At 34.6% G+C, this 57,671-nt stretch carries 60 protein-coding genes and 1 tRNA gene (2 of these 61 only partly in view); 41 read left to right on the top strand and 20 right to left on the bottom strand.

From position 1 onward, the window contains the following. The 8 genes from trmB to AC1B0Z_RS08945 all read left to right on the top strand — a co-directional run. Window positions 1–460, top strand: partial view of a tRNA (guanosine(46)-N7)-methyltransferase TrmB gene (gene trmB / locus AC1B0Z_RS08980; protein WP_483791633.1) — the 3' portion only. 218 nt of this gene lie to the left of the window's left edge; 460 of the gene's 678 nt are visible here — the last part of the coding sequence; its start codon lies beyond the left edge, outside the window; the stop codon is at window positions 458–460. Continuing rightward, window positions 461–1,090 (top strand): LysE family transporter, encoded by a 630-nt coding sequence (locus AC1B0Z_RS08975; RefSeq protein WP_483791632.1) that lies wholly within the window; start codon window positions 461–463, stop codon window positions 1,088–1,090. A 3-nt stretch (window positions 1,091–1,093) separates the two neighbouring features. Next, window positions 1,094–1,423: an MGMT family protein gene (locus tag AC1B0Z_RS08970; protein ID WP_483791631.1), complete on the top strand. Its 330-nt coding sequence runs from the start codon at window positions 1,094–1,096 to the stop codon at window positions 1,421–1,423. A gap of 153 nt (window positions 1,424–1,576) precedes the next feature. Then, on the top strand, window positions 1,577–2,713 hold the full coding sequence (locus AC1B0Z_RS08965) for an Mrp/NBP35 family ATP-binding protein (protein WP_483791630.1): 1,137 nt from the start codon (window positions 1,577–1,579) through the stop codon (window positions 2,711–2,713). A gap of 3 nt (window positions 2,714–2,716) precedes the next feature. Next, window positions 2,717–2,959 carry a NifU family protein gene (locus AC1B0Z_RS08960; RefSeq protein WP_483791629.1) on the top strand — a complete coding sequence of 81 codons (243 nt, stop codon included), beginning with the start codon at window positions 2,717–2,719 and terminating at the stop codon, window positions 2,957–2,959. 113 nt (window positions 2,960–3,072) lie between these two features. After that, window positions 3,073–3,405, top strand: coding sequence for a 2Fe-2S iron-sulfur cluster-binding family protein (locus AC1B0Z_RS08955; protein ID WP_483791628.1), 333 nt, complete (start codon window positions 3,073–3,075; stop codon window positions 3,403–3,405). Window positions 3,406–3,442: 37 nt separating this feature from the next. Next, window positions 3,443–3,745, top strand: coding sequence for a hypothetical protein (locus AC1B0Z_RS08950; RefSeq protein ID WP_483791627.1), 303 nt, complete (start codon window positions 3,443–3,445; stop codon window positions 3,743–3,745). Between the two features lie 89 nt (window positions 3,746–3,834). Beyond that, window positions 3,835–4,344 (top strand): ferritin, encoded by a 510-nt coding sequence (locus AC1B0Z_RS08945; RefSeq protein ID WP_483791626.1) that lies wholly within the window; start codon window positions 3,835–3,837, stop codon window positions 4,342–4,344. A 48-nt stretch (window positions 4,345–4,392) separates the two neighbouring features. Here AC1B0Z_RS08945 and AC1B0Z_RS08940 read toward each other — a convergent pair whose 3' ends face one another. The 8 genes from AC1B0Z_RS08940 to AC1B0Z_RS08905 all read right to left on the bottom strand — a co-directional run bounded on the left by AC1B0Z_RS08940 (window position 4,393) and on the right by AC1B0Z_RS08905 (window position 13,741). Beyond that, entirely contained in the window at window positions 4,393–5,193 is an 801-nt protein-coding gene (locus tag AC1B0Z_RS08940) for a DUF1853 family protein (RefSeq protein ID WP_483791625.1), read from the bottom strand. A gap of 17 nt (window positions 5,194–5,210) precedes the next feature. Then, window positions 5,211–6,110, bottom strand: coding sequence for a metallophosphoesterase family protein (locus AC1B0Z_RS08935; protein ID WP_483791624.1), 900 nt, complete (start codon window positions 6,108–6,110; stop codon window positions 5,211–5,213). 31 nt (window positions 6,111–6,141) lie between these two features. Continuing rightward, entirely contained in the window at window positions 6,142–6,861 is a 720-nt protein-coding gene (locus AC1B0Z_RS08930) for an SGNH/GDSL hydrolase family protein (protein ID WP_483791623.1), read from the bottom strand. Window positions 6,862–7,221: 360 nt separating this feature from the next. Further along, on the bottom strand, window positions 7,222–10,680 hold the full coding sequence (locus tag AC1B0Z_RS08925) for a PPi-type phosphoenolpyruvate carboxykinase family protein (protein WP_483791622.1): 3,459 nt from the start codon (window positions 10,678–10,680) through the stop codon (window positions 7,222–7,224). 249 nt (window positions 10,681–10,929) lie between these two features. Next, the gene (locus AC1B0Z_RS08920; RefSeq protein WP_483791621.1) at window positions 10,930–11,067 is read right to left on the bottom strand and encodes a hypothetical protein; all 138 of its coding nucleotides are present in this window, start codon (window positions 11,065–11,067) and stop codon (window positions 10,930–10,932) included. A 161-nt stretch (window positions 11,068–11,228) separates the two neighbouring features. Further along, complete coding sequence (locus AC1B0Z_RS08915; RefSeq protein WP_483791620.1) at window positions 11,229–11,468, bottom strand: hypothetical protein; 240 nt, start codon at window positions 11,466–11,468, stop codon at window positions 11,229–11,231. Window positions 11,469–11,780: 312 nt separating this feature from the next. Then, window positions 11,781–12,959 carry an acyl-CoA dehydrogenase family protein gene (locus tag AC1B0Z_RS08910; RefSeq protein ID WP_483791619.1) on the bottom strand — a complete coding sequence of 393 codons (1,179 nt, stop codon included), beginning with the start codon at window positions 12,957–12,959 and terminating at the stop codon, window positions 11,781–11,783. A gap of 107 nt (window positions 12,960–13,066) precedes the next feature. After that, a complete protein-coding gene (locus AC1B0Z_RS08905; protein ID WP_483791618.1) occupies window positions 13,067–13,741 on the bottom strand; it encodes a tRNA1(Val) (adenine(37)-N6)-methyltransferase in 675 nt (224 codons plus the stop codon). 439 nt (window positions 13,742–14,180) lie between these two features. Here AC1B0Z_RS08905 and AC1B0Z_RS08900 point away from each other — a divergent pair, with 439 nt between their 5' ends. Beyond that, a complete protein-coding gene (locus AC1B0Z_RS08900; protein WP_483791617.1) occupies window positions 14,181–14,648 on the top strand; it encodes a DUF2383 domain-containing protein in 468 nt (155 codons plus the stop codon). 48 nt (window positions 14,649–14,696) lie between these two features. On the opposite strand, the gene rimM is transcribed toward AC1B0Z_RS08900, so the two are convergent. The 3 genes from rimM to AC1B0Z_RS08885 form a co-directional block, all read right to left on the bottom strand. Further along, window positions 14,697–15,221, bottom strand: coding sequence for a ribosome maturation factor RimM (rimM, locus tag AC1B0Z_RS08895; protein ID WP_483791616.1), 525 nt, complete (start codon window positions 15,219–15,221; stop codon window positions 14,697–14,699). 158 nt (window positions 15,222–15,379) lie between these two features. Beyond that, window positions 15,380–15,895 carry a 30S ribosomal protein S16 gene (locus AC1B0Z_RS08890; protein WP_483791615.1) on the bottom strand — a complete coding sequence of 172 codons (516 nt, stop codon included), beginning with the start codon at window positions 15,893–15,895 and terminating at the stop codon, window positions 15,380–15,382. 217 nt (window positions 15,896–16,112) lie between these two features. Beyond that, window positions 16,113–17,171, bottom strand: a complete 1,059-nt coding sequence (locus AC1B0Z_RS08885; RefSeq protein WP_483791614.1) for a lactonase family protein — start codon at window positions 17,169–17,171, stop codon at window positions 16,113–16,115. Between the two features lie 203 nt (window positions 17,172–17,374). Here AC1B0Z_RS08885 and AC1B0Z_RS08880 point away from each other — a divergent pair, with 203 nt between their 5' ends. Both AC1B0Z_RS08880 and dnaE read left to right on the top strand, forming a co-directional pair. Beyond that, window positions 17,375–17,824, top strand: a complete 450-nt coding sequence (locus AC1B0Z_RS08880) for a ferritin-like domain-containing protein (RefSeq protein WP_483791613.1) — start codon at window positions 17,375–17,377, stop codon at window positions 17,822–17,824. A gap of 293 nt (window positions 17,825–18,117) precedes the next feature. Then, a complete protein-coding gene (gene dnaE / locus AC1B0Z_RS08875; protein WP_483791612.1) occupies window positions 18,118–22,503 on the top strand; it encodes a DNA polymerase III subunit alpha in 4,386 nt (1,461 codons plus the stop codon). Between the two features lie 277 nt (window positions 22,504–22,780). On the opposite strand, the gene AC1B0Z_RS08870 is transcribed toward dnaE, so the two are convergent. Both AC1B0Z_RS08870 and AC1B0Z_RS08865 read right to left on the bottom strand, forming a co-directional pair. After that, window positions 22,781–23,107 carry an ArsR/SmtB family transcription factor gene (locus tag AC1B0Z_RS08870; RefSeq protein WP_483791611.1) on the bottom strand — a complete coding sequence of 109 codons (327 nt, stop codon included), beginning with the start codon at window positions 23,105–23,107 and terminating at the stop codon, window positions 22,781–22,783. Then, window positions 23,097–23,531 (bottom strand): SRPBCC family protein, encoded by a 435-nt coding sequence (locus tag AC1B0Z_RS08865; protein ID WP_483791610.1) that lies wholly within the window; start codon window positions 23,529–23,531, stop codon window positions 23,097–23,099. The genes AC1B0Z_RS08870 and AC1B0Z_RS08865 overlap by 11 nt, the downstream gene beginning before the upstream one ends. Window positions 23,532–23,905: 374 nt before the next feature. On the opposite strand from AC1B0Z_RS08865, the gene trxA reads away from it, so the two are divergent. The 8 genes from trxA to AC1B0Z_RS08825 all read left to right on the top strand — a co-directional run bounded on the left by trxA (window position 23,906) and on the right by AC1B0Z_RS08825 (window position 30,474). Beyond that, window positions 23,906–24,223: a thioredoxin gene (gene trxA, locus AC1B0Z_RS08860; RefSeq protein ID WP_130962910.1), complete on the top strand. Its 318-nt coding sequence runs from the start codon at window positions 23,906–23,908 to the stop codon at window positions 24,221–24,223. Between the two features lie 82 nt (window positions 24,224–24,305). Further along, a complete protein-coding gene (locus tag AC1B0Z_RS08855) occupies window positions 24,306–24,845 on the top strand; it encodes a ClpP family protease (RefSeq protein WP_483791609.1) in 540 nt (179 codons plus the stop codon). Between the two features lie 171 nt (window positions 24,846–25,016). Further along, window positions 25,017–25,946 carry a DUF58 domain-containing protein gene (locus AC1B0Z_RS08850; protein ID WP_483791608.1) on the top strand — a complete coding sequence of 310 codons (930 nt, stop codon included), beginning with the start codon at window positions 25,017–25,019 and terminating at the stop codon, window positions 25,944–25,946. A gap of 146 nt (window positions 25,947–26,092) precedes the next feature. After that, window positions 26,093–26,166 (top strand) — tRNA-Asp (locus AC1B0Z_RS08845). Window positions 26,167–26,645: 479 nt separating this feature from the next. Further along, window positions 26,646–26,903, top strand: coding sequence for a YCF48-related protein (locus AC1B0Z_RS08840; protein ID WP_483791607.1), 258 nt, complete (start codon window positions 26,646–26,648; stop codon window positions 26,901–26,903). Next, complete coding sequence (locus AC1B0Z_RS08835) at window positions 26,873–28,273, top strand: WD40/YVTN/BNR-like repeat-containing protein (RefSeq protein ID WP_483795286.1); 1,401 nt, start codon at window positions 26,873–26,875, stop codon at window positions 28,271–28,273. The genes AC1B0Z_RS08840 and AC1B0Z_RS08835 overlap by 31 nt, the downstream gene beginning before the upstream one ends. Window positions 28,274–28,483: 210 nt before the next feature. Then, complete coding sequence (locus AC1B0Z_RS08830; protein ID WP_483791606.1) at window positions 28,484–29,863, top strand: hypothetical protein; 1,380 nt, start codon at window positions 28,484–28,486, stop codon at window positions 29,861–29,863. 245 nt (window positions 29,864–30,108) lie between these two features. Continuing rightward, the gene (locus tag AC1B0Z_RS08825; protein WP_483791605.1) at window positions 30,109–30,474 is read left to right on the top strand and encodes a T9SS type A sorting domain-containing protein; all 366 of its coding nucleotides are present in this window, start codon (window positions 30,109–30,111) and stop codon (window positions 30,472–30,474) included. Window positions 30,475–30,700: 226 nt separating this feature from the next. Here AC1B0Z_RS08825 and AC1B0Z_RS08820 read toward each other — a convergent pair whose 3' ends face one another. Continuing rightward, window positions 30,701–31,879, bottom strand: a complete 1,179-nt coding sequence (locus AC1B0Z_RS08820; RefSeq protein ID WP_483791604.1) for a DUF4861 family protein — start codon at window positions 31,877–31,879, stop codon at window positions 30,701–30,703. A 4-nt stretch (window positions 31,880–31,883) separates the two neighbouring features. After that, the gene (gene kduI / locus AC1B0Z_RS08815) at window positions 31,884–32,726 is read right to left on the bottom strand and encodes a 5-dehydro-4-deoxy-D-glucuronate isomerase (RefSeq protein WP_483791603.1); all 843 of its coding nucleotides are present in this window, start codon (window positions 32,724–32,726) and stop codon (window positions 31,884–31,886) included. A 145-nt stretch (window positions 32,727–32,871) separates the two neighbouring features. On the opposite strand from kduI, the gene AC1B0Z_RS08810 reads away from it, so the two are divergent. The 11 genes from AC1B0Z_RS08810 (at window position 32,872) to AC1B0Z_RS08760 (ending at window position 44,207) form a co-directional block, all read left to right on the top strand. Beyond that, window positions 32,872–33,888, top strand: coding sequence for a LacI family DNA-binding transcriptional regulator (locus tag AC1B0Z_RS08810; RefSeq protein WP_483791602.1), 1,017 nt, complete (start codon window positions 32,872–32,874; stop codon window positions 33,886–33,888). 75 nt (window positions 33,889–33,963) lie between these two features. After that, entirely contained in the window at window positions 33,964–34,608 is a 645-nt protein-coding gene (locus AC1B0Z_RS08805) for a GntR family transcriptional regulator (RefSeq protein ID WP_483791601.1), read from the top strand. Beyond that, a complete protein-coding gene (locus AC1B0Z_RS08800) occupies window positions 34,601–35,647 on the top strand; it encodes an isocitrate/isopropylmalate dehydrogenase family protein (protein ID WP_483791600.1) in 1,047 nt (348 codons plus the stop codon). The genes AC1B0Z_RS08805 and AC1B0Z_RS08800 overlap by 8 nt, the downstream gene beginning before the upstream one ends. A gap of 11 nt (window positions 35,648–35,658) precedes the next feature. Beyond that, a complete protein-coding gene (locus AC1B0Z_RS08795; protein WP_483791599.1) occupies window positions 35,659–36,291 on the top strand; it encodes a cyclase family protein in 633 nt (210 codons plus the stop codon). Between the two features lie 3 nt (window positions 36,292–36,294). After that, window positions 36,295–37,707, top strand: a complete 1,413-nt coding sequence (locus AC1B0Z_RS08790) for a four-carbon acid sugar kinase family protein (RefSeq protein ID WP_483791598.1) — start codon at window positions 36,295–36,297, stop codon at window positions 37,705–37,707. Continuing rightward, window positions 37,700–38,956: an MFS transporter gene (locus tag AC1B0Z_RS08785; RefSeq protein WP_483791597.1), complete on the top strand. Its 1,257-nt coding sequence runs from the start codon at window positions 37,700–37,702 to the stop codon at window positions 38,954–38,956. The genes AC1B0Z_RS08790 and AC1B0Z_RS08785 overlap by 8 nt, the downstream gene beginning before the upstream one ends. Continuing rightward, window positions 38,949–39,974: a Gfo/Idh/MocA family protein gene (locus AC1B0Z_RS08780; RefSeq protein WP_483791596.1), complete on the top strand. Its 1,026-nt coding sequence runs from the start codon at window positions 38,949–38,951 to the stop codon at window positions 39,972–39,974. Before AC1B0Z_RS08785 ends, AC1B0Z_RS08780 begins: the two co-directional genes overlap by 8 nt. Window positions 39,975–40,051: 77 nt before the next feature. After that, window positions 40,052–41,056, top strand: coding sequence for a LacI family DNA-binding transcriptional regulator (locus tag AC1B0Z_RS08775; RefSeq protein WP_483791595.1), 1,005 nt, complete (start codon window positions 40,052–40,054; stop codon window positions 41,054–41,056). Between the two features lie 368 nt (window positions 41,057–41,424). Then, a complete protein-coding gene (locus tag AC1B0Z_RS08770) occupies window positions 41,425–41,577 on the top strand; it encodes a hypothetical protein (protein WP_483791594.1) in 153 nt (50 codons plus the stop codon). Between the two features lie 104 nt (window positions 41,578–41,681). Then, complete coding sequence (locus AC1B0Z_RS08765; RefSeq protein WP_483791593.1) at window positions 41,682–43,523, top strand: ATP-binding protein; 1,842 nt, start codon at window positions 41,682–41,684, stop codon at window positions 43,521–43,523. A 3-nt stretch (window positions 43,524–43,526) separates the two neighbouring features. Continuing rightward, the gene (locus AC1B0Z_RS08760; RefSeq protein WP_483791592.1) at window positions 43,527–44,207 is read left to right on the top strand and encodes a response regulator; all 681 of its coding nucleotides are present in this window, start codon (window positions 43,527–43,529) and stop codon (window positions 44,205–44,207) included. Between the two features lie 264 nt (window positions 44,208–44,471). Here the strand turns inward: AC1B0Z_RS08760 and AC1B0Z_RS08755 are convergent, their stop codons facing one another. Continuing rightward, complete coding sequence (locus AC1B0Z_RS08755; protein WP_483791591.1) at window positions 44,472–44,975, bottom strand: DUF456 domain-containing protein; 504 nt, start codon at window positions 44,973–44,975, stop codon at window positions 44,472–44,474. Between the two features lie 138 nt (window positions 44,976–45,113). Here AC1B0Z_RS08755 and AC1B0Z_RS08750 point away from each other — a divergent pair, with 138 nt between their 5' ends. The 4 genes from AC1B0Z_RS08750 to AC1B0Z_RS08735 all read left to right on the top strand — a co-directional run bounded on the left by AC1B0Z_RS08750 (window position 45,114) and on the right by AC1B0Z_RS08735 (window position 48,920). Next, on the top strand, window positions 45,114–45,476 hold the full coding sequence (locus AC1B0Z_RS08750; RefSeq protein WP_483791590.1) for a BlaI/MecI/CopY family transcriptional regulator: 363 nt from the start codon (window positions 45,114–45,116) through the stop codon (window positions 45,474–45,476). A gap of 1 nt (window position 45,477) precedes the next feature. Next, window positions 45,478–47,229 carry a M56 family metallopeptidase gene (locus tag AC1B0Z_RS08745; protein WP_483791589.1) on the top strand — a complete coding sequence of 584 codons (1,752 nt, stop codon included), beginning with the start codon at window positions 45,478–45,480 and terminating at the stop codon, window positions 47,227–47,229. Window positions 47,230–47,231: 2 nt separating this feature from the next. Next, window positions 47,232–48,374 carry a tetratricopeptide repeat protein gene (locus AC1B0Z_RS08740; protein WP_483791588.1) on the top strand — a complete coding sequence of 381 codons (1,143 nt, stop codon included), beginning with the start codon at window positions 47,232–47,234 and terminating at the stop codon, window positions 48,372–48,374. Between the two features lie 69 nt (window positions 48,375–48,443). Further along, window positions 48,444–48,920 carry a hypothetical protein gene (locus AC1B0Z_RS08735; RefSeq protein WP_483791587.1) on the top strand — a complete coding sequence of 159 codons (477 nt, stop codon included), beginning with the start codon at window positions 48,444–48,446 and terminating at the stop codon, window positions 48,918–48,920. A 17-nt stretch (window positions 48,921–48,937) separates the two neighbouring features. Here the strand turns inward: AC1B0Z_RS08735 and AC1B0Z_RS08730 are convergent, their stop codons facing one another. From AC1B0Z_RS08730 to AC1B0Z_RS08720, 3 genes are read right to left on the bottom strand one after another with little or no spacing between them, the layout of a single operon-like run. Next, window positions 48,938–49,672 (bottom strand): Bax inhibitor-1/YccA family protein, encoded by a 735-nt coding sequence (locus AC1B0Z_RS08730; RefSeq protein ID WP_483791586.1) that lies wholly within the window; start codon window positions 49,670–49,672, stop codon window positions 48,938–48,940. Between the two features lie 16 nt (window positions 49,673–49,688). Further along, window positions 49,689–50,813 carry a glycosyltransferase family 2 protein gene (locus AC1B0Z_RS08725; RefSeq protein WP_483791585.1) on the bottom strand — a complete coding sequence of 375 codons (1,125 nt, stop codon included), beginning with the start codon at window positions 50,811–50,813 and terminating at the stop codon, window positions 49,689–49,691. A gap of 1 nt (window position 50,814) precedes the next feature. Continuing rightward, window positions 50,815–51,780, bottom strand: a complete 966-nt coding sequence (locus AC1B0Z_RS08720; RefSeq protein WP_483795285.1) for a lysylphosphatidylglycerol synthase domain-containing protein — start codon at window positions 51,778–51,780, stop codon at window positions 50,815–50,817. Window positions 51,781–51,814: 34 nt separating this feature from the next. Here AC1B0Z_RS08720 and AC1B0Z_RS08715 point away from each other — a divergent pair, with 34 nt between their 5' ends. The 7 genes from AC1B0Z_RS08715 (at window position 51,815) to AC1B0Z_RS08685 (ending at window position 56,622) form a co-directional block, all read left to right on the top strand. Further along, entirely contained in the window at window positions 51,815–52,453 is a 639-nt protein-coding gene (locus tag AC1B0Z_RS08715) for a cell envelope biogenesis protein OmpA (protein WP_483791584.1), read from the top strand. Beyond that, entirely contained in the window at window positions 52,453–53,055 is a 603-nt protein-coding gene (gene ruvC, locus AC1B0Z_RS08710) for a crossover junction endodeoxyribonuclease RuvC (protein WP_483791583.1), read from the top strand. The genes AC1B0Z_RS08715 and ruvC overlap by 1 nt, the downstream gene beginning before the upstream one ends. 253 nt (window positions 53,056–53,308) lie before the next feature. Then, complete coding sequence (gene hemW / locus AC1B0Z_RS08705; RefSeq protein ID WP_483795284.1) at window positions 53,309–54,517, top strand: radical SAM family heme chaperone HemW; 1,209 nt, start codon at window positions 53,309–53,311, stop codon at window positions 54,515–54,517. Further along, entirely contained in the window at window positions 54,514–55,266 is a 753-nt protein-coding gene (locus AC1B0Z_RS08700; RefSeq protein ID WP_483791582.1) for a cyclase family protein, read from the top strand. Before hemW ends, AC1B0Z_RS08700 begins: the two co-directional genes overlap by 4 nt. Beyond that, the gene (locus AC1B0Z_RS08695) at window positions 55,263–55,616 is read left to right on the top strand and encodes a DUF4260 domain-containing protein (protein ID WP_483791581.1); all 354 of its coding nucleotides are present in this window, start codon (window positions 55,263–55,265) and stop codon (window positions 55,614–55,616) included. The genes AC1B0Z_RS08700 and AC1B0Z_RS08695 overlap by 4 nt, the downstream gene beginning before the upstream one ends. Continuing rightward, window positions 55,616–56,224 (top strand): DUF4230 domain-containing protein, encoded by a 609-nt coding sequence (locus AC1B0Z_RS08690; RefSeq protein WP_483791580.1) that lies wholly within the window; start codon window positions 55,616–55,618, stop codon window positions 56,222–56,224. Before AC1B0Z_RS08695 ends, AC1B0Z_RS08690 begins: the two co-directional genes overlap by 1 nt. Then, on the top strand, window positions 56,224–56,622 hold the full coding sequence (locus tag AC1B0Z_RS08685; protein ID WP_483791579.1) for a GNAT family N-acetyltransferase: 399 nt from the start codon (window positions 56,224–56,226) through the stop codon (window positions 56,620–56,622). Before AC1B0Z_RS08690 ends, AC1B0Z_RS08685 begins: the two co-directional genes overlap by 1 nt. Before the next feature lie 128 nt (window positions 56,623–56,750). Here AC1B0Z_RS08685 and AC1B0Z_RS08680 read toward each other — a convergent pair whose 3' ends face one another. After that, window positions 56,751–57,671: the 3' portion of an IS110 family transposase gene (locus AC1B0Z_RS08680; protein ID WP_483791577.1), read on the bottom strand. It continues 87 nt past the right edge of the window; only the last 921 of its 1,008 coding nucleotides appear in the window; the start codon falls outside the window, past its right edge — the gene reads right to left on this strand; its stop codon occupies window positions 56,751–56,753.

The raw sequence follows: 57,671 nt of genomic DNA, 5'->3' as shown, positions 1-57,671 counted from the left end.
CATAGGCGTTGATATAAAAGGAGCCCGATTTTGGCGAGGTGCAAAAACGGCAATTGAAGAAAACTTGCCAAATGTGGTATTTCTTAGAACACAAATAGAGTTAATAGACCATGCCTTTTCTAGAAATGAAGTAGATGAAATTTGGATCACCTTTCCGGATCCACAAATAAAATACAAACGTACCAAACATCGTTTAACAAATTTGGAGTTTTTAAAACGTTACAAACACATATTAAAGCCAGAAGGCGTCGTTAATTTAAAAACAGACAGCGAATTTATGCATGGATACACCCTAGGGCTCTTACATGGCGCAGGGCATGAAGTGTTGTATGCCAACCATAATGTTTACAAGCAAGAGGGAAGTCCCGAGGAAGTAACCAGCATTCAAACTTTTTACGAATCCCAATACCTAGAACAAAATAAACCTATTACCTTTATAAGGTTTAAAATAAATGGGTAAATGGACCTTTCCTTTATTTTCTTTATTGGACTTTTTTTTGCGCTAATTGGTGTTATCCCACCTGGGCTGCTTAATATGACGGCTGCAAAAATTAGTTTAAAAGAAGGCCATACAAGGGGAATAGTGTTTTCCGTTGGGGTTTGTATTGTGGTTTTTGTCCAAACGTATCTTGCTGCTATTTTTGCTAGGTATTTAAGTATGCATCCAGAAGTTGTGGATATATTGAGAATGGTTGCATTGGTTATTTTTATATTGATAACAATTTATTTCCTATTCGTTGCAAAAGCATCTTCAAAGCAACAAATTGAGCCTAAAATTAAAAGTAAGCACAGTCGTTTTTTTCAAGGGATGCTTATGTCCGCTATTAATGTGTTTCCTATTCCTTATCAAGCATATATCACAATTACTTTAGCATCTATTAATTGGTTAGATTTTGAATTTACCAGTATTATATCTTATGTAGCCGGTGCAGGAATGGGTACTTTTGTAATGCTCTACGTGTATATTTTCTTTTTTGATAAAATTAAAAGCAAGTCGTTTACCTCTCAAAAAAATATGAACTATATTATTGGTGGTATCACAGGAATTATTTCAATAATGACCTTAATTAATGTCATCAGGGATTTTTAAAATATGAAGGACGAAACCCTCAGTTTTTTTGATAAGGTATATGAAATTGCTCGACTAATTCCATATGGAAGAGTAACGAGCTACGGTGCCATCGCTAAATATTTGGGAGCAGCTAGAAGCGCAAGAATGGTAGGGTATGCAATGAATGGCTCAGGAGGAAAAGATGTGCCTGCACACCGCGTGGTAAATAGAAAGGGATTGTTAACTGGAAAGCACCATTTCGATGGTACAAACCTTATGCAACAGCTTCTGGAAAGTGAGGGCGTTGTTGTGAAGGATAACCAAATTCAAAATTTTGATAAAGTGTTTTGGGATCCAGGCAAGGAATTGTAATTATTTCCAATTTTTTCAAAAACTTATAAATAATTACAGATCACAACCCATAGCCAATCCTAATAATTACATCAATAAATCTTCTAACATACATCATCTGTCTTCTGTCATTATTGACTATCTTTGCACTTAGAATGATTCTTAATAGGCAAAATGAAATTAAATAAACAAGATATATTAAAGGCCTTAGAAACCATTACTGTTCCTGGAGAAGGACAAAATATGGTGGAAAGTGGCGCTGTAAAGAATGTGGTTACATTTGCAGATGAGGTTATTGTAGACATCACCATTAAAAACCCAAGTTTACAGGCCAAAAAGCGTACAGAAGTAGATATACTTAAAACCATCCATGAGAAAGTATATGAAAAAGCTAAGATTACGGTAAATGTAAAGGTAGAAGCGCCAGTTAAGCCTAAAACAAATGTTATCAAAGGAAAACCAATTCCAGGAATTCAAAATATAGTCGCGGTAGCGTCAGGTAAAGGTGGTGTAGGTAAATCTACCGTTACCGCAAATTTAGCAGTTTCTTTGTCCAAAATGGGATTTAAAGTTGGTGTCTTAGATGCCGATATTTATGGGCCTTCAATTCCTATTATGTTTGATGTGGAGGCTGAAAAACCTTTAGCAGTAAATATTGATGGAAAATCTAAAATGAAGCCTATTGAGAATTATGGTGTAAAGGTACTATCTATCGGTTTTTTCACGCAACCAAATCAAGCGGTAGTATGGCGCGGTCCTATGGCGGCAAAAGCCTTGAACCAAATGATTTTTGATGCACATTGGGGCGAATTGGATTTCTTGTTATTGGATCTACCTCCTGGGACTGGTGATATTCATTTAAGTATTATGCAGTCTCTTCCAATTACTGGAGCCGTAGTGGTTAGTACTCCGCAGAATATTGCTTTGGCCGATGCTAAAAAGGGTGTGGCTATGTTTCAGCAGGATAGTATTCAAGTACCTGTTCTAGGAATTATTGAAAATATGGCGTATTTTACACCAGAAGAGCTGCCAGACAATAAGTATCATATCTTTGGAAAGGAAGGAGCTAAAAATCTTGCAGAGGATTTGAACGTACCATTTCTGGGAGAACTTCCATTAGTGCAAAGCATAAGGGAAGCTGGAGATGTTGGCCGACCAGCAGCTATGCAAACGGCAACACCTTTGGAAAAAGCTTTTGAAAAATTAACTCAAAATGTAGTGCAGGAGGTAGTACGAAGAAACGAAAATTTACCACCAACCGAAGCAATAAAAATTACCACGATGGCTGGATGTTCAGCTGTAAAAAAATAAGACATGACTACAGAAGAAATAAAATCAAATGTTGAAAAAGCCTTGGATGAAATTCGTCCCTTTTTGCAAAGTGACGGAGGAGACATATCTCTATTATCAATTGAGGATGATAAATTGGTAAAAGTGCAATTGCAAGGTGCCTGTGTTGGATGTAGTGTAAATCAAATGACCTTAAAATCAGGCGTAGAAATGACCATAAAGAAGCATGCGCCACAGATTGAGAAAGTCATAAATATTGAAGTGTAAACTGCACCAAAATTAAAATTCTAGTACTTCATATTTTTTTAGAAAAATCCCAGAATAAATAATACTTTTGGCACGCAAAATGCATTGCATCCAGCGTAACAATAATTTTTCAAATGAGTCAAGACATAAATATCAAGATAACCGATAGAGATGGTGTAACCCACGAAATTGTAGCGCCCACGGATATGGCCATGAATTTAATGGAAGTAGTACGTTCTTACGAGTTAGCACCTGAGGGCACCATTGGGGTTTGTGGTGGTATGGCGATGTGCGCTTCTTGCCAGTGTTACGTGCATAGCGAAACCGCACTACCTGAAAAGAGTGACGACGAAGAAGCTATGCTATCTGAAGCCTTTGATGTGAGGGATAATAGCCGGTTAGGTTGCCAAATACAGATGACTCCCGATATGGAAGGTCTTGAGGTGGAATTAGCTCCTGAAAGTTAATTTTTATTTATTCTAAATAAAAAACTATATTTGCCTTGTGAAAACAGACGAGCAAATAGCATATCCTTATCAAATTAAGAAAACTACTTTTTGTAAGTATGTCTTAAGTACGCCTAGTAAGGATATACACTTAAACTTTCCTCAAATATTAGAGCTAAGACGTAACATAAATGAATTAACGTCTTTCAATGCCTTGGCAAATATTGTAAATACTCATAATTTTATTTTGTTGTTTGTGGCCGATAAGCAACATCTTCTTTATTTAGATATTCCGCAACTGCTCAAACTAAGAGATGAAATATTATTTTTATTTCATGCTCCTAGTATATCTTATGTATAAAAACTATCTTTATTTAGACTCTGTATAAATTTTACTTATACTGGTTTAAACCTCGCTTTTATCGTAACTTTGTTGAAAATAATAAAGTTATGAATACAACATCTATAAGAAAACAAATGTCTATCCATCCAGATGTGATGGATTTGCTTAATAATCAAGTAGCTATGGAAATGAAAGCATCTGCTGCATACCTAGCTATGGCTTCATGGTGCGACCAGCGTGAACTTTTAAACAGTAAGTCTTTCTTTTACAAACAAGCTGAAGAGGAACGAGAACATGCTATGAAAATATTTGAATTTATTAATGATAATGGTGGTGCTGCGCTTTCTCCAAATGTTACTGGTGTTAATAATGATTTTGAAAGTTTGAGGAGTATTTATGAAACGGCATTAGATCATGAGATAGCAGTTTCAGAATCGATCTTTAAAATTTTTAGAGCGGCAAGAAAAGAAGGAGATTTAATAACGGAGGTGTTTTTGCAGTGGTTTATTACAGAGCAATCAGAGGAGGAAGATACTATGAGAAGCATCATTGATGTGTTTGATTTAATGGAAGGTATGCCATTAAAAATGATTGACGAAAGATTGCCAAAAGAGTAGGGTGTTTTACAGAATTTATTCAGTCTCTAACAAATCAATGTTCTTAGTTTACCACCAAACTAAGAACATTTTTTTTATGCTACCGTTTTTAAGCTTTACCCAACACAGCGCCGAAAATTTTTGTTCAAAATAATCTTTAATCAGGTTTTTAAAACTACTAAAACTTAGCCAGTCCAAATTATAACAAGGCTCTATTAACCAATCTTTCTTGGTGGGAATATAAAATTTACAATCCTTAAAATTATTTAATTCATTTTGAGTCAAATAAAAACCAACAATACAATTGGTGTTCAAGGTTTTGAGTTTGATGTTTTGCTTGTTGTACGGTAAAAAAAGTTGTGCCTTAAAATACACTTGCTGTGAAATAGTTTGTACATCAAGATTAAATTTATCTAAATACTGTTTGCTGGCATCATCATAAAGCAAAGGCAGTTGTTTATCTTTTAGTTTATTTAATTTTTCAATCAGGGAATCTTTCCTATTCGGACCAATAAAATGTTCAATTTCCGAAGAGCCAACAGAAGTGTCATATAAATAGAATTTATAAATAATTTCTAAATGAATGGGCTTGTCGTTTTTTAAAAGCAAACAATCCAACTCACCCACAGTGATATTGTTTTTTTGAATTTGAATATTTTCTGCTACAATCTTAATGGTATCTTGTTGCCGTAATTCAAACGAAATTAAACGTTCTACATATTTTCCTAAGCGTATGCTTTCATCTATATTAATATCAATCTTATGATGGAGCGATGCGGTCTCAAATTGCTTTAAGTTATATACTGAAGCCTTGTTCCAAAGACAAGGTGTGTTTAGAAAGCCTATATATCTATTTTGGAGCGAATTCAATATTCAAAATTTAGAGATTAGTTAGTTCTATAATCCTCCAATTTCCGAGGGCCTTCCAGCAGCACTCTAACAATCTGCAACGTACCGTCGTCTTTAGTGGCAATCTGCCATTTAATCAAAGAGATTTCGCCATTTTCAATTTCCAGCCCTGTAATGCTTCTTGGGTGTACGCAACTACCATCATTAAAAAAGGCAATGTCTCCAGGTTCTGGGAATCTTGGTCGGTGTGTATGTCCAGCAATGGTTAAAAGGTTGCCGTTTTGAGCAATCCACTTTTTGGTTCTGCGCTCTACCTTAATAAGTTCTTTGTAGTTTTTCGCAGGACTTGTAGGGTCTGCAATTCCCATAACGTTTAAAGGTTTCCATAGAATTCGCACCAAAAATCTGCTCCATTTCCAAAAAATATAATTCCACCAATCGGCTTGATGGCCATGTGCTAAAAATAATTCTTGTCCAGTAGAACAATGCTTTAAAACAATACCTTCATGATAGGTAATGTTTCGAAAAAGTTCTACATCTTCACCAACTTTTGGGTCAAAATACGTGGAAAGGTGCTTCTTTACATAATCAGGATTTCGGTAGACCATATCATGATTGCCCCAAATCATGTGTAAACGATTATCTTTATGAAACAACTTCATTAGCATAAACACATTTTTATGGGCATTCAAAATACTTTCAAACGAAAGATTTTCCCATAACTCGTCACCATCACCTAATTCACAGTACTGAAAACCTTCCGCATAATAATGCTTTAGTGCGTGAAAATAGATATTGCGATTATTGGCAAAATCATCAGCGAAACTATTGTCACCACGGTGGCAATCACTAAATAGAATAAACTTGCTCTCGTCATCAAAATCGATAACTTTAGCATTTTTGTACGCGTTATTTAAACGTTTTTTCGAAGAAAACATGCCTAAAAGTGTTTAGGCTAATATAGGTAAATTAGTTACCATTATGGCCAATTTTTTCAAGCGCAAAAGGTATAATACGACTAACAAATTTTGAATAAGCCAAGGTCGATGGGTGTAAACGGTCGCTAGCAATTAAGTCGGGTTCATCTAAACCTTTCCTAGTAATGTCCGTAATGTAAACGTATGTTATTCCGTTTTGGTTGCAGTAATTTTCGATAAAATTATTGTATTTATCGATACCATTGGATATGCTTTCTCTACCAGCACCATAAGGTGTGAAGGCATAGTCTGGAATGGAAACCACTATTAAGTTTTTCTTAACCCCCTTGGTATAGGATATGGCTTTGTTGGCCAACTCTGGGAACTGTGTTTCAAATTGCAGAAAAGGTCTGCCTTGAAATTGATTGTTAACCCCGATTAATAAGGTGGCCAAATCGTAATTTTCTTCTATGGTTTCTTCGTTTAGTGCATTTAGTAAAGCACTGGTAGTCCAGCCTGTTGTTGCGATAACTTTCAAGTCTATATCTGGATTTCCAGTTTTGTGTTTTATGCTATCCTTTAATTGCTCTGGAAACCTACAAGTACTGCAAACGTTTTCTCCAATGGTGTAACTGTCACCCAAGGAAATTATCTTTAAAGGTTTAGCAGTACTTTCCATTACTGGCCGGTCATTTTCTTGTGAATTTGAAGTACAGCCTACACATAGAAAAAGTATTAAACTAAGGTTTAGAAGGAGGTTTTTCAAATTCATTTTTTATTTTAAAGATACGTTTTTAAATTCTAAATTAAATTATTTAAAAGCGTTCCAATATTGGCCGCCTTTTTTACAACAAGACGAAGTACATTTTATGCTAAGTATCGTAAGCCAAACATTAAATTATAAGGCCGTTTTAATTGAACTGTTTAAGAATTGCTATAAAACCAATAGGTTGGGTTTACCGCGGAAATACTCAAAGCATTAATAAGGTCACTTTTAAATAGCTTTTACCTGATGCGAAAACACCGAAGTTTTCCAAATATGGTTTGAATATGGATGTGAAAAAAATCTGGGTGATATTAATAGTAACATCACCCAGATTACGGAAAAAAACTAAAAATCAATTAACTTTCATTAAATACTCTTTCTATATAGAGGGTCGGCTCCTATAGTGCCTACTAAACTTTTTAAATAATCATCAGATTTTACATTTATGTAAGACTCTTTAACAGATTTTAATTTTTCTTGAATATGCATTTCCGAAACAAGTACTTTGTTGTCTTTATTTGCTATAAAATCCTCCAAATAGCTTATTTGTGCATCATAAAAACAAATATCCTTTTGTTGTTTTAATTCCAATCGTTTTTTATACCAATCGCTATTTAACACATAGTCTCTGTTAAAGAATTTACGCAATTCAGGATCGCTAATGTCTCTACCTTCATACTCTCCATATGCCATGATGTGTAACAAGATTTTTAATGGTGGAATAGCCGCTTCAACACTTCCGTCGGCAAAATAATTTAAAGCTACTTTTTGTTGTGCTTCGGTAATGTTATTAATACCGTCTACGTAGTCTTCCAAACCTTGTAATTCTGGTTTTAGCATACGCTCGCTAAATACGGCAGTTGGTTCATCAAAAATTCTGTTTAAACATAATAAATCGAATTTTCTAGTGATTCTATAGCCTAATCTGCTTGCAAGAATTTTTTTCCCTTTGTATTCAAAATCCTCAAGTTTTTCTAAAGCTCCAGAAGCAATTAGGTTTTTAGGATCTCTGTCTTTGGGAGTCATTCTCGCCCAAATTTCTGGGATTAATAAACTCACATCGTGGTCTATCTTGTTTTCGGCACCTACATATCCTGCAGCAGTACTAAATCCGTTGGACTCTGTTAAAATATGAGATAGTAATGCATTATTTAAATCTGTTGTTGGCGTTAGCATATTAAACGGAGCTTTTGTCAGAGCTCCTTCAGACCCAGCTCCTGTTGTTGATGGAGATTTACCAGTTAAGCTACACACAAAATCCATAAACAATTCTGGTGTTTCTTGGTAATGAATAGGGTTGTAAACAGCCAGTGGCCTTATGCCATTTTTTTTATCTACAGGATTATTTCGCCTCCCAGGTAACACTGCGTTTACTACATGAATTACTGGGTCTTTAGTTTTGATTTTTCTATGAAGTCTTACGCCAATATCAGAAACATATGAAGCCTCGGTTTCTCTATAAAATCTGTTAGGTTCTAAATAACGTGGGTTTTTTGTTGGCAATCCATCTTCAATTATTCTTGGGTGAGATGGTAATACAAACTGAATATCATCATCTTCACCATTAATAATTTCTAAAATGAAATCCTTAACGGGTTGGGTATACTGGTCAAAGTTAATTGTGTCCTCATAGATTTTGATAGCATCCTTCTTTGTCAACATTTGATAATTGGTTAAGAATCTTCCGTCCGAAATGATATCCAACTCCGCACCTTTATCGTAACCTCTTACGATAGCTTCATCAGGTCTTTGGAATAAATGCGCTTCACAATTAATTAGAGCCTTAACACTCTTATTGGTGTACTCTGGATTCAGGTTTTTAAAACGCTCTCTTGGTAAGGTAATGGAAGCTGAAATATCATCTTCAGTTTGAATTTTAGCGCTTGCAGAAAAATCCGAACGTAGTTTATTCAACATCCAATTGCCATCTTGATTAAATCCGATACGAACGTAACTGCCTACTACCGGAGTGTTGTTGTACCTAAGCCCTGTACCTTGTACACCGTTAATAATCTCAACAGACATCATGTCCTTCCAGTTAAGATTACCACCATGAGCTTGCCTGAATAAACGTTTTACAAACAATACCAATGAGCGTACATGAACTGGAATACTTTCTAACCAATTATTAAATTCATCTGAGTTCTCTTCTGAAGGCGTTAATAACTTAACAACCGATCCTAAGGTTCTTTTTTCACTTAAGAATGATCGTGATTTTGGTCTGTTAGGATTTTTATCTTTCCATCTTGTAGAATAATTAAATTCAATTATTTCATCCGCTTTTTTGAAGTCTTCTTCAATATTATGAATATTGAAATTACTATACGTAATGGCATTTTGCATCGATTTAGAAATCTCTGATTTACCACCGCCAGATACCGTGCAAGGTTTGTGGCAGAACACACCTTCAGGGTAAGTTTCAACCATACGCCATAAATTAATAGAGGGGTGTTTTTCTAAATTTAGTTTGTTCCCAGATGGGTGCACATACGTTTTAAATGGCGATAATGTTAATTTACGCTTTTTATCTTTATACTTCCATGAGACATTGTTTTTATTAATATCAAAATATGCCGTTTCTGGAATATAAATAATATTAGGATATTTTTTGTCTACTGCGTAGTTGTCTGATTTAACATCAATTCTATCCTTCAGTAATTTTTTTACATCTTCAAACGTATGGTCTAAGCCGTAACTATCAGAATAATCTTTTCCATTTACAGTGTCTCCCATGATACGTCTAGCATAGGCAATAGCACCACCAGCATGTTCTTCTTCAACAATACCATAAAGGTTTGCAGAATAACTTATTTGAGTTTTAATTTCTTTTTTAGAATAGCCATAATAGTTATCAGCAATTAAGGTAACAACAACACCGCTATCGTCTCTACAGGTAATTTTAAAAGCACTACCATCATTGTAAAGTTCGTCTTTATCCTTCCAACACATACCGTCTTTTCTCTGGCGTTCTGTAGCGTTATCATAATGCGGTAAGCCTACTTCTTTTTTCTTAAGTTTTAAAAGTTGTGGTGCCAGTATGATACAACCTGAATGTCCTGTCCAATGTTCTGGATCTAGAGCAGCATCGTTATGTACTAAATTAGGATTACCAGCATTACCAAAAATATTCTCAACAAAGTCTAAATTGCTTACCAAATTGCCAGGAGCATAAAAACGCACCTCCAAAGATTTTTTTGAGATAACACCTTTTACTTCTGGACACACCGTTGGTCTTAAAAGCATTGACACCATAGTTCTTGCTTTTTTCTTTTGGTTGGCTGTAAAAGGAAGTGTGTTTAAATCATCAGAAGGGCGGAATGCCTCGTGTAAAAAGTGAGCTAAAACAACTCTGGGTACTTCTTTTTTGTCTAAAGGCACAGGAAGTGGCCCCTCAACTATATGAAAGGTGCCTTTTGTGGTACGTTTATCATGCAAAGGGTTATTAAGAATGCCCTGTTTTAAGCGTTGCGATGTTACTAAATCGCTTTTAAACTCATTACCATCAGGAGGTAAGCTAACTTCTCGTGCTTGTCCTTTTTTAGAAAGTATTAAAGTGTTGCTAGGTAATTTATAGGGCTTGTTAACATCAACATCCTTTAAATATCTATCAATAAAATTTTGGATTCTTGTATCTGCCGGAGATAAATGATTAGATAAGAGTCTTGACTTCTCCCTAAGACTCATAATTAGAGGTTTGGTAGTCTTTTCAAACTCTGGGTCGCAAAACTTCTCTTTACTTTTCTTTTTATCTTTAAAGGTAGGTTGCCCTAAAGCAGCCAATTGTAGATTGGTAAACTGGATAATGTCTTTTCTTGAATCTTTCATGATACTTTAAGCTATTGAATGGTAAATGAATACAACTATATTCAAAGCAAAAGTAAATTGAGATTTGCTCAAAAAACCTGTCAAAAGTCATGTTATGGGTAGAAAATTCACTAAAACGATGTAGTAAGGAAGATTAACTTTTGGTTTATTGAGTAGGATATCTCAGTTTAACAATAACCTAAAAAATTAACGAAGTATTTGTTGAATCAAAACAGAATTTTATTGTCGAACCTGAACTAATTTCGACTTTTATTCTGGGAACTCGTCTAAAATTTCATCCACCATTCTTTTATTAAATGTAATGTCTGAGATATGATATTTAAAATCTTTGGCAATACCAATCCGCAATAATTCTTTGGATTTTGTATTGAACAGCTCAACAACCAACGCGCCTTCTTGATAAGGTTCTGAGTCATTAGAGGTACTACTTTTGCTAAAAATCGCTTATATCCTGCAGAGCTCACCGACGCATAGTTTGCACTATTAGATACTGCATTATTCTTTGTAGAAGTTCCATTATGATTATTCTCAACATTTGTAAATTGATTTTAAGTTGTTAGAAGAATCAATAAATTAGGATTGTCTTTTTTCACTGAAAATACTTTTTCAGTCATTTTTTCATTCTTCATTGAAATCAAGGATTCTTCCATAGATTGATCAGAAGCTGTATTGAATTCATCTAAATTAAAGTCTGTATTGAGTAAGTAAGCGAAGGTTTTAAAGTTGCTAAAATTTGCTTCGGTAAATGTTTCAGTTTTAAAATTAGAGGCGCAACTTAAACTGAGCAATAGGCCTAAAAAGGTTAAAAATTTGAATGTGTTATAGCATTTTTTTTATTGGTTATGAACTTCATAATTATAAAGTGAAACAAACTGACGCTATTATCAAAAGATTTTTGTTATTGAAGATTTCATAAAAGTACATTGAATTAAACCAATTTATCCAAAACAAACTTCTAGAAATGAATAAAAAAATAAAAAATATGTTATATCTATGTTGATTGTATTCTGATTTACATAGAGTTATATTTATTTTAATCACTCAATAGTGTGATGTGTTTAAATAAAAAACATGAAGTATTATTGAAGCTCTAAAGATTATTATTTAAAAGCATTAAGCCCAGTAATATCCAAACCTGTAATTAATAAATGAATATCATGCGTACCTTCATAAGTAATCACACTTTCCAAATTCATAGAATGGCGCATAATTGAGTATTCACCAGTAATACCCATGCCACCAAGCATTTGTCTGGCATCACGGGCAATATTAATAGCCATATCAACATTATTGCGTTTTGCCATGGATATTTGTGCGGAAGTAGCTGTGCCATTTTCACGCATTACACCCAATCTCCAAGCTAAAAGTTGTGCCTTGGTAATTTCGGTAATCATTTCGGCAAGTTTTTTTTGTTGCAATTGAAATTGACCAATAGGTTTGCCAAATTGGATACGTTCTTTACTGTAGCGCAATGCAGTATCATAACAATCCATAGCAGCACCAATAGCGCCCCATGCAATACCATATCTTGCGGAATCCAAACATCCTAGAGGCGCGCCTAATCCAGATTTATTGGGTAGTAAATTTTCTTTAGGCACTTTTACATTATCAAAAATAAGTTCTCCAGTTGCCGATGCACGAAGCGACCATTTGTTGTGGGTTTCTGGCGTAGTAAACCCGTCCATACCACGTTCTACAATTAGTCCATGTATTCTGCCCTCTTCATTTTTTGCCCAAACCACGGCAACCTGCGCAAAAGGCGCGTTACTAATCCAAAGTTTGGCTCCATTTAAAAGATAATGGTCTCCCATATCCTTAAAATTTGTTGTCATACCTCCCGGGTTACTGCCATGGTCTGGTTCGGTTAAACCGAAGCATCCCATCCATTCGCCACTGGCTAGTTTTGGTAAATATTTTTGTCGTTGTGCTTCATTACCATATTTCCAAATAGGGTACATCACCAAAGATGATTGTACTGAGGCAGTGGAACGCACTCCAGAATCACCACGCTCAATTTCTTGCATGATTAAACCATAGCTTATTTGGTCTAAACCAGCACCTCCATATTCCATAGGGATATAAGGACCGAAAGCTCCAATTTCAGCTAATCCTCCAATAATTTGTTTGGGGAATTCTGCCCTTTGCGCGTACTCTTCTATGATTGGAGATACGTCGCGTTTTACCCATTCGCGGGCAGCATCTCTAACTAATTTATGCTCATCAGTGAGTAATTCGTCTAAATTGTAATAATCAGGGGCTTCGAATAAATCTGGCTTCATAATTTAGGATTGTTCAGTTTTAATGCAAATTTATTGAAAATATCTAATAAAAGATCTAGTTTTTTAGCAATAATTTAATATTGAAAAAGGTGTCAGACTTGACTCGTCTACATCTTCAAATAAAAGTCTTTCGTCAAGTTAATGTAGTCACTTGTATATTGATGTCTTCCGGTTTCAATAGTTAGGCTGTCAATTATAGTTGCACTTTCGCGGAAAGAGAATTCCATTAAGCTACGTTTTATTTCTAAATTAGGATTTCCCCTGACGTGTAACTTTCTATTGGGAAACAACTTGAATGTTGAGGCTAATTCAATGAAGTTTTCTTCGTGTTTAAAAGGTATAACTGCTGAAAATAGTCCTTTTTTGGATAGTAATTTTGAAACACTTTCTAGCAAATGTTCAAATGGCATTGCATCTTGAAATCTAGCTAAATTCCGTTCTTTGTTTTCGGTCTTAAAATCTTCTGAGTAAAATGGTGGATTGCAAATAATTAAATCATATTTATCTTCAGTTTCCTCTGCAAATTCACTTAAAGAAGCATGGTAGCAAAACAATTTATCTCCCCAAGGCGATTGCTCAAAGTTTTCAACACATTGCTCGTAAGCGTTTTCATCAATCTCTAATGCATCTATAATCCCAACAGTTTCTGGGATAGCACTACTTCTTTGCGCTAATATTAAGGATAAAACTCCAGTGCCTGCACCAATATCTAATATAGAAAACGGTTTTTTTTCCAAGGAAGTCCAAGCACCAAGAAGCACACTGTCGGTGCCAACTTTCATAGCGCATCGGTCTTGGTTAACTTTAAATTTTTTAAATAGAAACGGAGCAACGCTCATTAAAATAAAGTCTTAAGTAATATGCGGTAAATATAACCTGAAATTCTTTTTGTGCTGTTTTTGATGAAAGGTAATTGTTTAATTTTTTACGCAGTTTAACGATAAAATATGGAGAATAACGATAAAATCATTATATTAATCCTTATGTTCAGACGGTGTAATGAAATAGGAGGCTAATTTTATTCAAAAAGCGTTTTTCAAGCTTAACCAATGTGTTTCTCATATTGATGAATTGGTCATCTCTTTCATTCGTAAACAAGTAATGCTAATAATTATTGAATAGGTAAGGGTGATTTGTAATTATCACTTTTACAACTGCTTTTTATTTTTTGAAAAGAAAAGAAGTTATCCCATTAAATCAACTAAAACTAAACTTAAAACTATGGCACAACAAAATCAAAACATCTGGCAGCTTAATGAATTATTGAAGATAAATCATATCGCTGAAAAATCATATTTGGAAGCACTTGAGGCAACTAGCAGTGAAGAATTGAAGCAATTTTTTAGAGCTCGGGCTTTTGAGCGGAATGAATTTTGTAGATATCTAGGAGCGGAAATTAGAATGATGGGGGGCATACCAGATTACTCTGACACCAATACAAAAATTAATTGGCCTGATTTTAAAAAGATTTTGGCCTCGAAAAATGCACGCTTTTTATTTATTGAAATAAATAGAATTAAAAGTATTTGTTTGACGCATTATAATAATGTACTGAATACTTACGAATTCAATGAAAGTTTGGTTAAGCTTCTTAAAGAACAGCGAAAAATAATTGGTCGTTCTATAGGATATATGCGATATACAGACGGTTTGTCTAACATAAACCCGCAACTTATTTCTAACCTTTAATACGATTTTATATTTACAGGAAAGCTGTCTAGTATCGGCAGTTTTTTTTTAAATGTATAAGTCAATCAAGCCTTCGGGAGTTTCAACAAGAATGGTTTTATCTGTTCGGTTTACTTCTCTGATAAACTCGTCGTTCATAGGGATGAGAATCTCTGTGCCGTTTCTGTCAATTTCAAAAAGAGCTTGCGCAGTCGAGTCGTTTATAGCTCTAATTATACCAACATCGCCAAAGTATTTATCTGTAATTTTAAATCCGATGACTTCATGAAAATAAAATTTATTGCCTTCTAGTTTTGGTAATAAGTCAAGTGGCAGATATAGCTCACTTTTCATAATTGCATTAGCATCAGCCTCTGTATCTACATCCTCAAACTTTAAACGGAGTAGCTCCGACTTGTGCAGTTGTGACCGCTCAATAAAAAACGGTATAAGGTTGTTTCTCAACTCTAAGAAAATAGCATCTAGGTTTTCATAAAGTTCTGGCTGGTCAGTATCTAGTTTAGCAAGCACTTCGCCTTTAAAACTGTACTTTTTTACAATTTTCCCTAAATAGAAGCAGTCTTCTTTTTTCATGTCAAATTAATAATTTGTCACCCTGAACTTGTTTGAGGGTCTCTTTGCTCAGTAAAAAACGGGAGATGCTGAAATGAATTCGGCATGACACAAATATGGATTTAAATAAAAAACTCCGATATTTCTATCGGAGCTTAAAAGTATAAAAAAATAGTTTTTTATTCTTCTTCGTTTGAAGCTTCTGCTTCAGCAGCAGGTGCATCTTCCTCTGTTGCTTCCTCAACAACAGGAACAGCTGCAGCTACTCTTGCCTCATTTACCGCTTTTTCAGCAGCTAATGCATCAGCTTTAGCTTTAGCTTCGGCTTCAGATAACCCGTCCGCTTTAGCTTGAATTTTAGCTTCTTTTTCTTCCAACCAAGCTTTAAATTTTTCTTCAGCTTGTTCTTCCGTTAAAGCACCTTTTTTAACACCACCTACAAGATGATTTTTTAACATAGCACCTTTATAAGATAAAAGTGTTCTGGCTGTATCGGTTGGTTGCGCACCATTTTGTAACCATTGTACAGCGCCATCAACGTTTAATTCTACAGTTGCTGGGTTGGTGTTTGGATTGTAAGCACCTAGTTTTTCTAGGTATTTACCATCTCTTTTTGAGCGTGAATCCGCTGCTACGATCCAGTAATAAGGTTTTCCTTTTTTACCGTGTCTTTGTAATCTAATTTTTACTGGCATAATAATTAATTATTTGAGGTTCCCGACCTCGGTTATTAATTGAAAAAAATTCCTTGAAGTTTTTGCTTCAAGGTTTCCGTTGTAATTGTCATTCCCGAGACATCGGGAATCAAAATAAAGAATTTGCGCTATTTACAAATAAATGGAAACGAATTCTTTATTGAGGGCGCAAATATACCATATTTTTTTAAAAACCAGTACTTTATTAAAAACGAATTTAAAATAATAGACAAACAGGTTCAGGAACCTTAAAATCATGCAGATAAGTAAGCTTGCCATTGCTTTTATCAATACTAAAAACTGCAATATTTTCAGTTCTCATATTGGCTACTAATAAGAATTTCCCTGTCGGATCTATGGTGAAATTTCGTGGCCAATCGCCATGAACGGACATACTTTGTATTTTGTTAAGTTTTCCGTTTTTTGTGTTGCGTTCAAAAACAGCAATCGTATTTTCACCTCGGTTTGAGCCATAAATAAAACGTTCATCTTTTGAAATATGAATATCAGCACATTTGTTAAATTCCGTAAATCCAGGTTCTAATGTGTTGTCTTCATCAATCTGCTTAAATCCTTTTTTTGTTCTTTTTATAGAAGTAATGGTAGCGCCATATTCGTTAATAAGGTAAATGAAGTTGCCGTCTTTAGTTAGTTTAAAATGACGTGGACCAGGATTCCCCTTGGTTTTAATAATGGCTGCAGATTTAAGTTCGTAGGCTTCATTTTTTAATATGTATTGGTACATCGCATTTCTTCCTAAATCTGCCACAAATAATTCATCATTAAAAAATAAAGCAGAGTGAGCGTGTGATTCTCTTTCCTTAATATTATGATCAAACACTTGGGATGCCTCTGCTAAACTTCCATCCTTATTTACTGGATATATTGCAATTGTGCCACCACGGTAGTTTGATACCGAAACTTTAGAGCCATCTTTGTTAATAGAAATATGGCAAGGGCCTTCACCCATACTGCTTACACGGGTTAAAAGCAGTAAACTGCCATCATCTTTAATTTTGTACGAAGAAATAAATCCGCTTTCACTACCATTAGTAGAGTATAGATATTTTCGATCTGGGGAATACGTTAAAAAAGACGGGTTATCAATTGGGATTGCTAGTTCTAAATTGGTTAATTCACCGGTTTCAGTATTAAAATTCAGTTGGTAAATGCCTTTACTGTTTTTCTGTGTATAAGTGCCTACATAAAGTTGGGCCGTTTGAGAATAGCATTTTAAACAAAACACTGCTGCGGCGAAGTAAATAATTAATTTCATGGTATTGTCCTAAATTTTAAAAAATCTAAGTTATGATAAATTATCTTAAATGATGGCCGTAGGTGTTAATGAATCTTAAAACTATCACAAACCCTGTTAAATCTCTTGACAAACCTAGTGTTTGCCCTTCTATTGGTAGTGTAGATGTGAAACAATACGCATCTTTAAAGAACTTATTGAAATTTAAAATGTAAATGATAAACATGAAGTACACTGAAGAAATTTCAAAAATATTAAATGAATTATTAATTAAGAATTATGATGCTGAAAAAGGCTATCGTAATGCTGCTGAAAATGTAAATAATCACAGATTGGAGCAATTCTTTGACAGAATGTCGAAAGAACGTAAGGAATTTGCTAAGGAATTGAAGATTGAAATAGAAAGATTTGGTGACACACCAAAAGATTCTGGAAGCTTTAAAGGCATTGTGCATAGAAACTGGATGTCGCTAAAAAGCTTATTTGCTACAAATGATGAAGAAGCCATTTTAGAAGAAGTCATTAGAGGTGAAGAAAACAGTTTAGATGCATATTATGATATGTTAAGAGACAGATCATTACCAGCGACAATTGATGCGTTATTATTTAAGCAACGAAATGCAATTAAGGCTACTTTACAATCTGTAAAAGTGCAAGAAGAGTTAGTATCATAAACATTAATTTTGGTTAATTAAGAAAAGTCCTCTCCAACATGGAGAGGACTTTTTTAATGTAAAATACCCAGAATCAGGTATTTTATAATATTGCAAAATCAAATATTTTTACGTAGCTATTAATTAGTTCTTAGGGAGAACTTAAAAAGTGTCTTTACTCGTTGTGGGTTGAGGCACTTTTTTGTTCACAACTCTTAATAACTCCACTTTAAAAAAGTAGAAATTCTACCTATTTTTATATGCTCGATATTTACGACTCAACAGTTACACAAATCAACGAATAAACTTAAAGAATGTACTTAATTTTCGATACTGAAACCACAGGTTTACCAAAGCGCTGGGATGCACCAATTACGGATGTGGACAACTGGCCAAGGTGTATACAAATTGCATGGCAATTGCATGATGCGATGGGGAATTGTATCGATCAGCAGGATTATTTGGTAAAACCAGATGGGTTTAATATTCCATATGATGCCGAAAAAATTCATGGTATTTCTACAGAGTTGGCCGAAGAACAAGGTATGCCATTAGATGAGGTTTTAGAAAAGTTTAATGAAGTTCTAGGGAAAACAAAGTTTGTGGTTGGTCAGAATGTAAAGTTCGATTTAAATATAATGGGTGCGGAATTTGTCCGAGGAAATGTTCAAAACCAATTACAAGAACTCCCTGTTTTAGATACATGTACTGAACATACGGCAAGTTTATGTCAGATTCCTGGTGGGCGTTACGGTAAATTTAAACTGCCTACGCTTACAGAATTACACGAGTTTTTATTTAACGAGCCTTTTTCTGAAGCGCATAATGCGACTGCTGATGTTGAGGCAACTACGCGTTGTTTTTTCGAGTTGATTCGTTTAGGTGAGTACACCAAAGAACAGCTGGATGTTCAACCCGATTATTTCGAGAACTTTAAGGAAGAGAATCCTGAGACGATAAAAACTATCGGATTAAAGCACATAAATCTTAAAAAGGCGAGTGCTGAAATTCGAGAGCGTATTGAAAAGGCGAAATCTGGAATATCTCAAGAGGATATTCAGCAAAACGCATCTGACTTAGCTGGGGTTGATTTTGTGCATCTGCATAACCATTCGCAATTCTCTGTGCTACAATCCACTATGAGTGTTTCTGATTTAGTAAGTGCGGCGGCAGAACATAATATGCCAGCAGTGGCTTTAACCGATCATGCGAATATGATGGGCGCATTTCATTTTGTAAATGCGGTCAATAAGGTAAATAGTGGCATAAAAGCTAAAATTGCTGAAGCTGAGGAGAAGGGAGAATCTACCGATGCAAAATTGATAAAACCAATAGTGGGTTGCGAGTTTTTTGTTTGTGAAGACCATACTGATAAAACCAGAAAGGACAATGGGTATCAAATTGTGCTTCTAGCGAAGAATAAAAATGGTTATCACAATTTGGCAAAACTATCGTCTCACGCCTTTGTGGATGGCTTTTATTATTTGCCTAGAATTGATAAAAAATTGATTCAGCAGTACAAAGAAGATTTAATTGTACTCACAGGAAATTTATGCGGTGAGGTACCAAGTAAAGTATTGAATATTGGCGAAAACCAAGCAGAGGAAGCACTAATTTGGTGGAAAAACGAGTTTGGTGACGATTTGTATGTAGAACTGATGCGCCATAATCAAGAAGATGAAAATCGTGTAAACCCAACGTTGATTAAGCTGGCAAAAAAGCATAATATAAAATTGGTCGCCACGAATAACAGCTATTATCAAAAGCAAGAACACGCAAATGCTCATGATATTTTACTTTGTGTAAAAGATGGTGAAAAACAGGCGACTCCTATAGGGCGCGGGCGAGGATATCGTTACGGATTGCCAAATCAGGAGTACTACTTTAAGTCTTCAGAAGACATGAAGGCCTTGTTTCGAGATATTCCTGAAGCCATAATAAATGTGCAAGAAGTCGTTGATAAAGTGGAGGCATTTCAATTGGCTCGTGATGTACTCTTACCCGCTTTTGATATCCCAGATGAATTTAAACATGAGGAGGATTTAGCCGACGGTGGTAAGCGTGGTGAAAATGCCTATTTAAAGCATTTGGTATATGAAGGCGCCAAAAAACGTTATGGTGAACCTTTATCTGAGGAAGTTACGGAACGATTAGACTTTGAGCTAAGCGTTATTGAAAATACAGGCTATCCAGGATATTTTTTAATTGTTGAAGATTTCATTAGAGAAGCCCGAAATATGGATGTGTCTGTTGGTCCAGGGCGTGGTTCCGCGGCAGGTTCCGTTGCAGCATATTGCCTTTGGATTACGAACATCGACCCATTGAAGTACGATTTGCTTTTTGAGCGTTTCTTAAACCCAGATCGTATCAGTATGCCCGATATTGACATTGATTTTGATGATGAAGGTCGAAGTCGTGTGATGGATTATGTGATTGAAAAATACGGTGCAAATCAGGTGGCTCAAATCATTACTTATGGTACTATGGCAGCGAAATCTTCTATTCGTGATACGGCTCGGGTACTGGATTTACCTTTGTTTGATGCCGATAGAATTGCGAAGTTAATTCCGAATATGTCTAAGCTAAATAAGATTTTTGGTTTAGATGAAAAGGAGTTAGGCAAGAAATTTAGAGCCGAGGATTTAGAAAAAGTCAATCAGCTTTTAAATATTTCTGAAGGTAGTGACTTAGAGGCTGAAACTGTCAATACCGCAAGAGCCCTTGAAGGTTCGGTAAGGAATACGGGAATTCATGCTTGCGGTGTAATTATAACACCAGATGATATTACAAAATTCGTTCCAGTTGCCACCGCCAAGGATTCTGACTTATATGTTACACAATTCGATAACTCGGTAGTAGAAGACGCAGGACTTTTAAAAATGGATTTCTTGGGGTTAAAAACATTAACCCTAATTAAAGATACCGTAAAAATTGTAAAGGCGAAACATGATATTCAGCTAGACCCAGAGAGTTTCCCCTTGGATGATGAAAAAACATACGAGCTGTTCCAAAGGGGTGAAACCGTTGGCGTATTTCAATATGAATCTCCAGGGATGCAAAAACACCTTCGTGATTTAAAGCCGACGGTATTTGAGGATTTAATTGCGATGAATGCTTTGTATCGTCCAGGGCCAATGGAATACATCCCAAGTTTTGTCCGCAGAAAACATGGTGATGAAGAAATCGAGTACGATTTGCCTGCTATGGAGGAATATCTTAAGGAAACTTATGGTATTACAGTATATCAAGAGCAGGTGATGCTACTCTCCCAAAAGCTGGCAGATTTTACAAAAGGCGAAGCGGACGTGCTTCGTAAAGCGATGGGAAAAAAACAAATCGCGGTTCTTGCCAAAATGAAACCGAAATTTATTGAACAAGCTACCGCCAACGGGCATGATGCGAAAGTTCTAGAGAAAGTTTGGAAAGATTGGGAAGCCTTTGCGAGTTACGCTTTTAATAAATCGCATTCTACATGTTATGCTTGGATTGCTTACCAAACAGCATATTTGAAAGCACATTACCCAGCGGAATACATGGCTGCGGTGCTTTCCAATAACATGAATGATATTAAGCAGGTTACTTTCTTTATGGAAGAATGTAAACGCATGAAGTTGGATGTTTTGGGGCCTGATGTGAATGAGAGTTACTACAAGTTTTCGGTAAATGCAGCTGGTGCGGTACGTTTTGGAATGGGGGCGATAAAAGGCGTAGGTCATGGTGCGGTAATGACTATTGTGGAAAACCGGAAAAAGGATGGGCACTACAAATCCATATTTGATTTGGCTAAGCGTATCGACTTGCGAGCGGCCAACAAAAAAGCTTTTGAAAATTTAGCGTTAGCTGGTGGTTTTGATGGATTAGGCGATACACATCGCGCACAGTATTTTCATGATGATGGCGATGGAATTACGTTTTTAGAAAAAGCAATTAAATACGCCCAAAAGTATAAAGAGAATGAAAATTCTGCACAGGTAAGTTTGTTTGGAGAGGCCAGCGAAGTTCAAATACCAGAACCCGAAGTGCCACCATGTGAAGAATGGGGTACCATGAAAACCTTGAGTAAAGAACGAGAAGTTGTTGGGGTTTATATTTCTGGCCATCCGTTAGATGATTTTAAAACGGAGATGAAAACCTTTTGTAACGCTACAGTTGGGATGTTTAATAATTTGGAGCCTTACGTAAATCGTGAATTGGTGTTTGGAGGCGTAGTAACTGATGTGCAACATCGGGTGAGTAAACAAGGTAAAGGTTGGGCGCTGTTTACGATTGAAGATTATACTGATAGCTACGAATTCCGAATTTTTGGAGAAGAATATTTAAAGTACCGGCACTTTTTATTGCAAAACAATTTTGTATTTGTGAAAACGTTTGTACGCGAAGGTTGGGTTAATAAAGATACTGGCAAAAAGAGCGATCCTAGATTACAGTTTAATAGCTTTCAGTTGTTGCATGATGTCATGGAACAGTATACCAAAAAACTATCCATACAGGTTGACATTAAAGATTTAACGGAGCAAAAAATCATAGCGTTAAAAGAGTTGTTACATCTGCATCCTGGAAACCAGACCTTAAACTTTTTGGTATATGATACTAAAGAGAAAATGAAACTGACCATGCCTAGTCGAAAGCAAAAGGTGAAGGTATGCCAAGAATTGCTAAATGAGCTGGAAGCTCAGGATGTGCGGTTTAAGTTGAATTAAGTTCTAATTTTAGCGTCATTCTGAGCTTTTTCATTAGAAAAAAGCGTAAGAATCTGTTTAATTTATTTTGGAACTTATAATAAACAGATTGTTACGTCGTGCCTCCTCACAATGACGGTGTTTTTTATGTTAACGTCATTCCGAGCTTTTTCAAGAAAAAAAGCGTAAGAATCTGTTTGTTGAGAATTTCGAACTAATAATCAACAGATTATTACGGTCGTTCCTCCCTCATCCTGACGATTTGATTTATTGTTCTTTCTCACAATGACGCAATAGGTTATGATTTTTTACTATCCAAATAATCCCCTAAACTACCTAATTTATCATCCCAGAATCGCTCATAGAATTTTAGCCATTTGTTTACTTCTCGTAGTTCTTTTGGGTTGGCGCTACAAAAGCGTTCACGTCCTTGGGTTTTGATGTAAACCAAACCTGCTTCTTCCAAAGTTTTGATATGTTTGGTAACACCTTGACGAGTCATCTCAAATTGGTTTGAAATTTGAGTGATGGACAGTGCTGAGGCAGCAATAACCAAGGCGTGAAAAATATCACGCCTTGTGGGGTCGGCTATGGCCTTGAATAGTTTTGTGATGTTATCCTGCATTCACTTCTTCTTTTAAATAATTAGTTAGCCCAATAATACAGTTGTCCCAACCGCCATTAAAACTTTCGAACATGGCCACTGCGGTTTCGCCTTTGTAATTTGCTATATCAGAATGTATTAAAGTAAGTTTGGTGCCCTCAGAAACAGATTCTAATTCCCATTTTACTTTTGTTTCCACATTTTTAGTACTACCTTCAATCCAAGTGTAAATTAGGGTATAAGGATTAGCTTCCAATACTTGTCCGCTTATGGTAGTGCATCCTTTTTCGTTTGGGGGTGAGGCGAACAGGTATTTGTATCCTTTTTCAGCTTTAAAATTGGCAGGTATAAACCATGTTGAGATTTCTTCAGCCTTGGTTATGGCGTTCCACACTTGGTCTATGTCGTGATTGAATATCACTTCTTTTGTAATTACATCTTTCATTATAGTTTGGTTTTTTGCTTAACCTGCCTGCCGGTAAGCAGGTATGCAACTTTATGGTTGCTAAACTAAGATAAATAAATTTAATTCGCAACTTTTTAGTTGCATAAATAAGTTTCCTGAATGAGTTCTGCACCCGCGCAAGCGATAGCAGTGGTAGCTTTTGGCGAGGCGCGCATCGAGCCAAAACTATTAGCGGATAGCCCGACCATTTTACCCTGAGGTTCTCGAAGGGTGGGTTGCGCCCAAAAAAAAGGAAATAAACCCAACCAATGCCGTTATAGGGAAAACAAATTGATGGTTTGTAAGCTTTGGAATATTTTTTGACTAATTTTGTGTAATTAAAATGAATTAAGAATTTTTTAAAAATATATATTATGGCATTAGAGATAACAGATGCGACTTTTGAGGAAACGGTATTAAAGAGTGAAAAGCCTGTTTTGGTTGATTTTTGGGCAGCTTGGTGTGGGCCTTGTAGAATGGTAGGTCCTGTGATTGAGCAGATAAGCGAGGAGTATGACGGGAAAGCTGTTGTTGGAAAGGTTGATGTTGATGCTAACCAAGAGTTTGCTGCTAAATACGGTGTTCGTAATATCCCAACTGTTTTGGTATTTCAAAATGGTGAAGTCGTTGGAAGGCAGGTGGGTGTTGCGCCGAAGAATGCATATACAGATGCGATAGATTCGCTTTTGTAATAGAAAAAGAAAAGAAAGTTGAAAAGGTTTGCCATATGGTGAACCTTTTTTTATTTTAGATGATTATTAAACTAAAATTAAGATGAGTAAAAATAAAGTGCAAGATGCCATTGACGGTAAGTTAATTGAACAGCGTAAAGTTTTTTTATGGGGTATGGTGAATGATGATTCGGCTAAACACGTAATAGATAGATTGTTGTATTTGGATGCGCTAGAAACCGCCGATATTCAGTTGTACATTAATAGTCCGGGCGGTTATGTTACCTCTGGTTTTGCTATGTATGATACTATACAATCTTTAAAAAGTGATGTGTCTACCATTTGTACAGGTTTGGCGGCCTCTATGGGATCTATTTTGTTATCTGTAGGAACTAAAGGAAAACGTTTTATTCAGCCACATGCGCGTGTGATGATACACCAACCTAGCGGAGGTGCTCGAGGGCAAGCGAGTGATATAGAAATCACTGCTCAAGAGATTTTAAAAACCAAAGAGTTGAGCGCGCAGATTTTGGCAGATAATTGTGGGCAGACTTTTGAAAAGGTGATGAAAGATTTTAATCGTGACCATTGGATGGGAGCGGAGGAGTCTGTTGCCTATGGTATTGTAGATAAACTAATCTAAAGTCCCCTAACCCCCAGTTGGGGGAAAAGCCCCATAACCTCCCCAAAGGGGAGGAACTCTTATTCTTGAGGGAGGAGAGTTGCTTAGTTATATTAAAATAAATCTTTTAAACTGAACAATACACTTTTGTATAAGAGTGTTTCTCCCCTTTTGGGAGATTAATAGGGGCATATGGAAATACAAACTGAACTTAATAAAGCTGAAGGTTTTAAAAACTTGGAGCTACTTGCAAAACAAGTGGTTGAAGGCTTTATTGCAGGGATGCATAAGAGTCCGTTCCATGGGTTTTCAGCGGAATTTGCGGAGCATAAAATTTATAATCGGGGTGAAAGTACGCGCCATATAGATTGGAAATTATATGCCAAAACTGATAAGCTATATACCAAGCGTTATGATGATGAGACGAATTTGCGGTGTCATATTATTCTGGATAATAGTAGCTCTATGCATTATCCCAAATTGGAGTCTTTTTCTATTGACAGTTTAAATAAAATTGGATTTTCGGTATTGGCTGCTGCGTCCTTAATGCAGATTTTGAAACGTCAGCGCGATGCTGTTGGCTTAAGTGTTTACAGTGATAGCTATGATTATTACGCTCCTGAAAAAGGAAGTGAACGCCATCATCAAATGTTGTTGAATCATTTAAGTGATGCTGTAATTTCGAAACCCTTAAATAAAGAGACAGAGACCTATAAGTATTTGCATGAAATTGCAGAAAAGATTCATAGGCGTTCTATGATATTTTTATTTACGGATATGTTTCAAACCTCTGAAGATGAGGTGAAGTTGTTTGAGGCGCTTAGACACTTAAAATACAATAAACATGAGGTGATTTTATTTCATGTATTTGATAAGGAAAAGGAATTGCAGTTTGATTTTGATAATAGCCCGAAACGTTTTATCGATGTGGAAACGGGGGAGCATATCAATTTATATGCTGATACAATAAAGACCAATTATAGCGAAGCCGTAAACAATTATTTTGAGGCTTTGCGCCTAAAATGTATGCAGTACAAAATTAAATATGTTGAAGCTGACGTAAATAAAGCTTTTAATTCAATTTTGACGACGTACATGGTAGAACGCCAAAAATTTAGTTAAATCATACCCCTATAACCTCCCCACGAGGAGAAGAGCTCTTGCTGAAACAATCAAGTTATCAGAAGGTAAAAAATTACTCAAAAAACTTTAAAAAACATTTGACTTATAAAAAAAGGCGTGTATATTTGCAACCGCAATAACGCAACGGTCTGGTAGTTCAGTTGGTTAGAATATCTGCCTGTCACGCAGGGGGTCGCGGGTTCGAGTCCCGTCCAGACCGCAACTTAAAAAAGTTGTGTTGTTTATCTCGAAAGAGATAACGTAGTGAAAGTCCAGTAATAACGGGCGATCCAATGAGAAGCTTTCCTTTTTTCTTTAGAGAAAATTGTGAAGCTTTTTTGTTTTTTAGTCTAAATGAATTAAAAAAAAAGGGAGTCTTATCAAAGCATCCAAATATGGTATGTTATTCCATTGAATACGACTTCAGAATGTTATATGGTGTTATTTTTAAGCTCAAATGATGCACCATTTTAAACTATGCTTTATCTTGAAATTAATGGCTAATTAAAATTCATCGTTATTATGGCTATAGATAAAGTGTTTGTTTATTTAGACAAAAGCGTTAAAGTGTTTAAAAATACCCATTAAAGGGTATTGGTTTTATGTAGGGTATCTGATATTTTTGAATTCAAGCTATTAACCCAGTCTTCCTCCTCTTTCTTATGTTTTGGAATTTGCTATTAACCAAAACAGATTCAAATGAAAAATTATTTTTTTAGAACAGTTATTTTTACATTCTTCACTCTTTATTCACTTCAAACTAATGCGCAATGGGAAGCTGTTGACTTGGGTACAACTGATAATTTTTATGATATACACTTTGTGAACGATACCATTGGTTGGATTGCAGGAGATAATGCTGTTTATAAAACGATTGACGGAGGGGAAAAATGGGTAAAGTACAGTTCCGCTGTATCAGATACTAGATATTATGGTGTTTTTTTAAGGACTCCTTAAATGGTTGGGCAGTAGGCAAGAAAAAGACTGCTAGTACTGCAGGAAGGTTTCACTACACTAATGATGGTGGGCTAACTTGGAATGTTTTCTTTATACCTCTCAGCAATCACAAGCCATTATGGTCTGTTTCATTTACAGATGATGGATTGTATGGCGTTATAGTTGGTCAAGAGGGATATGGGTTATTTACTTCAGATGGAGGAACTAGCTGGTCTAAGCGTACACTACCATCTGGAAATGCTGGAACTATTATTGATGTTGCTCACTATGATGGCTTAAATGCTGTTGCCGTAGGATATGATGCTGGAAAGGGAGTTATTATGAAGTCAACAGATGGCGGAAGCACATGGACAAATATAATTACAACACTTGATAGCCAACTAAGATCTGTTTCTTTTAGTGATACTTTAAATGGTCTTGCTGTAGGTTCAGGAGGTGGAATTTACAAAACTACTAATGGTGGGGATACTTGGCAAGCTAAACAAACAGGAGCAACAAGCACTTTTAGTGGTGTCCACTTTTTTGATAACGAGCGAGCCATTGTTGTGGGTTTTGGAGGTGTGATTTATGAGTCAAATGATGGTGGTGAAACATGGGAACTTCAAGAATCTGGAACAACATATGTTATTAGAAATGTTTTTCAGAATAGCTCAGGTAATGCATTTGCAGTTGGCGCTTTAGGAACGCTACTTAAAAGGGGGTGCGATGAAGATGAAATTGTGTTTATTGATGACGATGAGGTTTCTGATAACCTGAATATGACTGAACCATTTATGATAGAGGAGGATACTTCAGGTACTCCAACGTATATTGCTTACACCGAGTCCGATGCTTATATATATTATTACGTTGAAGAGACCTGTGCTTTGCCTAAAGTAGGGGAAAGATTTAAAGAGCTTATAAATTTTGAAGGTATAGGATACGAATATTTAGAGGTTTCATATTTAGGTGATGGAATACTTCAATTCCGAGTAGATTTATCTCTCGAGAAAGAATTAGGACAATTTACTTTTTCCATTCCTGATAGAATTGTTGATAGTGACAGTAATAATATAATAGAATTTAATATCGAAAGTAAACCAAAAGACTTTACTGTTCAAAAAAGAAAAAATGGGAAAAGTCAATCTACAGATATTTTTGCAAATGGAAGTTTAGGTGCGGGTTTAAGTCTTGGACCAGTAGCAACTAAAGATATAGAATTAACTCTTGCATCTGTATCAGTTCAAGGTACGGCAGGTATGGGATTAACTTTTACGAAAACTCTTCTGGAGAGCAATATATCAAGAGACGAGTTGAAGGAAGTGCTTCAACTAATTTGGGTTTGCCTAAGTTTTCATTTGGAAAGTATTTTGGGTCAAATTCTAAACTAGAAATAAGTAATTATTTAGAAAGAGGCTTTGATGGTTTTTTAAGTCAGTCTGTGAGGTTTGATAATGGTTTGTCTTTCTGGAGCAATAAATAAGTTAAAGGCCGCTTACCTTTTAGAACCATTAATAGTTGGAGGTATTAATCTTAACCCTTATACTTATGTTTTATTTAAATCTTTAAACCTTGAAATAAAAGATTTATACCCTAGTTCTGTGCAGGCTTACGAAGATTATTTATGGACAGATAGTTATGGTTTTGGAGTTAATGAAAAATTTGGTCAAAATTTTGGATTGAATATTAAAATTAGTAATGGGATAAAATTTGATGCCAGTGTTGGCGGGGGCTTAGGTAGTTATACTAAGTATTCGCATGAATCAAACCTAAAAAACAGTAGCTCAGTATATAATTTGGATTTTGTTCAAGAATTTAATTTTAAAGAAGGATTACAAATTACTTCTTCAGCAAATACTGAATTGAATTTTGGTGATAATATAGCTATCAATAATGGTACTAAGGCAAGTTTGAAACTAAAAAAAAGTTCTAATAACCTTCCTGAAGTTTTGGAGGTTTCTTTTGAAGGTTTTAATGAAGGACAGATTTTCGTGGAAACTTGGAACTCAAAAGACAATTTTACTTTTGTGATGCCTGAAAATATTGTCAAAACAACTAACATATCTGGTTCAATAGCTGGGAAATTTTTACAGTTATCTAAAACTAACAATTTATCAGACTTAAGTATTAATAATTTGGAATTTAAAAATAGTCTCCCAGAATTATTTGAAAGCAGTCCTGGTAGCTTAATTAATTTCAATAATCATACAATTTTAGAGACAAGAAGGTCAAATATGAGAGGTGAAAAAGTTGAGTTTAACATAGGTTTTCCAGAAATAATAAGAAAAATAATTGATATTAACATTGGTTTTCAATTAGTTGTATTGAGTGATATAGAGTTTGTTAGGAAAAAAGAATTAGTATCTGATGGAAATGTTATCCCTATCACAGAGTATAAGGGGTTTTCTGCTCAAGAACCAATATTTGCACTAAGAGACGAGTTAAATGGAATTTTTCAAGGATTGGGTGCTATTTTACAGGACCATATAGATGCAATTGTTATTACAACAGATACATATTTAGAAATTGGACAAGATTTTTTGATTGATGTAAAAAACGAAGTGTCTGACGTAATTGGGCGAATACAAGGCCAGGTCTCAAATGGTAGCAGGTTTATTATAAATTACTTCGATTCTACATTTTCTTTTGGTGCTTCTTCCGATTCTCAAAAGAGAATAGTAACAAAGTCAAATCGTATAGAAAGCAAAAAAAGCGGTTTTGGCAAGTCTAATAGTAATGAAATTCCTAGTACATTGTATATAGTTAGTAATTTTATGGATATTAATTTGTTAGATGAATCAGACCAAATACTTGAAAACTTTGACTCAGTTACGTTAACTATGATGATTGACCAATCTATAGTGGACTCTCTTGGTTTTAGCGAGCCTGAAAAAACTCTGCTAAAATTTATAAATTCAAATCAAGTAATTTCTCATGGGAGGAATTATCTGAGGATTCAAATACTGATATTAATGAAGTAGATGCGCAAATTACTGAATCAGGTATTTATGCTATTGGAATTTTATACGATATAGATAATGATACAAGCGCTCCTAATATTCAAGATTATTATCCAAAAGAGGGTGATATTATTTCCTCTGAAGCTCAGTTATGGGCTAAACTATTTGAGCCAGCTATAGGCATTGGTATTGATCTTGCTCAAACAATAATAAAAATTAATGGAGTTGAAGTTGAGGCAGTATGGGATCCATTAAAAAGACAAGTGTTGTATATACCAGAAAATCCCTTATCAGATGGTAGTCACACTTTTGAAGTAATTGTTAAAGATTTAAATGGTAACACAAACTCCGTTTTTTCAAATTTCATTATTGATAGTTCGCTAAGTACGGGAGATATGGATGATATTGACAAAATAAAAATTTATCCTAATCCTACTAAAGGTATTTTGTATGTAAATGGGGGTGTTTCTCAGCTAAAATCTTTGGATGTTTTTTCTCTTACTGGACAGCATGTGTTGAGTATAAATGAGAACTTTGAGAAAGTCAATATAGCAGGATTAAAACCAGCAGTATATTTCTTAAGGTTACAAACTTTTGATGCTGTAAGGGTTTATAAAATCGTGAAGGAATAATTACAAGAATAACATGAATTTAGTAAAAGCTTCTCAATTTAAATATTTAAGAAATTGAGAAGCTTTTTTGTTTTAAGAACTTTTTATTTAATGTAGCATGCAAAAACGATATTTTTTTAAATAAAAGAAGAAGACAATGGTTCTAATGAAAGGAAAGGTTTATGAAATATAAACGCCCCTAATCTAACCTAGAAAAGAGACGTTTATCACGCTTTACATAATAAGATTAGTTTTTTGATACTTTAACATTTAAAGGCACATTTAATTTCTTAGCAAAATTACTCAAATACTGTTCCCACTCATATTGGTTTTCGAATTGACCACTTTTTTTCCAAGTAAAGCCTGCATAGTAAACTGTTTGACCATCAATAACTTTTAGATGAGAAAAGGCATTACTCAAATCTTTAACATCAGTTTCGTATTTTTCAGAATCAATAAAGTACATTGGGTGTGCAACTATGGCTGTACCCAATTCAGAATCCGCATGTGGTTGCCAATAGTTTATCCATGTTTCATCTTTATGTGAGGTAACTACACCATCTTTTTCATGCAGTGTCAAACCTGCCGAAATCGTATCTACCCCAGTAATGGCAATCTCAAACTTAGAAAGATTATTGCCGTAATCTAAACAGATAGTTTTTGATTCCGTAATTGCAGTCCCATCAGCATTCCATGTGCCATAATCCAATATAAAACTGGTTCTAATCGGTCCGTTTGTTAAGGTTTTATAACTAACAAAGTTTTTCGAAATGTAATAGGTGCTATCTTTTTTATATGCTATACCACCAACACCCCGGCTCTTGCCGACATGAAAATTATCAAGGCCTTCGCCAGTGTCTTCATGATAAGTGCCTGTTTCTTCAGTATATTTTTTGTACCAAGCATCAATAATTGAATAATCAACACGTTTTAACCAAGCATCAATACCACTTGAAAGTGTGCCTTCTTTTAAACCATTTTCAAATCTGTATTGCGCATTAGGCCCATAGGTTCTGAAAGCTACTTTATTGTTCTCCCAAGCGTAGTCATCGGTTCGTTCTGGAACGAATCGCGAGTAGCAAATTTTTTCTTTTGAAGTTTCAAAATCCTCTGGAAGCTCCGAGATTTCAAAAGTTGCTTTACTGTTAGCTTTCACTTCAGGTTGAAAAAGTAAAATATCCATATTGCCATCGCCATCGTTATCTACCAATTGAGAGACCAAAAATGTTTTAGAGCCTAAGGTTTTAATGCCTAAGTTATTTAGATTTTCAACTTCTAGTAACTCTTTTGAGATTTCTACGGTTTCAAACGTTCTATCCACCGATAACTCGTTTGAAACTTCAACCTTTGTTGATACTTCTTTGCTGCCACATGAATAAGCGATACAGCTTAATGATAAAATAAAAAATAGCTGGGTTATTTTCATGATCTTATCTTAATTCGTTGGTTGGGCATACATCCATATCTCCATAGTCCAAATTTTCACCAGCCATTCCCCAAATAAAACTGTAGCTACTTGTACCAGAACCAGAGTGGATAGACCAAGGCGGCGATATTACAGCTTCATCGTTACCCATCCAGATATGTCTTGTTTCATCTGTTTGCCCCATAAAATGACACACTGCTTGGTCTTCAGGTACTTCAAAATAAAAATATACTTCCATACGTCTGTCATGCACGTGTGCAGGCATAGTATTCCAAGAGCTACCTGATTTTATGGTTGTCATTCCCATTTGCAGCTGGCATACGTCTACAACGCTATTCACAATATATTTTCTCAGCGTTCTGGCATTGGCAGTTTCAGGAGAACCAAGTTCAATGACTTCCAAATCTTCCGTTCCAATTTTTTTGTTTGGATATGTCTTATGTGCTGGTGTTGAATTTAAATAGAATTTTGCAGGATTATCGGCAGAGTCACTAGAAAATATAACTTCTTTATTGCCACGTCCAACATATAAGCCTTCTTTATGGTCTAACTTAAATACAGTACCGTCAACGGTTACCGAGCCGCTGCCACCAATATTTATGATACCAAGTTCTCGTCTCTCCAAGAAATATTCTGCCTTTAAAGCATCTATGGTTTCTAAAGTAACTTTTTGTTTTACTGGAGAAACTCCTGCAGTTATAAATCTGTCATAGTGAGAGTATATATAACTAATTTCATCTTGCTTAAAAATATTTTGAATTAAGAACTCATCTCTTAATTCTTTGGTATCCATTCGCTTTACTTCTCTCGGTGATGCTGCATAGCGCACTTCATAATTATTTGCCATCTTATTATATTTTGGTTTTTTATTAGATAATTTCAGTAAAAATAATAAATTTCAATTAAAATACAATCGATTGTATTCTTAAGTTTTTTTATATATTTAGATGCTTAAAAAGTAATGCAAACTTTATGGCGCATATATTATCAGAATGAATTCAGGAAAGATTACTATTCACGATATTTCAAAGGCTTTAAACATTGACAGTTCTACTGTCTCCCGCGCTTTAAATAATAGCCCAAGAGTATCCAGTAAAACAAAAGCTAAAATTTTAAATAAAGCTACTGAGCTCGGGTACCAAAGGAATAGTTTGGCTTCAAACTTAAGAACAAACAAAACCAATACTATCGGGGTTATTGTTCCTAGAATTTCCCGTAGTTTTTTCTCAAGTGTAATATCAGGAATTGAAGATACGGCTTATAAGAATGGCTATAACGTAATTATTTGTCAATCCTTAGAAAATGTAGAGAGAGAAAAAAAAATAATGGATAATCTATTGTCAAATCGCGTAGATGGTGTTTTAATTTCCATTTCAATGCAAACTAATTCTTATGCGCATTTGAAACCATTTAGGAATCATGGGGCGCCCATTGTTTTTTATGATAGGCCATGTGATTTTGAAGGTTGTACAAGTGTAAGTATCGATGATTATGAAGCAAGTTTTAAGGCAACGGAACATTTAATTTCGAATGGCTGTAAACATATTGTGCATTTTAGTGGTCCTCAAAACATAGAATTATATAAAAACAGAAAAAAAGGCTATTTAGCAGCACTGGAAAAATATGGTTTAGAAACGGACGAAACATTTCATTTCGAAAACCAGTTGAGTGCAAATGATGGCGTAGAAATGGCAAAGAAAATATTAAAAATGAAAAAAGTTGATGGGATTTATGCCGCTAATGACACTTCCGCAATAAGCGCATTACAATATTTAAAGTCCAAAGCAGTAAAAATACCAGAGGATATTGGGATAGTAGGTTTTAATAACGATCCCATTTCATCAGTTATTGAACCCTCGCTCACTACTATAAATCAGCCGGATTTTGAGATGGGTAAGATGGCAACAAATGCTTTAATAAATCAAATTGTAGATACATCCTTAATTGCACAACATATTGAGCTGAAGTCGAAACTGATTGTGCGCAATTCATCTAAAAGAGCTAATTAAAAATTAATATTGAAGTGATTTTTTGATGAATATGTCGTATTATTGTATTTTGTATACAAAATACAAAATAACGTTATGATTGAGTATACAGACTTAAGTCAACCTATCTACAAACGCCTTAAAGAGATGATTCGTAATGGCGAATTGAAACAAGGTGAAAAAATAGTTCAGGAGAAGATTGCTGAGGAATTAGGTGTAAGCAGAACACCCTTGATGAAGGCGCTTTTGGCTTTAGAGAACGAATATTTGGTTGAAAGTATTCCTAGACGTGGCATGTACTTGCGGGTGCTAGACTATAAGGAAATCATTGATATATATGTATGTAGAGAGGCGCTGGAAGGAATGGCAGCGCGGGTACTTGCTAATCAAAAGGACATATCTGTAGTTGAAAAACTTAAGGCATGTTTTATGCCTTTTTTAAATCAAAATGAAATTGACGAGAAAGCCTATGCCGAAGCCGATGAAAATTTCCACTCACAATTAATTAAGTTAACGGGAAATGCACCGCTTGATAATATTTACTTTTTTAGTAATATTCACGACAAGGTCGTTGGGCATGGTTTGGTAAGAACTCCAAAGGAAACTTTAGAAGAGCATTTTAGGATCATTAAAGCTATAGAAGATGGTGACGCTGATAAGGCTGAAACGCTTGTGAGATCCCATATCAATAAATCAAAAGAATTATTAATAAATCAACATAAAATTCAAAAAAGTGAGTAATTACAAAATTGCAGTTGTACCTGGAGACGGTATTGGAAACGAAATAGTACCTGAAGGATTAAGAGTAATTAAAGCAGTTGCCGAAAAGCATAATTTTTCAATTGAAACCGAAGAGTTTGGTTGGGGTGCTGGTTATTATTTAAAAAACAATCAGTTTTTACCAGATGACGGTATTGATAAACTTAGAGCCTTTGATGCAGTTTATTTTGGTTCTGTAGGTTTACCGGCGGTAGATGATACGCTTCCAGCGAAAGATTATACGTTTAAAGTAAGAACACATTTTAACCAATATGTAAATCACAGACCAGTGAGAACGTATCCTGGTGTTACCAGACCTATTCGTTCTGAAAAGCACATTGATTTTGTAATTGTTAGAGAAAACAACGAAGGTGAATTTGTGCAAATGGGTGGTCAGTATTTACCAGATTTTGAAAACGGTATGGGTATAGATACTAGCGTTTTTACTAGAAAAGGTATTGAGCGTGTAGCGCATTATGCATTTAAATTGGCAAGAACAAGACGCAATAAAGTAACGCATATTACAAAATCAAATACGTTAATTAATAGTTTGTCTTATTGGGATAGAGTAATTGGGGAAGTTGCAGCACAATATCCAGATGTTGAACATCAACAAATGTATATTGATAATTCCACGGCTATGTTTGTATTGAAACCAGAACAGTTTGATGTGGTGTTAACTACTAATTTATTTGGAGATATATTAAGTGATTTAGGAGGTGCTATCATGGGAAGCCTTGGTTTAGGAGGAAGTGGAAACATCAATCCTGAAAAAGAGTTTCCTTCAATGTTTGAACCTATTCATGGCTCTGCACCTGATATCGCAGGACAAAACATTGCTAATCCGTATGGCCAAATTTGGTCGGCAGCATTAATGTTAGAACATTTAGGTGAAACGGAAGCAGCAAATAACATAATGGAGGCAATTGATAAATCTACTACTCAAGGAGTTTTAACAGTAGATTTAGGGGGTAATGCAAGCACTTCAGATGTTGCAGATGCTGTAATAGCTAATTTATAAGCATAAAACAAATGAGTCGTGTTGTAGATCTAACAATGTCATATCATAACGGTGTTAATGGTTTTTCAAAAGAAATAGCAAGAACCAAAGATAAAGATGGGTGGAACGCTAGTACGCTAACGTTCTACTCTCATATTGGTACGCACATGGATGCACCTTTTCACTTCAATGTAAGCAATCAAACTATTGATGAGATTCCTGTGTCTGATTTTGTAGGTAACGCTTGGGTGGTTGATGCGCGCGATGTTGGTCCAAAAGGGTTAATTACTGTTGATCATATATCCGAAGACATCAAAAAAAAGTTTACTGCTGGCGACAGCTTAATAATTTGGACAGGTTGGTCACAATATGCATGGACACAAAAGTACCGAGACGAATTGCCTAGGATTAGTGAAGCATTAGCAAATTGGTGTATTGACAACAAGGTGAAAATGATTGCTGTTGAACCACCCTCAGTTGCCGATGTAAACGATTTAGAAGAGGTTACCAAAATTCATGAAATTCTTTTAGAAGGTGTTGTAATTATCGAAGGTTTAATTAATATAGATAAGTTAACGTCAAATTGTGTGGAGCTTATAGCACTACCCTTAAAAATTAAGGATGGCGACGGTGCACCTGCACGTGTAATAGCAATTGAAAGATAATTAGTGATTGTAAGTTTAAAACATATAACTAAAGGATTTCCTGATATAGACGATAGTGATTATCGCACTAAAAACAGAACCCTTTTTTCTGAACTGGATAAAATTCTTGTAGTTGTCGATGACGATCCTACAGGAAATCAAACAGTATATGATATTCCGCTTTTAAGCACTTGGAGTACTGATGTTTTTGTTAAGGAGTTTGTTGAAGGCACACCAGTATTTTATATTCTAACTAATTCTAGAAGTTTAACTCCAGAAGCCACTTCAGAAATTTATAAAGAAATAGCCCTTAATTTGTTGAAAGCTTCAGATTTAACTCAAAAACAGTTTACGGTTTTAAGCAGAAGTGACTCTACGTTGCGCGGGCATTTCCCCCTAGAACCTAAAACGCTTCAACAGCATTTGAATCTTGATAATGCCATCACTGTTTTTATTCCTGTTATGTTTGAAGGAAATCGGGTTACTGTAAATAGTACGCATTATATAAAAGATGGAGATTTGCTTACCCCAGTAAATAAAACACCTTTTGCCCAAGACCATTCATTTAAATATTCAAAAGGAAATTTAAAGGAATATATCCAAGAGAAATCTGAAGGTGCTATAAAAACATCTGAAGTATTTTCATTTACAATTGAAGACATAAGGCAATGGGATGTGCTGGTGTTAGCCGATAATATTTTAGAAATACCTGCCAATTCATATTGCGTTTTTGACAGTTTAAATTATAATGATTTAGATAAAGTAACGTTTGCGCTTTTACTAGCTGAAGTAAAAGGCAAGCAAATTATTTATAGAACATCAAGTTCGTTTGTGCCTTCATATATAGGTCTAAAACCAAAAGGGTTATTGTCACCAAAAGATTTTCTAAATGAAAATAACAAGAATGGAGGACTAATTATCGTAGGATCTTATGTTAAGAAATCTTCAGAGCAATTGTCAAATGCACTATCATTATTTGATGCCGAACAAATTGTTGAGGTAGATGTCTCTAGAGTACTTTCTGAAACATCTAATCAATATATAGCTGACTTAGTTTTAAGTATTGATGCTACCATTTCAAAAGGAGACGATGTTATTGTGTATACAAGCCGAAAACTTATTACGGGAGCAAACGGAAATGAGACAGTAAATATTGCAAGCAAAATTTCTAGTGCGCTTGTAGATATTGTTCAAGGCATAAAAGCAAGACCAAAATATTTGATGGCTAAAGGCGGCATTACCTCACATGATCTGGCTACAAAAGGTTTGGGTATGAAACGATCTAAAGTATTGGGGCAGATTCAAACAGGGATCCCAACATGGGAGATGGGTTTAGAAACTAAATTTTCAAAATTACCATATATTGTTTTTCCAGGGAATGTAGGCGACGTAAATGCACTTCAAACCATAATAACTAAACTAAAACACCATGATTAACAATTCCAAACGTTATCGATTTTTCTTAGGGTCTTTTTTAATTACGCTTTTGCTTTATATAGATCGTGTGTGTATCTCTTCAGCAAAAGATGCCATTGCAAAAGATTTGATTTTAACCGATAAGGAAATGGGTTGGGTATTAGGTGCATTTGCATTGGGCTATGCATTATTTCAAGTGCCTGGTGGCGCTTTGGGTGATAAATATGGTGTTAGAAAAGTAATGACTTGGATAATGGTACTATGGTCTGCCTTTACATCTTTAACAGGAGTTGCATGGAACTATGTTTCCATTTTGTTTTTCCGATTTATTTTTGGTGCTGGAGAAGCTGGTGCATTTCCTAACATATCGAGAGCTGCATTTTCATGGGTGCCCACAAAGGAACGTGGTGCATTTCAAGGTATTAATTTCTCAGGTTCCAGGTTAGGTGCTGCTTTTGCGCTTCCTTTGGTAGCTTATTTAATTGAGGATTGGGGATGGCGTAATATATTTTACTTTTTTGGCGCTATAGGTGTTTTATTTGCAATATTATTTTATGTGTTTTTTAGAAACAAGCCAGAAGACCATCCCGGGTTAAACGACACAGAAAAAGAATTCATTGTAAAAAATAGGCAGCAAGAGGTTGAGAAAAAAGGAGGGAATTTACCTTTGGGTAAAATCATAGGCTCTAAAAATGTGATACTTACTATGATGCAATATATAGGAAGTAATTTTATTTTTTATTTCACGCTTACTTGGTTATTTCCTTATATAAAAGTAAAGTACGATTTAAATCTCGTTACCACCGGTTTATACGCTATGTTACCTCTTTTAGCAGGGGCATTAGGTAATTGGACATCTGGTTTTATGGTAGATGCCATTTACAAAAGGGGCAATTGGAAATTATCTAGACAATTACCAGCAACTATAGGTTTTATTCTAGTGGTTATTGGGGTACTGTCCAGCATGTTTATGGATACACCGTTGGGAGCTGTATTGTGTTTGTCTGTGGCCATTTTTGGTGCAGATATGACCTTGAGTCCATCGTGGTCTTTCTGTATGGATATAGGAGAAGAAAACTCAGGAAAAGTATCGGGCATGATGAATATGGCAGGAAATATTGGTGCCTTTGTAACCTCATTAGCATTTCCGTATTTGCGAGGCTGGACAGGAACAGACCAAACTTATTTTTACATAGCAGCAGCACTTGGTTTTGTGTCTATTTTCTGTTGGTATTTTATGAATCCGAATCAAAAATTAAACAATGCCTAAATTAAAAGGAGTCGCCATAGGCGCAGGATATTTTAGTAAATTTCAATACGAAGCTTGGACCCGAATCCCAGAGGTGGAAATTACCGCTTTATGTAATTCAAATATGGAAAGGGCCAAAGGCATAATGGACAGTTATGGCGTTAAAAACCATTATACCGATTACAAAGAGATGCTTTTAAAGGAAAAGCCAGATTTTGTAGATATCATTACACCGCCTGAAACGCATTTTGAGATGTGCAAGTTCGCTGCTGATAATGGTATACATATTATTTGCCAAAAACCTCTAGCACCAACTTTAGCAGAATCTCAAAAAATTGTAGAGTACGTTTCCAAAAAAAACATTCGGTTTGTAGTTCATGAAAATTTTAGATTTCAACCTTGGCATAGAGAAATAAAGAAGTTGATAGATAATGATGAGGTGGGCGAATTATTCAATTTAAATTTCAGGTCTCGAATGGGCGATGGTTGGGGCGAAGATGCTTACTTATCAAGACAGCCTTATTTCAGGGATTACAAAAAACTACTTATTTACGAAACAGGTGTGCATTTTATTGACACATTTAGATACCACGCTGGAGAGGTGAAAAATGTATTTGCGATTTTAAAGCGATTAAACCCTGTAATAAAAGGTGAGGATGCAGGATTAATGCTATTGAATTTTGAATCTGATACCACAGCCCTTTGGGATGCCAATAGATACAACGAGAACAATTTTGCAAACCCTCGCTATACATTTGGGGAGTATTTAGTTGAAGGCTCAAAAGGCACTATTCGCTTATATACAGATGGTAAAATTACCATTCAGCCTTTAGGGAAACCTGAAACAGAGCATTCATATACTCATAATAATATTGGTTTTGCAGGCGATTGTTGCTTCATTTTTCAAAGGAATTTTATAGATAATTTTATAGCCGATATACCTCTTGAAACTAGCGGTACTAATTATTTAAAAACATTAAAAGTACAAGAAGCGGTTTATAAATCGGCCGAAACCAATCTGCCAATAACTATTATTTAGGCTTCAATTAGCCAAAACTTAGTTTTTTAGGGTTCTATTTTTGTAAATTGCATTCTCGTTTTAATCAATTTGAAAATATGGTAACTTTAAAACAGCTGGCTAGGGAGTTAAATGTATCCATTTCAACCGTCTCCAAAGCACTTAATGATAGTGAAGAAATTGGTGAAGAAACGAGAAGGCGTGTTAAAGAGCTTGCCAAATTATACAACTACAAGCCTAATAAAGTTGCGCTAAGCCTAAAGCAAAACAAAACAAAGACCATAGGTGTCATCATCCCAGATATTCTTAATTATTTTTTAGCTAAAGTGCTATTTGGCATTGAAAGAGAGGCAAATTCACATGGCTTTAATATTATTACATGTATATCAAATGAATCGCTTCAAAAAGAAAAAGAGAGCTTACAACTACTTGCTAATGGTAGTGTGGATGGCTTTATATTAAGTATAGCTGAAGAAACACAAACTAAGAATGAGATAAACCATTTTAAAGAAACGATTAGTCAAGGATTACCCATAGTGATGTTTGATAGGGTAGCACATGATGTAAAATGCGACAAGGTAATTGTAGATGATTTTGAGGCTACTTACAATGCCACCAAAAGTTTAGTAGCAGAAAAGCGAAAGCACATTGTTTTTATTAGCAAGATAGACAATATAAGTGTAGGTAAGCTTCGAGAACGTGGGTATAATAAGGCAATGCTAGAAGAAGGCTTGCAAACCAATGTACTTCGAATTGAAAAAGGAGATGATGCACAACAAAACATAAAACGTCTTTATAAAAAGTATAAAGAAATAGATGGAGTGGTTGCGGCAGATAGTGCCTCCGGAGTTATTGCTGTTAATATGGCAAGGAATTTTAAAAAGAAAGTACCTAAGGATATTTCTGTGGTTGGATTTTCCAGCAAGTCTGTATCAAATCATTCTGTGCCGAAACTGACTATTATTAGGCAACATGCAAAAAAAATAGGAGCAAAAGCTGCACAATTGTTAATTGAACGGTTGAATAGTGGTTCAGCATCACCCGATGATTACTCAACCAAAATAGTGAAAACGACTTTGGTGAAAAGTAAATCTACCTTATAGAATTGGAAATTAACATTTTATAATTTTCAAAGTTGGATAATCCGTTATTTTGAGGAATGCAGTTCAACGATTGCGTTTTGTCGATAAAAATAGCATTTCATCGATTATATTGTATTGCCAGTCCCTATTGCGTGTAATTTAGCAGTGCTTTAGAGCACATAATCCCTCCGCTCATAAATAAAGCTTAATTAATCCTTTTTTTGACCCCCTCGGTCTCAAATCCCCTCAGAAAAAATAGCTTCGTATGCTTATATGCATTCGATTTTAATTAATTATTCCATTTATCCCTTCGTCAAAACTTCTGTGTTAAAGGTTTTGATGTTAGAAAATTAACACAAAGGAAAAGTTTTAATTAAAATTGAATATTTATGAAAGCCTTAAAAATTACATTGATTTTAGCCGTATTATTTGGATCATTAACCTCTTGTGTAAGACAAGATTTAAATGAAGATGATTTGTTAGAAGACACAGACACTGAATTGAAGATGCCTCCAACTGGTGGACAAGGTCATGACGGATAGAATAAATAAATTTTTTAAAAACCTCATTGTATTAATACAATGAGGTTTTTTTTTATTTAATAAATATAAATACATTTGATGGGAACATAGGTTGTAACCGTATTTTGAAAGTCAAATTATTTTTCGCATTATTTTTAATTTTTGCACGTAGTTTTCATGCGCAGAATGATATTATAAAACGACAGATTGATTCTGTTCACATCATATTATCAAATACTAAATCTTCTGACTCTTTAGCTATTTCAAGGGAGTATTACGTGATTGGTGGTCTATATAGAAAGGCTTTAACGCATAATGATAGCGCTTATTTCTACTACCACAGGGCTGAAAAAATATTTAGGCAAAATGACTTAAGATTTGAATTGGCCCAAACATTATTTGGCATAGCCGTTTTACAAACAAATGATAAAGATTACACGGGGAGTGAAGTTACCTTGTTTGAAGCTATTAGTATCCTCGATGAAATCCCGCAAACTAATGAAATAAGAAAGTATAAAGCGTATATTTATAATAGCTTAGGCATAGTTTTCAATGAACTAGGTCAATTCGATGAGTCAGTAAAATACCATCAAATTGCCTTAGATATAAAAAAGGTTCTTAAAGGTGATTTTAGAAGAAGTATTGCTTTGTCTGAAAACAATCTAGCTTTTGCTTATAAAAATGCAGGACTTTATGACCTGGCCATACCTGTTTATGAAAAAATGCTGGCTGATAAAACTCTTATTAAAGAGTTTCCTGATGTCCATGTTTTGGCACTTGGTAATTATGCTAATACCTTATTTAAGTCAGGCAATCATGAACAATTGCCAGGGTTGTATTTAAAGACTTTAAAAATTTGTGATAGCATAAATGATACATACAATTCCATCATAATAAATCAACATCTCGCGGAATTTTATAACGATAAAAATAACATCGATTCCGCAAAATACTACGCTTATAAGGCAAAGGGGATGTCTGAGAATTATGCAAATGACGACTTATTGAAATCACTTCTATTACTTTCAAAAATTGAAGATGGTGAAAAAGCAGCAGAACATTTAAAGGCTTACGTTAAACTAAGTGATAGCTTGCAAAAGGCTGAACGAAAAATCAGAAATAAATCTGCAAGAATTCGTTTTGAGACCCAACAAATAGAGCAAGAAAATATCAGGATAGCCAGAGAGCGTATGTGGCTGGTTATTATATCAATTATTTTGCTTGTGGCTGGGGTGCTCATCTATATTATAATATCTCAGCGGGCAAAAAACAAGGAATTGAAATTTGCCAAACAGCAACAGGAAGCCAACGAAGAAATATATAACCTGATGCTAGGAGAACATGAAAAAATTGAGGAAGCTAGAGCTTCAGAAAAGCAACGTATTTCGCAAGAACTGCATGATGGCGTTTTGGGCAGACTATTTGGCACTCGATTAAGTTTGGACAGTTTGAACATGAACAGTAGTGATGAAGCCATTAAAACACGGGGACAATACATAAGCGAACTGAAAACCATTGAGCAAGACATTAGAAAAGTATCGCACGAACTGAATACCGATTTTGTTTCCGGTTCTGGGTTTATCGATATTTTAAAAACTATGGTAGAAACGCAAACTTCTGCCTATAAACTAAATTACGATTTGAATTATGACGATGATATCAATTGGGATGGAGTTTCAAACAAATATAAAATACACATTTACAGAATATTACAAGAAGCGCTTCACAATATCCATAAACATGCTAGTGCTACTTACATTATTATTAGCATAAAACTAGAAAATAATGTAATTTGCTTAACAGTGGAAGATAACGGGTCTGGCTTTGATGTTTCAAAATCAAAAGCAGGTATCGGTCTCAAAAACATGAACGCGAGAATAAAAGAAGTTGATGGTTCAATAGCCATCGAATCGGAAAAAGATAAAGGAACAACGGTAAGTATAAAGGTCCCAACCAAATACCTATAACTTATGAGTAGTACTGAGAAAGTAAAAATATTAATGATTGATGATCACCCTATTATTATTGAAGGGTATCAAAACACACTACAATTTACTAAAAAGGAGCACCAAGAGCTGGATATTGATATAGCTAATAACTGTGATGAGGCTGTAACCTATATGAAAAAGGCTGTTGATAGCAATACGCCCTACGATTTACTTTTTGTTGATATAAGCTTACCGCCTTCTTCTGATGGGCGAATGAACTCAGGAGAAGATTTAGCGGAATATGCACGTAAAGTTTTACCGGATGCGAAGATTATAATCCTTACTATGTTTAATGAATCGTTTAGAATTCATAATATCATAAAAAATATAGACCCTGAAGGATTTTTGATTAAAAGCGACTTAACGTCCAGTGAACTCGCCAGTGCATTTCAGGCTGTACTTAGAAACCCTCCTTTTTATAGTGGTACGGTAAATAGTTTTATAAGAAAATCAATCACTAGCGATATCGTAATTGATGATAAGAACAGAAAAATTTTATATCTACTCTCTCAAGGTGTAAAAACCAAAAATTTAGCGTCTCATTTAGACATCTCCCTAAGTGCAGTAGAGAAAAGAAAAAAGCAACTAAAAGAGCTTTTTGAGATTGAAGATGGACAGGACGAATCGTTATTAAATGCAGCTCGGGCAAAGGGATTTATCTAATAAAAACACACTCCATTTCCTGTTTAAGAGGTAGATTATTAAAAATACCTTACTTTTTTTGGGCTTTAACCCCTTGTTATGATTGACTTCTATAAGTTCACCGTAATGTTGTTGCGGTTTTTCCACACCTTGAAGAGAAAACTTATACCTAACTTTGACAAGTCAACATAGCAGATTAATTAATCCCTCGATTTTTTTTGTTGATAATAGCAATTTACAAGGCCCTGTGGAGGTGAGAGACCCACAGGGCTTCTTCTTTTTTGGTTACACATTGAAAAGTGCTTCGCCAAATTCAATCAGTTTTCCAATATAAAGTCCAAAGAATATTACGGCCACAATAAACTTTAAAAATGTAGAGGTTAAGAATCCAATAAAAGACCCAAAAGCTGCTTTTACCGCAGTTTTAGAATCATTCTTATTGATTAACTCGCCAATTAAGGCTCCAACAAACGGACCGATGATGATACCTCCAGGAATAGGCGACAACAATCCAACAATCAAACCTATAGTTGTACCAATCATACCGTATTTAGAACCGCCAAAGCGTTTTGTGCCAATAGCAGGAATAATGTAATCCAGTATCCATATAACAGCAGCAATTATAAATGTAACCACCAAAAACGCGGTATTTATCGGTATGGCTTCGGTGAAATGTATAATGAGAAGACCTACCCAACTTGTAATAGGTCCGGGCAACACCGGCAAAAAGCTACCAAGTATACCAAGCAGCATAAAAAGAGCCGCAATAATTATTAAAATTATATCCATAAGTGTATTTGTTTCTAACATTTAGACGCAATTAAATACACATTGTTACATTTTTGAACTAAAAAATTAGTTTAAACTAATTTTTTAGTTATATTTGTTGAACTAAAGTTTTAGTTGAATAAATATACTTCAAAACAAATGAAACAACTTACCAAAGCAGAGGAAGATATTATGCAAATTTTATGGCAGCTTAAAAAGGCCAATGTGAAAGCCATAATTGCGGAGTTGCCCGAACCAAAACCAGCATACAATACAGTGTCTACCATTGTAAGAATTCTAGAAAACAAAGGCTTTGTAGATTATGAAAAACAAGGAAAATGCCATGTGTATTTTCCATTGGTAGCAAAACAAGATTATAGCAATCAGTCTATAAACAAGTTGGTAGATAATTACTTTCAAGGGTCTTTTAAAAGTATGGTATCGTTTTTCGTAAAGAAAAATGATATGGATATAGAAGATTTAGAATCTGTACTAAAGGAAATTAATAAAAAGAACAATTAACATGCTGTACTATATCATACAAACCATCGCATTTCAACTAGTATTCCTGTTGGTGTACGATATATTTCTAAAACGGGAGACATTTTTTAACTGGAATAGGCTATACCTTCTAATAACCCCAGTTTTATCACTTATAATTCCGTTAATTAAAATTAATGAGTTTAGTAAAGTAGTACCTCAGGATTATATCATTCGTTTACCCGAAGTATTTATTGGTGACGTTTCAGCCCCTAAAATTTCTGCAAACAATATAGAACCTGTGGTGACTCAAACCCAAAGCTTTCCATTTTGGGAAATGGCCTTTTACGCTGGTATGTTTGTTATAGCGTTGGTTTTTATTTATAAGGTCATTAGTTTGTACAGGTTAATCCATAAAAACCCTCGATTTAGAGACAATAATGTAGTAATAGTACAACTTTTAAAAAGTGCAGCTGCCTTCTCTTTTTTCAACTATATTTTTTTAGGAGAGCATATTAAATCATCAGAAAAAGAAGCTATCCTAAAGCACGAAAAAGTCCATGTAAGAGAGAAACACAGTTTTGATTTATTGTTTTTTGAGATGCTAAAAATTGCCTTTTGGTTTAATCCATTGGTTTATATGTATCAAACAAGAATTCACGCATTACACGAATTTATCGCTGATGCTGAAGCTTTGAAGTTTCAGGGGAAAAAGCAGTATTATCAAAACTTATTATCACAAGTATTTGAAACCAAGAATGTATCATTCATCAATCCCTTTTTCAAAAAGTCATTAATCAAAAAACGAATCGCTATGTTGCAAAAAACAAAATCTAAACAAATTCATTTAATAAAGTATGCATTACTAATTCCTATGGTTTTAGTGATGCTCATGTATTCATCATGTAATAATGAAATAGAACAAGTTACTGATGATATAGAACTTTCAGATGAAGCATTAAAACAAAAATTACAGGATGAATTTGACGAAATGATGAACTCTGGAATGAAAAAATTTGAAGTTTATAAAAAATATGATACTAATTCAAGGAGTTATATATTAACTAGAGAAGAACACTATCGCCAAACTATTTTATTTGAAGATATGGTGCGTGAGTTTGTGAAAGAAAGTAGTCGAGAAAATTCAAAATATAAGCCAAAAACATACTCGGAATATTTAGAATGGAAAAAAACAGACGAAGCAAAAGAGCGATGGGAAAACAATACTTATGATGGTATTTTGAAATTGGTGGTAGAAGATCTAAGTAATATGACACCTGAAGAACAAAAGAGCTATAATAAAAAAATGGAGTTGCTACATAATGACGATTTTTTTACATCATTTATTGTATCAAGCAATAATGTTATTGTTATGATAGAACCAGAAAAAATAACAGGATCTTCTGATAAGATAAAGGATGAGTTAGCACAAGCAGCTGATGTTCCGTTTGCAGTTATAGATCAAGTACCAACTTTTCCTGAATGTGAAACTGATACTAATGAAGAACGTAAAAAATGTACGTCTCAAAACATAGCAAAATTTGTAAATCACAATTTCAATACAAAACTTGCTTCAGATTTGAATCTGAAAGGTAGACAACGTATAAATGTGATTTTTAAGATAAATACCGAAGGTGATATAACTGATGTTCGAGCAAGGGCACCACACCCTGCACTTGAAGAAGAAGCAAAACGCGTCATAAAATCATTGCCAAAAATGATTCCTGGCATGCAAAAAGGTAAAAAGGTAAATGTGCCATATTCGTTACCCATAATTTTTCAAGTGGCAGACTAAATATGAGAAGTATTCTAATACTATTTTTAATACTTGTTTTTAAAACCGAAGCGCAAACTTCGGTTTTAACTATTGCTGATAGTTTATATCAAAATGGCAACTATTTTAAAGCCATTGCACATTATAAATTACATAAAAACCAATCAGAAGTTTACGATAGAATAGCTAAGGCATACAAAGCTATAGGTAATTATGATGAAGCGCTTAAGAATTTTCAAGTTGCTATTAAAGCTAATCCTGATGATGCTTTGCTGAAGTATGATTTCGCCAAATTACTCTTAAAAACTAAAAATTTTGAAACCGCTTCAGTACTATACAAAGAGCTTATTTCAATACATGAAGACAACCCCAATTATCATTATGAACTAGGGTTGGCACAAGAGCAACGTAAAGACACTTTAGCTATTCAAAGTTATAGTAAAACGTTCAGTTTAGACAGTACCCACCAAAAGGCAATCTATAAACTTGCTAAATTTAATCTGCAAAAGCGCAGGCACGGTGTTGTAGAAAAACTAGTAAATAAAGGTTTGGAAACCTACCCTAAGAACGTGGAACTTATTAGCTTAAAAGCTCAAAACTACTATTGGAAACAGGATTACAGAAAAGCAGCTATATGGTTTAAAAAACTTTTGGAGCTAAAAGAAGAATCCGAATTTATTTATGAGAAATTGAGTTTATGTTATGGCTACCACTACAAGTACAAGGAGGCTTTAAAGTATAGATTAAAGGCGTTGCAATATAACCCAACTGATGCTGCAGCTATGTATGTAATTGGCACCTATTATTTAGAGTTAAAAGAGTATACCAAAGCGGAGGAATTTATAAATAAAGCATTATTGTTTTTAGATAGACCATTAGATGCAGAATATGCTAAACTAGCCACAGCATTAAATTATCAAAAAAAATATCCTGAAGCCATTGCATCACTTAAAAAAGCCATACGGGAAGCTCCAAATAAGGAATTTTTACATTTTAGATTAGCGCTGGTTTTGGCAGAATACTATAAAGATTATGATGCTAAAATAAAAGCTTTTGAGGATGTAAAGAAAAAGTTTCCCGACAGTAGGATAACTGAAATGGTAGATATGTATATTAATAGATTAAAAGAAGAACAGTTTAAAACACAAGAAAATAAAACAGACTAACAGTTTATCTTAAAATAAATTTCATCTATAATTTTAAAAAATTGTACTTTTCGGTTTCAGAAGAAACCTATGAAGCAATTTTGTGTCATTCTCTTAGTTTTGATGGTGAGTTCTTGCGACTATTTCAACGTAAAAAAAACATCATCAGAAGCTATTTTAAAAGAAGAATTACAAGCTTTTGACTGGGAGCATGTGGATAGCTATCCAAGTTTTGCGCAATGCGATAGTCTGCAACTAAAAGAAGAACAAAAAGCTTGTTTTGAGAGTACCTTGTATGCTGAGATTAGTGAGTTTCTTCAAAATGAAATAATTATTGTTACACAAGATATTAATGACACGTTAATATTAAAGTTAAGGGTTTCAAAAGAAGGAGATGTATCGTTGTTGGATACTAAAATGGATTCCCTTACAAGAAGTGAAATTCCAGAATTACAAAACCTTATATTGAAAAGTTTAGACGCGCTACCTAAGATAAATGCAGCGATCAAACGCAGTCAGCCCGTTACTACAGAATTTGAAATGCCTTTAATTGTTAAGGTTGAATAAGAAAAGCTTATTAATGATTAAAACCGAATGGCCAATTTTCGCATTAATCGGAGAATTTCAACATACAACCAAACAAGCGTTACCAGTAGCCCCCACGTAGCTAACCATTCCTTATATTTTGGAGATTTGTTCTTGTGCCGCTCAATATAATCAAAGTCCAAAAGCAAGGATAAAGAAGCAAAAATAGCCGCAACAATATTAAAAATGATAGCAGGCCAGGAAGTGCCCCAAATAAAAACTTTAATGCCAAAGAAACTAAGTATCCATGAAATGATGTATATCACAAAAATGCTTGTTGCCACAGTAATAATAACGCTTCTCAATTTTTTGGTTACTACAATAATTCGCGTTCGATATAGTAAAAGCATCACAAAAAAAGTCACCATCGTGACACCTATTGCCTGATAAGGTAAGTTTGGGAAATGTGCATGGGCATATGCCGTAGTAGCTCCAAGAAAAAACCCTTTGGCAATAGCATAGAGCGGTACCAAAATATGTGCCCAATGCTGTCGCACGGAAATCACAATACTAATTATAATGGCAGCCAACATGCCTCCCATGGAATACCATTTTATTGTGGCGCCCTCACTGTGCAACTTCCAAATGCCGATACAAATAATTATCATGATAAGAATGGACAGCAATGATTTTATGAAAATGCCAGTAACGGTCATCTTTCTAGGAGACGGATTGTCATTATTAAAAAAGTAACTGGTAAAAGCGGGGTTGGTAGTCCTATCAAGTAATTTCATGGCTAAATCTAACAAATTATCTTTTAAAACTGCGTTCTTTCCACTTATAGCCTTTGAATAATGACAGTATAGCAACATAAACACTAAAAAAAGGATATATAAAAAAACTGACTAAAAAACTTCTAAATGCTTGTCTTTGATTAAAAAAAGCAGAGGTTTTATATAGTAAAAGAAAGTCAATATTAAGCTTAATAACCAAGATATAAACCCAAATTTTAATATTAAAAAAACCGAAAAATGAAAGTGTGGGTAAAATCAAAATCATAAGATTCATGAGAAAAACTGATAGTCCAGTGAGTTTTCCAAACCAACTATGATAGTTTCCCGTTTTTGCTGCCCACCGTATGCGTTGTTCAATGAGTGCTGCACATGACGGTTGGGGTTTTGTGGAGACAATAGCCTTTTCGCATTTTAAATAATGTACCAATTTGGGATACTTAATAATAATTTTTTCAAGAAGAAAAATATCATCACCACTTGAAATATTGGTGTTACCTTCAAATCCATTTAGCTCTTGAAAAATTGCTTTGGTGTATGCGAAATTTGCACCATTGCAAAGAAAAGGTTGGCTTATACCAAAACCTCCAACCGTGGCACCTTGTAAACTCATGAAATCGAGACTTTGAAACCGATTTAAAAATGAATGTTCATCATAATATATAACAGGAGCTGTTATGCAAACCGTATTGTGATTTTGAATAAACCCATCAAAACTGTCCAACCAAAATTTTGGTAAAATGCAATCGGCGTCTGTTGTAACAATCCATTCATGTTTTGCTTGTTTTATTGCATTTGTAATGGCATCTTTTTTTGGAGCATTTGTAATGCGATCATTCTGAATTATTTTAAGATTCAAACTTGAATTTTTAAGCAGACTTTTGATTACGGCAACTGAATTATCTTCGGATCCATCATCAATTAAAATAACCTCAAACAAACGCCTTGGATAATTAAGGTGTTCTAAGGAATGTAATAATTTTGGTAAGTTATCAGCTTCATTTCTAAACGGAATCACAACAGAAAACCTTGTTTTTGCTTGTATATCAGATAATACAAAGGTTTTTACTTTATCAAAACCAATAGTGAAACTTACTATCAATGCTAAGTATAAAACTGTGATGGTTATACAAAGGATTATCATACTAATCGTTTTGGGTTAATTTAAAATTCAACACGTAGTAGCTTCCAAAAATACTTGGTATTGCAAAATTCAATAGCCACATGATAGTGATAGTACTTAAAATAATGAGTTCGTTTACTCCTAAAACACCAAAAAGGTAAACGGCAATACTGCCTTTAATAACCACATCAAAAATAAAAATTGATGGTAGTATTGAAGCTATAAAATACATACTTGTGATGACAGACATTGCCTCTAAATATGAAATATCAACATTAAATAATGATAAAATGAGATAGAATTGGAACGAAAAAACGAGATAGCGCATAAAAGATAAAAGAAAGCCGATGAAGAAATTTTGTTTGGGAAAACTAGAAAAGAATGCTTTTATGCGTTCTATTGAAAATCCTTTTATTTTAAAACGCTTTTGGGTAACTCCAAAAACGGTAAGTAATACAACGGATAAGATTATAATTAAAAATCGACCAATGCTATAGTAATCTAACTCTACTCTGTAAGTGTTAGAAAGATAACTAAAACCAATAATGCCCATTGTTACGGTTACACCCATTTGTAACATATTGCTCAAAAGATTTGTGAGCATCACTTTTTTACGCAGATGGGGTAGATAGTAAATGGCTTTAGCACCATATTCTCCTATTCTGTTTGGTGTAAATAATGACGCGGTAAGTGAACCCAAACTTTGCTCCATTGCATTTTTGAAGCTTATTTTGTTGATTGGACTTATCAAATTTTGCCATTTCAAAATTTCTAAAAACCAATTAAAAATGGATAAAAACAGTATAAAAATGATATTTTTTAATGAAAAAACGCCGTTTTTTGATGTAAATTGAATAAAATGGTAAAAATCTAAATCAGGATTTTTTGCCAATTTTTGATAAATAAAATAACTTGCCCCAACTACTATACTTAATTTAATAAGTACAAAAAAGAATTGTTTAGTTTTGTATGGAAGCCTGTAACCCATAGTTTGAGATTGCAAAATAATCATTAATGTAGTAATGAGTCCAAAAATCAACATACTTAAATGGAGCCTTCTGGTAGTTTGGTTTTATTTCAGTTGTTTTTCGGTTTCTGGACAGGGAGATAACAGCAGATTTAAAGCTCAAATAGCGTCAGGGGTTAATAGTCCATCCAATGACGGATTTGTTCAAAATTTCAAAGGAAAGTCTGTTAATTTTCCAACAGTACATTTGGGGTTGCAGTATATGTTTACAAGACATTTGGGGGGCAAATTAGATTATGGTTTTAGTCGAATTTCGAATGAGACGAATTCACCAGAATTTAAATTAAACTATTCTCGTGTAAATCTACAGGCAGTTTATGATGCATCTAGAGTTGTTTCGTTTTCTCAAAGAATGGGGGCTTTTTTACATGCTGGCCCAGGATTTTCAATGGTAAAGCCTTTGGGGGACTACACAAATAATGATGTGTTATTTTTAAATGTTATGGGAGGTGTGGAGTTTCATTATGGTATTTCCAATAGTTTAACCTTGTATTTAGATACGGCTTACATTTTAGGAATGGGAAATGATTTTGAGCCAATTTCATCAGGTTTTGGATCATTTAATGGTAATTTGTTAACGGTAACCTTCGGCGCATCTATTTCGCTAAGTGGTTGCTATTTTTGTGGAGATTAATGAAGAAAGAACGCATTATTTTAGGGATAGATCCAGGAACAACCATTATGGGTTTTGGGTTGATAAAGGTGGTTGGAAAAACGATGACCTTTTTACAGTTGAATGAGCTAGATTTAAAGAAATATGATGATCATTATTTAAAACTGAAACTCATTTTTGAACGTACTATTGAACTCATAGACACGCACCACCCAGATGAAATTGCTATTGAAGCACCGTTTTATGGTAAAAATGTACAGAGTATGCTTAAGCTTGGTCGTGCGCAAGGTGTAGCCATGGCTGCTGGTTTAAGCAGGCAAATACCAATCACGGAATATTTACCCAAAAAAATAAAAATGGCAATAACAGGTAATGGTAACGCCAGTAAAGAACAGGTAGCGAAAATGCTACAAAGTTTATTAGGCTTAAAAACATTGCCAAAAAATTTAGATGCTACTGATGGGTTGGCGGCAGCAGTTTGTCATTTTTATAATTCAGGTAGGATTGAGGTTGGTAAGAGTTATTCTGGTTGGGCAAGTTTTGTGAAACAGAATAGCCCCCCAGCCCCCAAAGGGGGAGCCAAAAATACACCTATTGTAAATCTACGTCGCAAAAAAAAGTAGTTGTTTTTTGCTCTTGTGAAGGTAATTATCCAATTTTTTTGAATTCTTTGTATGATAATTTATTTAAGGATTATTTTTTTGCTTCTTTTTACTTTAGAATTGTATCAAAAAAAATTTAAAAAGAAATCTGATAAATATATTTGGTTTTTGATTGTGGTAATCTTTGGCTTTTATGGATATTCGTTTTATTTAGCTTTTAGAAGACGTTTAATGGTCAAAAGAAAATTCAATCCTAATTTCAAAAGAAAAATTGATTAATAAAAAATTAAACCACAAGAGTAAAAGTTCCTCCCCTTCGGGGAGGCTTGGAGGGGCCTCTCTTTACATCCACATACCCTTTTGCAAACAAGCATGCTATTATTGTGATTTTCATTTTTCTACGTCGCTTAAAAAGAAAGATGAACTCCTTCAATGTTTGGCTAAGGAATTAGAATTAAGACACCACGAACTTCAAAATGAAGTCATAGAAACGATTTACTTTGGAGGAGGAACCCCTTCTTTATTGACGATTGAGGATTTACAATTTTTAATTTCTGCAGTTTATAAAAATTATAAAGTTGTTGAACATCCAGAAATCACCTTGGAGGCAAATCCAGACGATTTAATGTCTGTTCGAGCGCAGTCGAGAACTATTTTTGAAGATTATTTGCATATTGGTATCAACCGCTTAAGTATTGGCATTCAATCTTTTTTTGAGCGTGATTTAGAACTGATGAATCGTGCGCACAATGCAGACGAAGCAAAGGTGTGTTTATCTGAAGCTATGCGTTACTTTGATAATATTTCAATCGATTTGATTTACGGCATTCCAGATTTATCAAATGAAGAATGGATAGAAAATATTGAAACTGCCTTGTCTTTTAATGTGCCACATATTTCGTGTTACGCATTAACGGTAGAGCCAAAAACGGCTTTAGCTTCTTTTATAAAAAAGGGAATTATAAAAAATGTTGATGATGATTTAGCTCAAGAGCAATTTCACATTTTAGTTGATACGTTAGAAAATGAAGGCTTTTTAAATTATGAGTTATCTAATTTTGGTAAACCTGAATATTTTAGTAAAAATAATTCGGCATATTGGCAAGGGAAACCATATTTGGGTATAGGCCCTTCTGCACATTCTTTTAATGGTGACCAACGGAGCTGGAATGTGTCTAATAACACAAAGTATATTAAGAATATTCAACAAAACATATTGCCATCAGAATTGGAAGAACTCTCAACAACTGATAAGTTTAATGAGTATATTATGACGGGTTTAAGAACTATTTGGGGCGTGTCATTAAACAAGGTTGATAACGACTTTGGAGGTGCTTACAAAAAGTATTTACTTGAGCAATCTGAAGTTTTTATAAATGAACATTTATTGTATATTGATGATGATAAACTTTTAGCCACAAAAAAAGGTAAGTTTTTAAGTGATGGTATAGCTTCTAACCTTTTTAAAATTAATTTATCTTGATAGCAACAATACAATACAATTCAAGGAAATTACAGATTGATTTATCAAAACCTTTGGATATTTCAATACCTATAAGTGCGTCAAAATCCAATGTAAATGCATGGTATGTTGATGCTCCAAAAATTGAACCTGTAAAAGACGGCGATTGGGTTGCTACTGTAAAAGATGGCGCTTGTATAAATTTTAATACTATAGAATTCAATCCACACGCGCATGGGACACATACAGAATGCGTAGGGCATATTACAAATAAGGTGCATTCTGTAAACCAACACTTAAAGCAGTTTTTCTTTTTAGCAGAAGTAATTACCGTTGCGCCAGAGAATTACTTAAAAGATAAAGTAATCTCTAAAAAACAACTGCAGTTTGCCTTAGAAAATAAAAAAAGAGATGCTGTGGTGTTAAGGACTATACCCAACACTAAGGAGAAATTAACACGCCAATACTCTAATACCAACTGGCCTTATTTGCTTAAAGATGCTGTGGAGCTTTTGGTGAAAAAGGGAATAAAGCATATTTTTATTGATACGCCAAGTATAGACAGGGAAAAGGACGGTTGCGAATTATTGGGGCATAATGCTTTTTGGAATACCAAAGGAAAATTGAGATTAGAAGCTACAATAACAGAGTTGATTTATGTGCCAAATCATGTTGAAGATGGCGAGTATTTTTTAAATCTACAAATAGCACCTTTTGAAAACGATGCATCTCCAAGTAAACCAATTTTATATAAAGTGTTTGAGCCATGAAACTATCATTAAAAATAGAAGAGCTATTTATGTGTCTTTTGGGTGTGTTTCTATTTAGTCAATTAAGTTATGGTTGGTGGTGGTTTTTGCTTCTAATATTAACTCCAGATATGGGTATGTTGGGGTATTTGGTTAATCATAAAATAGGCGCTATAACTTATAATATATTCCACCATAAGGGATTGGCTATTTTGGTGTATTTTATTGGTGTTTATTTTGAAGTTGATTATATGAAATTAGTTGGTGTAATATTATTTTCGCACGCTTCATTAGACAGGGTTTTTGGGTATGGACTCAAATTTTATAATAGGTTCGAAAACACGCATTTGGGAGAAATAGGTAGAAAATAATGGAAGTATTTATAACTATAATTTTAGCGGTTTTGGTAACACTTGGTGTGGTTACTGTTGTTAAGTCTTTTAAGAAAAAGCAACTGGTTAACGCACAGTCTACCATTCTTTTAAACAAGATTAAAAAAGTATGCAAGTTTATTACTGTTGAAGGCGATTTTGCAGAGATTTACCATTACGAAGATGTAAAACAAAAGTTTTTAAAACTCATTACGAGCAAGAAAAAAGCGTTGGTGGTAATTAATGCAAAAGCATATGTGGGTTATGACCTATCTAAAATTAAATTAACCTCTGATACCGATAAAAAGAAAATTATTTTAGAGCACTTTCCGCAGCCCGAAGTGTTATCTATTGAAACCAATTTAAACTACTACGATAAAACTGATGGATATTTTAACAAGTTTGAAGCAAGCGATTTAACCGATTTGCACAACGAAGCTAAGGTGCATATTAGAGCAAAAATTCCTGAAAGTGGTTTGATTCAAATCGCACAGCAGGAAGCTTTAGAAACTATTTTGTTGATTGAAACCATTGTAGAAACCATCGGTTGGACATTGGATTATTCAGCGTTGAAAATAGAAAACCAGGATGTAAAGCAGTTAGAATAATGGTAGAAATATCGAAGGATAAAAATAGGCTTCAACTTGACGTAATTCATAGTTTTTTAACGGAAACCTATTGGGCCAAAGGACGTACCTATGATGAGGTAGAGAAGACGGTTGAACATTGTTTGTGTTTTGGACTTTACCTAGAAGAAAAACAAATAGGGTTTGCTAGAGTTGCTACGGATTATACAGTTTTTGCATATATTATGGACGTTTTTGTGCTACCGGAATATAGGGGTAATGGGTATTCTAAACTTTTAATGAATGCCATTAATACAGACGAGGCGTTGAGCAATTGTAAAGTATGGATGCTAAAAACTGCCGATGCGCATGGATTGTATACACAGTTTGGATATACGGAATTGAAGCACCCTGAAAAGGTGATGGAACGTTTATTGTAATAACACTTAAGTTTTAAGTGAAAAATGGTGCAGTAAGGCCATTGCAGAATATTCTGATATTGGGAAAGTAAAGGTGTTTGCGGATAAGAGCATATTCTATGATAAAAACCAAATAAAATCTAGATAATTTATGTTGCAAATTTATAGGTATCCACGAAGGGCGAATCTCTATTTATCACTGCAAAAATTCGACTAATAATTTTACATCTTACATTATTTAAAATCAACATTTTATTTTTACCCTCCTCTTGTTTTCTTAGATAATATGCCCGTAGCTGTGCATCATGTTTAACCGCAGAGAGCGCGCACATTTGAAGCAGCGATTTCATTGTTTTATCCGCCATGTGATGCACCTTTGTCTTGCCTCTTATACTTGAGCCCGAACTGTACCCAAAAGGGGCAACACCTGCATAACAAGCTAGTTTCCTCGCCGAAGCAAATACCTCAAAGCCTTTTGTTGCTATTATAAAATAAATCGCTGTTTTCTCACCAACGCCCTTAACACTTTTTATGAGTTCGAATTGCCGGTTTAATTTAGGGGTTTGTTTTATAATATCTCGCATTTTGGCTTCAATAGACTTTAAACTCATTTGGAGGAATTTTACGGTTTTCTTATTTTGGGATGCTATGGTGTTGTAGACATCGGGCGAGATAAAATCTTTATTTTCTTTAGTCATTCCAAATAGTAAAAGTGATTTTTTGAGTTTCTCGCGTTCTGTAAAAAGCAATTTTAACTGCTGTATTTCTTTCTCTGGAATACTTGAAAGTTTAAGCTTGTCTATATTCCTAATACTATAAAATGCAATATCACCTGCGTCAGACTTATCACTCTTACCTCGCGATATACCCTTGGATCGCTTAATCTCTACTGCTGGAACAATCCAATAATCAAAATTGTTATCAAAACAAAAGCAGCTTAATGGAAAGGTATAAACCCCTGTATTTTCAAAACAGAATAAGGTGTTCTCAAAATCAACACCGCCCTGTTTTAACCTAAGGCGCATAACCTTTAAACCTTTGGCATTATTAGCAACAACAAAATGATCTTT

The sequence above is a fragment of the Hyunsoonleella sp. J2K-J805 genome (genome assembly GCF_057167125.1).
Note: the sequence above shows the minus strand (reverse complement) of the source record. Positions and strands in the feature narration are given on the sequence as shown.

Bases quoted from the DNA above. Each gene is read 5' to 3' on its own strand.
- AC1B0Z_RS08970 (WP_483791631.1), top strand. From the start codon at position 1,094: ATGAAGGACGAAACCCTCAGTTTTTTTGATAAGGTATATGAAATTGCT.
- AC1B0Z_RS08810 (WP_483791602.1), top strand. From the start codon at position 32,872: ATGAATTCAGGAAAGATTACTATTCACGATATTTCAAAGGCTTTAAAC.
- AC1B0Z_RS08755 (WP_483791591.1), bottom strand. From the start codon at position 44,975: ATGGATATAATTTTAATAATTATTGCGGCTCTTTTTATGCTGCTTGGT.
- dnaE (WP_483791612.1), top strand. From the start codon at position 18,118: ATGTACTTAATTTTCGATACTGAAACCACAGGTTTACCAAAGCGCTGG.
- kduI (WP_483791603.1), bottom strand. From the start codon at position 32,726: ATGGCAAATAATTATGAAGTGCGCTATGCAGCATCACCGAGAGAAGTA.
- AC1B0Z_RS08690 (WP_483791580.1), top strand. From the start codon at position 55,616: ATGGAAGTATTTATAACTATAATTTTAGCGGTTTTGGTAACACTTGGT.
- AC1B0Z_RS08780 (WP_483791596.1), top strand. From the start codon at position 38,949: ATGCCTAAATTAAAAGGAGTCGCCATAGGCGCAGGATATTTTAGTAAA.
- AC1B0Z_RS08735 (WP_483791587.1), top strand. From the start codon at position 48,444: ATGAAGCAATTTTGTGTCATTCTCTTAGTTTTGATGGTGAGTTCTTGC.
- AC1B0Z_RS08925 (WP_483791622.1), bottom strand. From the start codon at position 10,680: ATGAAAGATTCAAGAAAAGACATTATCCAGTTTACCAATCTACAATTG.
- AC1B0Z_RS08930 (WP_483791623.1), bottom strand. From the start codon at position 6,861: ATGAATTTGAAAAACCTCCTTCTAAACCTTAGTTTAATACTTTTTCTA.
- AC1B0Z_RS08760 (WP_483791592.1), top strand. From the start codon at position 43,527: ATGAGTAGTACTGAGAAAGTAAAAATATTAATGATTGATGATCACCCT.
- AC1B0Z_RS08855 (WP_483791609.1), top strand. From the start codon at position 24,306: ATGAGTAAAAATAAAGTGCAAGATGCCATTGACGGTAAGTTAATTGAA.
- AC1B0Z_RS08740 (WP_483791588.1), top strand. From the start codon at position 47,232: ATGAGAAGTATTCTAATACTATTTTTAATACTTGTTTTTAAAACCGAA.
- AC1B0Z_RS08975 (WP_483791632.1), top strand. From the start codon at position 461: ATGGACCTTTCCTTTATTTTCTTTATTGGACTTTTTTTTGCGCTAATT.
- AC1B0Z_RS08770 (WP_483791594.1), top strand. From the start codon at position 41,425: ATGAAAGCCTTAAAAATTACATTGATTTTAGCCGTATTATTTGGATCA.
- AC1B0Z_RS08685 (WP_483791579.1), top strand. From the start codon at position 56,224: ATGGTAGAAATATCGAAGGATAAAAATAGGCTTCAACTTGACGTAATT.
- AC1B0Z_RS08730 (WP_483791586.1), bottom strand. From the start codon at position 49,672: ATGAAATTACTTGATAGGACTACCAACCCCGCTTTTACCAGTTACTTT.
- AC1B0Z_RS08965 (WP_483791630.1), top strand. From the start codon at position 1,577: ATGAAATTAAATAAACAAGATATATTAAAGGCCTTAGAAACCATTACT.
- AC1B0Z_RS08725 (WP_483791585.1), bottom strand. From the start codon at position 50,813: ATGATAATCCTTTGTATAACCATCACAGTTTTATACTTAGCATTGATA.
- AC1B0Z_RS08870 (WP_483791611.1), bottom strand. From the start codon at position 23,107: ATGCAGGATAACATCACAAAACTATTCAAGGCCATAGCCGACCCCACA.
- AC1B0Z_RS08865 (WP_483791610.1), bottom strand. From the start codon at position 23,531: ATGAAAGATGTAATTACAAAAGAAGTGATATTCAATCACGACATAGAC.
- AC1B0Z_RS08745 (WP_483791589.1), top strand. From the start codon at position 45,478: ATGCTGTACTATATCATACAAACCATCGCATTTCAACTAGTATTCCTG.
- AC1B0Z_RS08840 (WP_483791607.1), top strand. From the start codon at position 26,646: ATGAAAAATTATTTTTTTAGAACAGTTATTTTTACATTCTTCACTCTT.
- AC1B0Z_RS08795 (WP_483791599.1), top strand. From the start codon at position 35,659: ATGAGTCGTGTTGTAGATCTAACAATGTCATATCATAACGGTGTTAAT.
- AC1B0Z_RS08820 (WP_483791604.1), bottom strand. From the start codon at position 31,879: ATGAAAATAACCCAGCTATTTTTTATTTTATCATTAAGCTGTATCGCT.
- AC1B0Z_RS08935 (WP_483791624.1), bottom strand. From the start codon at position 6,110: ATGTTTTCTTCGAAAAAACGTTTAAATAACGCGTACAAAAATGCTAAA.
- AC1B0Z_RS08880 (WP_483791613.1), top strand. From the start codon at position 17,375: ATGAAGTACACTGAAGAAATTTCAAAAATATTAAATGAATTATTAATT.
- rimM (WP_483791616.1), bottom strand. From the start codon at position 15,221: ATGAAAAAAGAAGACTGCTTCTATTTAGGGAAAATTGTAAAAAAGTAC.
- AC1B0Z_RS08955 (WP_483791628.1), top strand. From the start codon at position 3,073: ATGAGTCAAGACATAAATATCAAGATAACCGATAGAGATGGTGTAACC.
- AC1B0Z_RS08715 (WP_483791584.1), top strand. From the start codon at position 51,815: ATGAGTCCAAAAATCAACATACTTAAATGGAGCCTTCTGGTAGTTTGG.
- AC1B0Z_RS08720 (WP_483795285.1), bottom strand. From the start codon at position 51,780: ATGGGTTACAGGCTTCCATACAAAACTAAACAATTCTTTTTTGTACTT.
- AC1B0Z_RS08775 (WP_483791595.1), top strand. From the start codon at position 40,052: ATGGTAACTTTAAAACAGCTGGCTAGGGAGTTAAATGTATCCATTTCA.
- AC1B0Z_RS08905 (WP_483791618.1), bottom strand. From the start codon at position 13,741: ATGAAAGTTGGCACCGACAGTGTGCTTCTTGGTGCTTGGACTTCCTTG.
- AC1B0Z_RS08750 (WP_483791590.1), top strand. From the start codon at position 45,114: ATGAAACAACTTACCAAAGCAGAGGAAGATATTATGCAAATTTTATGG.
- trxA (WP_130962910.1), top strand. From the start codon at position 23,906: ATGGCATTAGAGATAACAGATGCGACTTTTGAGGAAACGGTATTAAAG.
- AC1B0Z_RS08695 (WP_483791581.1), top strand. From the start codon at position 55,263: ATGAAACTATCATTAAAAATAGAAGAGCTATTTATGTGTCTTTTGGGT.
- ruvC (WP_483791583.1), top strand. From the start codon at position 52,453: ATGAAGAAAGAACGCATTATTTTAGGGATAGATCCAGGAACAACCATT.
- AC1B0Z_RS08910 (WP_483791619.1), bottom strand. From the start codon at position 12,959: ATGAAGCCAGATTTATTCGAAGCCCCTGATTATTACAATTTAGACGAA.
- AC1B0Z_RS08885 (WP_483791614.1), bottom strand. From the start codon at position 17,171: ATGAAATTAATTATTTACTTCGCCGCAGCAGTGTTTTGTTTAAAATGC.
- AC1B0Z_RS08960 (WP_483791629.1), top strand. From the start codon at position 2,717: ATGACTACAGAAGAAATAAAATCAAATGTTGAAAAAGCCTTGGATGAA.
- AC1B0Z_RS08805 (WP_483791601.1), top strand. From the start codon at position 33,964: ATGATTGAGTATACAGACTTAAGTCAACCTATCTACAAACGCCTTAAA.
- AC1B0Z_RS08900 (WP_483791617.1), top strand. From the start codon at position 14,181: ATGGCACAACAAAATCAAAACATCTGGCAGCTTAATGAATTATTGAAG.
- AC1B0Z_RS08890 (WP_483791615.1), bottom strand. From the start codon at position 15,895: ATGCCAGTAAAAATTAGATTACAAAGACACGGTAAAAAAGGAAAACCT.
- AC1B0Z_RS08945 (WP_483791626.1), top strand. From the start codon at position 3,835: ATGAATACAACATCTATAAGAAAACAAATGTCTATCCATCCAGATGTG.
- AC1B0Z_RS08785 (WP_483791597.1), top strand. From the start codon at position 37,700: ATGATTAACAATTCCAAACGTTATCGATTTTTCTTAGGGTCTTTTTTA.
- AC1B0Z_RS08850 (WP_483791608.1), top strand. From the start codon at position 25,017: ATGGAAATACAAACTGAACTTAATAAAGCTGAAGGTTTTAAAAACTTG.